This is a genomic window from Sphingomonas sp., from assembly GCF_035490575.1.
In the GTDB taxonomy this organism is placed as follows: Bacteria; Pseudomonadota; Alphaproteobacteria; order Sphingomonadales; family Sphingomonadaceae; genus Sphingomonas.
On record NZ_DATJLI010000153.1, the window covers coordinates 1 to 56,604 of the forward strand.

At 67.0% G+C, this 56,604-nt stretch carries 55 protein-coding genes and 1 pseudogene (1 of these 56 only partly in view); 27 read left to right on the top strand and 29 right to left on the bottom strand.

What is annotated here, in order from left to right; translation table 11 throughout:
* Window positions 1–253 (top strand): annotated as a pseudogene (locus VL973_RS11365) (alpha/beta hydrolase); the annotation flags it as partial.
* A 5-nt stretch (window positions 254–258) separates the two neighbouring features.
* Here VL973_RS11365 and ligD read toward each other — a convergent pair.
* Entirely contained in the window at window positions 259–2,670 is a 2,412-nt protein-coding gene (ligD, locus tag VL973_RS11370) for a DNA ligase D (protein ID WP_325284134.1), read from the bottom strand.
* Between the two features lie 11 nt (window positions 2,671–2,681).
* Window positions 2,682–3,575, bottom strand: a complete 894-nt coding sequence (gene ku, locus VL973_RS11375; RefSeq protein WP_325284135.1) for a non-homologous end joining protein Ku — start codon at window positions 3,573–3,575, stop codon at window positions 2,682–2,684.
* A gap of 108 nt (window positions 3,576–3,683) precedes the next feature.
* On the opposite strand from ku, the gene pdxH reads away from it, so the two are divergent.
* From pdxH to VL973_RS11390, 3 genes are read left to right on the top strand one after another with little or no spacing between them, the layout of a single operon-like run.
* Entirely contained in the window at window positions 3,684–4,265 is a 582-nt protein-coding gene (gene pdxH / locus VL973_RS11380) for a pyridoxamine 5'-phosphate oxidase (protein WP_325284136.1), read from the top strand.
* Window positions 4,262–5,215, top strand: coding sequence for a cation diffusion facilitator family transporter (locus VL973_RS11385; RefSeq protein ID WP_325284137.1), 954 nt, complete (start codon window positions 4,262–4,264; stop codon window positions 5,213–5,215). The genes pdxH and VL973_RS11385 overlap by 4 nt, the downstream gene beginning before the upstream one ends.
* The gene (locus tag VL973_RS11390; RefSeq protein ID WP_325284138.1) at window positions 5,215–6,009 is read left to right on the top strand and encodes a PhzF family phenazine biosynthesis protein; all 795 of its coding nucleotides are present in this window, start codon (window positions 5,215–5,217) and stop codon (window positions 6,007–6,009) included. Before VL973_RS11385 ends, VL973_RS11390 begins: the two co-directional genes overlap by 1 nt.
* On the opposite strand, the gene argB is transcribed toward VL973_RS11390, so the two are convergent.
* Window positions 6,006–6,905 carry an acetylglutamate kinase gene (gene argB, locus VL973_RS11395; RefSeq protein ID WP_325284139.1) on the bottom strand — a complete coding sequence of 300 codons (900 nt, stop codon included), beginning with the start codon at window positions 6,903–6,905 and terminating at the stop codon, window positions 6,006–6,008. The genes VL973_RS11390 and argB overlap by 4 nt on opposite strands.
* Before the next feature lie 5 nt (window positions 6,906–6,910).
* Complete coding sequence (locus VL973_RS11400; RefSeq protein WP_325284140.1) at window positions 6,911–7,561, bottom strand: queuosine precursor transporter; 651 nt, start codon at window positions 7,559–7,561, stop codon at window positions 6,911–6,913.
* Window positions 7,562–7,724: 163 nt separating this feature from the next.
* Between VL973_RS11400 and VL973_RS11405 the strand changes: the two genes are divergently transcribed.
* On the top strand, window positions 7,725–8,987 hold the full coding sequence (locus VL973_RS11405; RefSeq protein ID WP_325284194.1) for a NupC/NupG family nucleoside CNT transporter: 1,263 nt from the start codon (window positions 7,725–7,727) through the stop codon (window positions 8,985–8,987).
* A 34-nt stretch (window positions 8,988–9,021) separates the two neighbouring features.
* Here VL973_RS11405 and clpB read toward each other — a convergent pair whose 3' ends face one another.
* From clpB to VL973_RS11435, 6 genes are all read right to left on the bottom strand, one after another.
* Window positions 9,022–11,601, bottom strand: coding sequence for an ATP-dependent chaperone ClpB (gene clpB / locus VL973_RS11410; protein ID WP_325284141.1), 2,580 nt, complete (start codon window positions 11,599–11,601; stop codon window positions 9,022–9,024).
* A 123-nt stretch (window positions 11,602–11,724) separates the two neighbouring features.
* Window positions 11,725–13,347: a M20/M25/M40 family metallo-hydrolase gene (locus VL973_RS11415; protein WP_325284142.1), complete on the bottom strand. Its 1,623-nt coding sequence runs from the start codon at window positions 13,345–13,347 to the stop codon at window positions 11,725–11,727.
* Window positions 13,348–13,414: 67 nt separating this feature from the next.
* The gene (locus VL973_RS11420) at window positions 13,415–14,155 is read right to left on the bottom strand and encodes an exonuclease domain-containing protein (RefSeq protein ID WP_414712240.1); all 741 of its coding nucleotides are present in this window, start codon (window positions 14,153–14,155) and stop codon (window positions 13,415–13,417) included.
* 73 nt (window positions 14,156–14,228) lie between these two features.
* Window positions 14,229–15,611 carry a phosphoglucomutase/phosphomannomutase PgmG gene (pgmG, locus tag VL973_RS11425; protein WP_325284144.1) on the bottom strand — a complete coding sequence of 461 codons (1,383 nt, stop codon included), beginning with the start codon at window positions 15,609–15,611 and terminating at the stop codon, window positions 14,229–14,231.
* 69 nt (window positions 15,612–15,680) lie between these two features.
* Window positions 15,681–15,938 (bottom strand): DnaJ domain-containing protein, encoded by a 258-nt coding sequence (locus tag VL973_RS11430; protein ID WP_325284195.1) that lies wholly within the window; start codon window positions 15,936–15,938, stop codon window positions 15,681–15,683.
* Window positions 15,938–16,738 carry a division plane positioning ATPase MipZ gene (locus VL973_RS11435; RefSeq protein ID WP_325284145.1) on the bottom strand — a complete coding sequence of 267 codons (801 nt, stop codon included), beginning with the start codon at window positions 16,736–16,738 and terminating at the stop codon, window positions 15,938–15,940. Before VL973_RS11435 ends, VL973_RS11430 begins: the two co-directional genes overlap by 1 nt.
* An 82-nt stretch (window positions 16,739–16,820) precedes the next feature.
* On the opposite strand from VL973_RS11435, the gene panC reads away from it, so the two are divergent.
* Together panC and VL973_RS11445 are read left to right on the top strand one after the other, a co-directional pair.
* Window positions 16,821–17,669, top strand: a complete 849-nt coding sequence (panC, locus tag VL973_RS11440) for a pantoate--beta-alanine ligase (protein WP_325284146.1) — start codon at window positions 16,821–16,823, stop codon at window positions 17,667–17,669.
* Between the two features lie 76 nt (window positions 17,670–17,745).
* On the top strand, window positions 17,746–18,042 hold the full coding sequence (locus tag VL973_RS11445; RefSeq protein WP_325284147.1) for a hypothetical protein: 297 nt from the start codon (window positions 17,746–17,748) through the stop codon (window positions 18,040–18,042).
* Between the two features lie 61 nt (window positions 18,043–18,103).
* On the opposite strand, the gene VL973_RS11450 is transcribed toward VL973_RS11445, so the two are convergent.
* Window positions 18,104–19,894: a sensor domain-containing diguanylate cyclase gene (locus VL973_RS11450; RefSeq protein WP_325284148.1), complete on the bottom strand. Its 1,791-nt coding sequence runs from the start codon at window positions 19,892–19,894 to the stop codon at window positions 18,104–18,106.
* Window positions 19,895–19,935: 41 nt separating this feature from the next.
* Window positions 19,936–20,877, bottom strand: coding sequence for a diaminopimelate epimerase (gene dapF / locus VL973_RS11455; RefSeq protein ID WP_325284149.1), 942 nt, complete (start codon window positions 20,875–20,877; stop codon window positions 19,936–19,938).
* A gap of 100 nt (window positions 20,878–20,977) precedes the next feature.
* Between dapF and VL973_RS11460 the strand changes: the two genes are divergently transcribed.
* Window positions 20,978–23,374: a DUF2339 domain-containing protein gene (locus VL973_RS11460; RefSeq protein WP_325284150.1), complete on the top strand. Its 2,397-nt coding sequence runs from the start codon at window positions 20,978–20,980 to the stop codon at window positions 23,372–23,374.
* On the opposite strand, the gene VL973_RS11465 is transcribed toward VL973_RS11460, so the two are convergent.
* A complete protein-coding gene (locus VL973_RS11465) occupies window positions 23,359–23,829 on the bottom strand; it encodes a DUF6456 domain-containing protein (RefSeq protein ID WP_325284151.1) in 471 nt (156 codons plus the stop codon). The genes VL973_RS11460 and VL973_RS11465 overlap by 16 nt on opposite strands.
* Window positions 23,830–23,927: 98 nt before the next feature.
* Between VL973_RS11465 and VL973_RS11470 the strand changes: the two genes are divergently transcribed.
* The gene (locus VL973_RS11470) at window positions 23,928–24,491 is read left to right on the top strand and encodes a helix-turn-helix domain-containing protein (RefSeq protein WP_325284196.1); all 564 of its coding nucleotides are present in this window, start codon (window positions 23,928–23,930) and stop codon (window positions 24,489–24,491) included.
* Between the two features lie 66 nt (window positions 24,492–24,557).
* Window positions 24,558–27,257: a TonB-dependent receptor gene (locus VL973_RS11475; RefSeq protein WP_325284152.1), complete on the top strand. Its 2,700-nt coding sequence runs from the start codon at window positions 24,558–24,560 to the stop codon at window positions 27,255–27,257.
* Here the strand turns inward: VL973_RS11475 and VL973_RS11480 are convergent.
* The 13 genes from VL973_RS11480 to flgB form a co-directional block, all read right to left on the bottom strand.
* On the bottom strand, window positions 27,194–28,195 hold the full coding sequence (locus tag VL973_RS11480) for a flagellar motor protein MotB (protein WP_325284153.1): 1,002 nt from the start codon (window positions 28,193–28,195) through the stop codon (window positions 27,194–27,196). The genes VL973_RS11475 and VL973_RS11480 overlap by 64 nt on opposite strands.
* A gap of 37 nt (window positions 28,196–28,232) precedes the next feature.
* Window positions 28,233–29,096 (bottom strand): flagellar motor stator protein MotA, encoded by an 864-nt coding sequence (gene motA / locus VL973_RS11485; RefSeq protein WP_325284154.1) that lies wholly within the window; start codon window positions 29,094–29,096, stop codon window positions 28,233–28,235.
* 117 nt (window positions 29,097–29,213) lie between these two features.
* A complete protein-coding gene (locus tag VL973_RS11490; RefSeq protein WP_325284155.1) occupies window positions 29,214–30,080 on the bottom strand; it encodes a flagellin N-terminal helical domain-containing protein in 867 nt (288 codons plus the stop codon).
* 4 nt (window positions 30,081–30,084) lie between these two features.
* Window positions 30,085–31,410 (bottom strand): flagellar hook-associated protein FlgK, encoded by a 1,326-nt coding sequence (flgK, locus tag VL973_RS11495; protein ID WP_325284156.1) that lies wholly within the window; start codon window positions 31,408–31,410, stop codon window positions 30,085–30,087.
* Complete coding sequence (locus tag VL973_RS11500) at window positions 31,407–31,715, bottom strand: rod-binding protein (RefSeq protein WP_325284157.1); 309 nt, start codon at window positions 31,713–31,715, stop codon at window positions 31,407–31,409. Before VL973_RS11500 ends, flgK begins: the two co-directional genes overlap by 4 nt.
* Window positions 31,712–32,839: a flagellar basal body P-ring protein FlgI gene (locus VL973_RS11505; protein ID WP_325284158.1), complete on the bottom strand. Its 1,128-nt coding sequence runs from the start codon at window positions 32,837–32,839 to the stop codon at window positions 31,712–31,714. Before VL973_RS11505 ends, VL973_RS11500 begins: the two co-directional genes overlap by 4 nt.
* 14 nt (window positions 32,840–32,853) lie before the next feature.
* Entirely contained in the window at window positions 32,854–33,495 is a 642-nt protein-coding gene (locus VL973_RS11510) for a flagellar basal body L-ring protein FlgH (protein ID WP_325284197.1), read from the bottom strand.
* Window positions 33,496–33,598: 103 nt separating this feature from the next.
* On the bottom strand, window positions 33,599–34,387 hold the full coding sequence (gene flgG / locus VL973_RS11515; RefSeq protein WP_325284159.1) for a flagellar basal-body rod protein FlgG: 789 nt from the start codon (window positions 34,385–34,387) through the stop codon (window positions 33,599–33,601).
* A gap of 12 nt (window positions 34,388–34,399) precedes the next feature.
* Window positions 34,400–35,146: a flagellar basal body rod protein FlgF gene (locus tag VL973_RS11520; RefSeq protein ID WP_325284160.1), complete on the bottom strand. Its 747-nt coding sequence runs from the start codon at window positions 35,144–35,146 to the stop codon at window positions 34,400–34,402.
* A gap of 23 nt (window positions 35,147–35,169) precedes the next feature.
* Window positions 35,170–36,438 (bottom strand): flagellar hook protein FlgE, encoded by a 1,269-nt coding sequence (locus VL973_RS11525; RefSeq protein WP_325284161.1) that lies wholly within the window; start codon window positions 36,436–36,438, stop codon window positions 35,170–35,172.
* A 27-nt stretch (window positions 36,439–36,465) separates the two neighbouring features.
* The gene (locus VL973_RS11530) at window positions 36,466–37,149 is read right to left on the bottom strand and encodes a flagellar hook assembly protein FlgD (RefSeq protein ID WP_325284162.1); all 684 of its coding nucleotides are present in this window, start codon (window positions 37,147–37,149) and stop codon (window positions 36,466–36,468) included.
* A 2-nt stretch (window positions 37,150–37,151) separates the two neighbouring features.
* Complete coding sequence (gene flgC / locus VL973_RS11535; RefSeq protein WP_325284163.1) at window positions 37,152–37,565, bottom strand: flagellar basal body rod protein FlgC; 414 nt, start codon at window positions 37,563–37,565, stop codon at window positions 37,152–37,154.
* Between the two features lie 2 nt (window positions 37,566–37,567).
* Window positions 37,568–37,921 (bottom strand): flagellar basal body rod protein FlgB, encoded by a 354-nt coding sequence (gene flgB, locus VL973_RS11540; RefSeq protein ID WP_325284198.1) that lies wholly within the window; start codon window positions 37,919–37,921, stop codon window positions 37,568–37,570.
* Between the two features lie 182 nt (window positions 37,922–38,103).
* Here flgB and VL973_RS11545 point away from each other — a divergent pair, with 182 nt between their 5' ends.
* From VL973_RS11545 to VL973_RS11585, 9 genes are all read left to right on the top strand, one after another.
* Entirely contained in the window at window positions 38,104–38,745 is a 642-nt protein-coding gene (locus VL973_RS11545; RefSeq protein ID WP_325284164.1) for a motility protein A, read from the top strand.
* A complete protein-coding gene (locus tag VL973_RS11550) occupies window positions 38,742–39,302 on the top strand; it encodes a flagellar motor protein MotB (protein ID WP_325284165.1) in 561 nt (186 codons plus the stop codon). Before VL973_RS11545 ends, VL973_RS11550 begins: the two co-directional genes overlap by 4 nt.
* Complete coding sequence (locus VL973_RS11555) at window positions 39,299–39,820, top strand: flagella basal body P-ring formation protein FlgA (protein ID WP_325284166.1); 522 nt, start codon at window positions 39,299–39,301, stop codon at window positions 39,818–39,820. The genes VL973_RS11550 and VL973_RS11555 overlap by 4 nt, the downstream gene beginning before the upstream one ends.
* Before the next feature lie 99 nt (window positions 39,821–39,919).
* Window positions 39,920–40,216, top strand: coding sequence for a flagellar biosynthesis anti-sigma factor FlgM (gene flgM / locus VL973_RS11560; RefSeq protein ID WP_325284167.1), 297 nt, complete (start codon window positions 39,920–39,922; stop codon window positions 40,214–40,216).
* Complete coding sequence (locus VL973_RS11565) at window positions 40,203–40,508, top strand: flagellar protein FlgN (protein ID WP_325284168.1); 306 nt, start codon at window positions 40,203–40,205, stop codon at window positions 40,506–40,508. The genes flgM and VL973_RS11565 overlap by 14 nt, the downstream gene beginning before the upstream one ends.
* 79 nt (window positions 40,509–40,587) lie before the next feature.
* Window positions 40,588–41,469: a lytic transglycosylase domain-containing protein gene (locus VL973_RS11570; RefSeq protein WP_325284169.1), complete on the top strand. Its 882-nt coding sequence runs from the start codon at window positions 40,588–40,590 to the stop codon at window positions 41,467–41,469.
* Entirely contained in the window at window positions 41,469–43,553 is a 2,085-nt protein-coding gene (gene flhA, locus VL973_RS11575) for a flagellar biosynthesis protein FlhA (protein ID WP_325284170.1), read from the top strand. Before VL973_RS11570 ends, flhA begins: the two co-directional genes overlap by 1 nt.
* A complete protein-coding gene (locus tag VL973_RS11580; RefSeq protein WP_325284171.1) occupies window positions 43,550–44,278 on the top strand; it encodes a sigma-70 family RNA polymerase sigma factor in 729 nt (242 codons plus the stop codon). Before flhA ends, VL973_RS11580 begins: the two co-directional genes overlap by 4 nt.
* Window positions 44,279–44,421: 143 nt before the next feature.
* Window positions 44,422–46,104: a carboxylesterase/lipase family protein gene (locus VL973_RS11585; RefSeq protein WP_325284172.1), complete on the top strand. Its 1,683-nt coding sequence runs from the start codon at window positions 44,422–44,424 to the stop codon at window positions 46,102–46,104.
* Window positions 46,105–46,108: 4 nt separating this feature from the next.
* On the opposite strand, the gene VL973_RS11590 is transcribed toward VL973_RS11585, so the two are convergent.
* A complete protein-coding gene (locus VL973_RS11590; RefSeq protein ID WP_325284173.1) occupies window positions 46,109–47,065 on the bottom strand; it encodes a 2-hydroxyacid dehydrogenase in 957 nt (318 codons plus the stop codon).
* A gap of 94 nt (window positions 47,066–47,159) precedes the next feature.
* Between VL973_RS11590 and VL973_RS11595 the strand changes: the two genes are divergently transcribed.
* The 5 genes from VL973_RS11595 (at window position 47,160) to tldD (ending at window position 52,028) form a co-directional block, all read left to right on the top strand.
* Window positions 47,160–47,471 carry a hypothetical protein gene (locus tag VL973_RS11595; RefSeq protein WP_325284174.1) on the top strand — a complete coding sequence of 104 codons (312 nt, stop codon included), beginning with the start codon at window positions 47,160–47,162 and terminating at the stop codon, window positions 47,469–47,471.
* A gap of 32 nt (window positions 47,472–47,503) precedes the next feature.
* The gene (locus VL973_RS11600; RefSeq protein WP_325284175.1) at window positions 47,504–48,310 is read left to right on the top strand and encodes a DUF72 domain-containing protein; all 807 of its coding nucleotides are present in this window, start codon (window positions 47,504–47,506) and stop codon (window positions 48,308–48,310) included.
* A 90-nt stretch (window positions 48,311–48,400) separates the two neighbouring features.
* The gene (gene typA, locus VL973_RS11605; protein ID WP_325284176.1) at window positions 48,401–50,239 is read left to right on the top strand and encodes a translational GTPase TypA; all 1,839 of its coding nucleotides are present in this window, start codon (window positions 48,401–48,403) and stop codon (window positions 50,237–50,239) included.
* 112 nt (window positions 50,240–50,351) lie between these two features.
* Complete coding sequence (locus VL973_RS11610; RefSeq protein WP_325284177.1) at window positions 50,352–50,579, top strand: zinc-finger domain-containing protein; 228 nt, start codon at window positions 50,352–50,354, stop codon at window positions 50,577–50,579.
* 18 nt (window positions 50,580–50,597) lie between these two features.
* The gene (tldD, locus tag VL973_RS11615) at window positions 50,598–52,028 is read left to right on the top strand and encodes a metalloprotease TldD (protein ID WP_325284178.1); all 1,431 of its coding nucleotides are present in this window, start codon (window positions 50,598–50,600) and stop codon (window positions 52,026–52,028) included.
* A gap of 75 nt (window positions 52,029–52,103) precedes the next feature.
* Here the strand turns inward: tldD and katG are convergent, their stop codons facing one another.
* Window positions 52,104–54,317, bottom strand: coding sequence for a catalase/peroxidase HPI (katG, locus tag VL973_RS11620; RefSeq protein WP_325284179.1), 2,214 nt, complete (start codon window positions 54,315–54,317; stop codon window positions 52,104–52,106).
* A gap of 154 nt (window positions 54,318–54,471) precedes the next feature.
* Here katG and VL973_RS11625 point away from each other — a divergent pair, with 154 nt between their 5' ends.
* The gene (locus VL973_RS11625) at window positions 54,472–54,948 is read left to right on the top strand and encodes a Saro_0803 family transcriptional regulator (RefSeq protein WP_325284180.1); all 477 of its coding nucleotides are present in this window, start codon (window positions 54,472–54,474) and stop codon (window positions 54,946–54,948) included.
* A 4-nt stretch (window positions 54,949–54,952) separates the two neighbouring features.
* On the opposite strand, the gene VL973_RS11630 is transcribed toward VL973_RS11625, so the two are convergent.
* Entirely contained in the window at window positions 54,953–55,507 is a 555-nt protein-coding gene (locus tag VL973_RS11630) for a septal ring lytic transglycosylase RlpA family protein (RefSeq protein WP_325284181.1), read from the bottom strand.
* Window positions 55,508–55,684: 177 nt separating this feature from the next.
* Between VL973_RS11630 and VL973_RS11635 the strand changes: the two genes are divergently transcribed.
* Complete coding sequence (locus VL973_RS11635) at window positions 55,685–56,305, top strand: SRPBCC family protein (RefSeq protein WP_325284182.1); 621 nt, start codon at window positions 55,685–55,687, stop codon at window positions 56,303–56,305.
* Window positions 56,305–56,604: the 5' end (the start) of a zinc-dependent alcohol dehydrogenase gene (locus VL973_RS11640; RefSeq protein ID WP_325284183.1), read on the top strand. It continues 879 nt past the right edge of the window; only the first 300 of its 1,179 coding nucleotides appear in the window; its start codon is at window positions 56,305–56,307; its stop codon lies off the right edge, out of view. Before VL973_RS11635 ends, VL973_RS11640 begins: the two co-directional genes overlap by 1 nt.

Here is a 56,604-nt window from a genome sequence, read left to right on the forward strand (position 1 = left end):
GTTCGGCACCGTCGACGTGCCCGCCGATGCGCCGCCGATGTTCGCCGTCCTCGCTGCCGACGATCCGCTGTTCGCGGGCAAGGGCTTCGGCCTGATCGAATCGTGGCAAAAGGCCAGGCGCCCGGTCGAGTTCCATCTGTATCAGGGCGGCGGTCATGGCTTCGGATTGGGCAAGAACGGGACGACCAGCACCGACTGGTTCGACAGCTTCATCCACTGGCTCGATGTCAACGGCTGGATGACGAAAAAGTAGGGGCGTCAGATCGGCGGCAGCAGCTGATCGGCGATGCCCCAACCTTTCAGGATGCGGCCATTGGCGCGTTCGATCAGTTCGGCGGCATCGCCCAGCGTCCAGCGCGCGGGCGTGTCGATGTCCTTGAGTTCGCTCCACGCAACCGGCGCTGCCACCGGCGCGCCGGGGCGTGCGCGCACGACATAGGGCAGCACCGCCGTCGACCCGCGCTGGTTCCGCAGCCAGTCGATGAAGATGCGCCCCTTGCGCTTCGCCTTGCTCATGTTCGCGGTGAAGCGATCCGGCTCCGCCGTCGCCAGCGCGCGGGCGAAGCGATCGGCAAAGGATTTGACCTCCGGCCACTCGGCCTCGGCCCTCAGCGGCACGACGACATGCACGCCCTTGCCTCCCGACAGCATGGCAAAGCTGGTCAGGCCCATATCGGCCAGCACCGATTTCAGATGCTCGGCGGCCTTTTTCACATCGCCGAAATCAAGTCCCTCATCGGGGTCGAGGTCGAAGACCAGGCGATCGGGCCGCTCGACGTCCGCCACCCGCGCGCCCCAGCCGTGAAACTCGATCGTGCCCATCTGCACGCACGCCAGCATTCCGGCGGCGTCGGTGACGTAGAGATAGGGTTCGTGCCCTCCGTCCTTTTCGCGAATGTCGACCTGGTGGACCTGCTCGCCGAAACTGCCCGCGTCGTGTTTCTGGAAGAAGCATTGCTTCGCCCGCCCCTGCGGACAGCGAACCAGACTGATCGGGCGGTCAGCCAGCCACGGCAGCGCCAGCCCGGCGACCGCCGCGTAATAATCGGCCAACTGTCCCTTGGTGATGCCGTCGCCGGGAAAGATCACGCGCTCGCGGCTGGTGATGCGAGCCGCCGGAGCATCGGCGACCGCCGCCGTCGGCTCCGGTCCCACGTCCTTCGCGGACTTGTCGTCGCGCAGCGCGATAAAGCTGGCGTGGCGCACCACCTGTTCGGCAGTGAACTCGGCAAAGGCGATCTCGGCCACCAGCTTCGGCGTCACCCACTGCACCCCCCGCGCGGCGGCGCGCGGCACGTCGAGCGGCGCGGTCTTGCGCGTCAGTCGTCCCAGCTTGGCCAGCAGCATGTCCTGCGTCGCGGCGTTGAACCCGGTGCCAACCTTGCCCGCGTAACGCAGCCGCCCGTCCTCGTTCAGCCCCAGCAGCAGCGACCGAAACCCCCGCCCCTTCGACGATGACGGCAGCCAGCCGACTACGACGAACTCCTGCCGCCGCACGCATTTGACCTTCAGCCAGGACTTGCCACGCCCCGCGCGATAGGGGGCGTCGGCGCGTTTCGACACGATGCCCTCCAACCCCTCCGCACACATCGCATCGAACAGCTTCTCGCCCGCGCCCAGCACATGTTCGGCATATTGAATGCGCGCGTCCCCGGCGGGCAACAGCGCCTGCAACCGCTGCTTGCGCTCGACCAGCGGCAACGCGCGCAGATCGTCCCCGCCCGCCGCCAAAAGGTCGAACGCGAACAAGATCATCTCGCCGCCACCGTTCGAAATCGCGTCCTGAAGTGTCGAGAAATCGGGCTTGCCGTCCTTCATCGCGACGATCTCGCCGTCGATCAGCGCGGGTGTGTCGATCGCAGCCATCGCAGCGGCAATGGCAGGAAACCTGTCGGTCCAGTCCAGCCCCGAGCGGGTATAGACGCGCGGGCCATTGCCGCCGGTGGCGATCAGCGCGCGATAACCGTCATATTTCATCTCGTGCAGCCAGCCATTGCCCGGCGGCACCGCATCGGACAGCGTGGCGAGTTGCACATCCTGCGCCTTTGGCCGGACAGCCTTGCGCGACGCCGCCCTGGCGCGCGCCGGCTTCTTGCCGTCGGCGATTTCCTGCATCGTGCGGCCGGTGTCGATGCTGGTCAGCGCGGTTTCGACCAGTTCGTCGGCACCCCCGGCGTGCGCGTCGTCCAGCTTTCGCAGCAGCCAGTTCTCGCGCTTCTCCCGCCCGCGCGGTTTCAGCCGGATCAGCAACCACTCGCCCTTCATCCGGTCGCCATCCAGGACGAAGTGCAGATGCCCCTTGTCGATGTCGCTGGCCGACTTGCCCTTGATCGGCGCCCACGTCCCCCGGTCCCACAGCATGACAGTGCCGCCGCCATATTCGTCCGCCGGGATGGTGCCCTCGAACGCGGCATAGGACATCGGGTGATCCTCGGTCCGCACCGCCAGCCGTTTTTCGGCGGGGTCCAGGCTGGGCCCGCGTGTCACTGCCCAGCTTTTCAGCACGCCGTCCAGTTCGATGCGGAAATCCCAGTGCAGGCGCGTCGCGTCATGTTTCTGCACGACGAACGCATTGCCATTGCCCGCCGCCAGCGTGCCCGCCGGTTCGGCGGTGCGCGCGAAATCGCGCTTGGCGTTATAGGTCGCAAGCGGATCGGAGCGGTTCGCCACGCGCCGCCCCGTCACGCGCGCTTGCGGGCGGGCGATTTGCGCGGCGCGGCGGGTTTCCTGGCCGCCGTCTTTTTCGCCGGTGCCTTGCGCTTGGTGCCGCCGGTCGTCTCGCCCGGTTTTTCCAGGCTTTTCTTGAGCGCCGCCATCAGGTCGACCACGTTCGATCCGCGCCGGGCGGGGGAATCGTCATCGGTATCCTCGACGATCTTGCCGCCCTTGGCCTTGGTCTTGCGCTCGATCAGCCCCTTGAGCGCATCGACATAGCGGTCGTGAAAGACGCTGGGGTCGAACTTGCCCGCCTTTTTCTCGATCAGCGTTTCGGCCAGGTCGAGCAGGTCGGCATCGGGCGCATCGTCGGGAATGTCGCGGAAGTATCCCTGCGCCTTGTGCACTTCGTCGGCATAGCGCAGCGTTTCCAGCACCATGCCGCGTCCGCACGGCTTCAGGCTGACGACATATTCGCGGCCGCGCAGCGCGAGTTGCCCCAGCCCGACCTTCTTGGTGCGCTTCAACGCCTCGCGCAGCACGATGAACGCTTCCTCCGCCAGATCGTCGGCAGGGACCACGAAATAGGGCTTTTCATAATACAGCACGTCGATCTCGTGCGCGTCGACGAACTGGGTCAGTTCCAGCGTCTTTTTCGATTCGAGCTTCACCGCCTCGATCTCGTCCTGCTCGAGCAGCACATAACTGCCCTTCTCGATCTCGAAGCCCTTCATGATCTCGTCGGCGTCAACCGGGCCAACGCCGGGGACGACCTTTTCATATTTGATCGGCTTGCCGGTGGGTTCGTGGATCTGGCGAAAGCTGATCGAGGCGCCACTGCGCGTCGCCGAATAGATTTCGACCGGGATCGAGACGAGGGCGAGGCGGATCTGCCCCTGCCAATATGCGCGCGCCGCCATGCCCATGATCCCATTCGTTGCGAAACCGATTCAAAGCGCGAGCGAGGCTTGTGTTCCTCACCAGCATTCCTCGACAGCCAACGGCGACAGGCGTATGTCGCGGCGATCATGGCCGACGATCCCTTTTCGCTGTTCGATGCCTGGTTCGCCGAAGCGCGGGCGAGCGAGCCGAACGATCCCAACGCGATGGCGCTGGCCACAGCCGATGCCGCCGGCCGCCCGTCGGTTCGCATGGTGTTGCTGAAAGGGCATGGCCCGGACGGCTTTGTTTTCTACACCAATCGCGAAAGCCGCAAGGCAGGCGAGCTGGCGGCCAACACGCACGTCGCCTTGCTGTTTCACTGGAAATCTCTGCGCCGTCAGATTCGCATCGAGGGGACTGTCGCGCCCGCGACTGACGCCGAATCCGACGCCTATTTCGCCAGCCGCAGCCGCGATTCACAGCTTGGCGCCTGGGCCAGCGACCAGTCGCGCCCGCTGGCCGACCGCGCGGCATTTGAAGCGCGGTTCGATGAGATGAAGGTCCGGTTCGACGGCGGCGACGTGCCGCGCCCGCCGCACTGGGGCGGCTATCGCGTCACGCCGACCGCGATCGAGTTCTGGCAGGACCGCGCCCACCGGCTGCACGAACGCCGCCTGTTCACCGCCACCGACGATGGCGGCTGGCGGGAGGGGATGCTGTTCCCGTGACCGAAACCGAACGTCGCCGGTCGATCCTGAACAACGTCACCGCGCGCGCCGCGATGGCGAGCGTGGCGACCGCGCTGTTCCTGCTGGCGCTCAAGGGCTATGCCGCCTGGACGACCAGTTCGGTTGCGCTGCTGGGCAGCCTGGCCGATTCGGCGCTCGATGTGCTGGCATCAGTCGTCACGCTCTATGGCGTGCGGCTGGCGGCACAGCCCGCCGACCACGACCACCGTTTCGGCCATGGCAAGGCAGAGGCGCTGGCCGCGCTGTTCCAGGTCGCGCTGATTACCGCATCGGCGCTGGCGATCGGCTGGCGCGGCGTGACGGCGATGGGCAACGATGCGCCGATCACAGACGCGGGGCTGGGCATCGCGGTGTCGGTCGTGGCGATTGTCGCGACGCTGCTGCTGGTCGCTTATCAGAAGCGGATTATCGCTGCGACCGGATCGGTCGCGGTCAAGGCTGACAGCCTCCATTATCAGGGCGACATCCTGCTCAACCTGTCGGTGATCGGCGCGCTGATCCTCGATCGCTATCTGGGACTTGCGGGCGCCGATGCGCTGTTCGGTATCGCCATTGCCGCATGGCTGGGCTTTGGCGCGTTCAAGGCGTCGGCGCACGCCATCGACCAGTTGATGGACAAGGAATGGCCCGAGAACGAGCGCCAGCGATATATCGCCGTCGCGGTCGCCAATCCCGATGTGCGCGGCATCCATGATTTCCGCACGCGCCGGTCGGGCACGCGCGATTTCGCGCAGTTCCATATGAACGTCGACCGCAACCTGACCATTGTCGAGGCGCATGACGTGGTCGAAGCCGTCGAGATCGCGCTGCACCGGACCTTTCCCAAGGTGGAAGTGCTGATCCACCTCGATCCCGAAGGGCATATCGACACCGACGACCCCCTGGTCGAACAGGATGTCACCCCCCACTGGTTCCAGAAGCGCGCCTGATGACAGAACTGACCTTTGCCCAGATCGATGCCTTTGCCGACCGTCCATTCGCGGGCAATCCGGCGGCGGTGATGCCGCTGGATGACTGGCTGGACGACCCGGTGCTGCAAGCCATTGCCGCAGAGAATAATCTGGCCGAAACCGCCTTTCTGGTGCGCGACGCGAACGGCGCGGCCGATTACGAACTGCGCTGGTTCACCCCCACGGTCGAGATCGCGCTGTGCGGCCATGCCACGCTGGCCAGCGGCCATTGGCTGTTGTCGAACGATCCTGCACGCGACCGCGTAACCTTTTCGACGCGGCGCGCGGGCGAACTGAGCGTCGAGCGTGACGGCGCGGGCTATGCCATGGCGCTGCCCGCCTATCCGCCGTCGCCCGCCGACATGCCCGAACTGCTGACGGCATTGGGCGTCGCGCGGGGCGAAGTGCTGCGCCATCCGGCGGGCTATGATCTGGTGGTGCTGGACCACGCCGACGCCGTGCGTGCGCTGCGTCCCGATTTCCGCGCGCTGGCGGCGATCGGCGACACGCTGAACATCGTCACCGCGCCCGGCACCGAGACCGATGTGGTCAGCCGCGTCTTCGCCCCCGCCGCCGGGATTGACGAGGACCCGGTGACCGGATCGGCGCATTGCGTGCTGGCCCCTTACTGGGCCGCGCGCCTTGGCCAGTCGCGCTTCACCGCCTTTCAGGCCAGCACGCGCGGCGGCCATGTCGATTGCGAGGCGGCGGGCGACCGCACCATCCTGCGCGGACAATGCGTGACCGTGATCGAGGGGCGCTTCCGCCTTTAACGCCGCACCAGTGTGCCGGCACCCCGCCGGGTAAAGATTTCCAGCAGCATCCCGTGCGGTATCCGCCCGTCGAGGATGACGGCGGCATCCACCCCCGCCTCCACCGCGGCGACACAGGTTTCGACCTTGGGGATCATGCCCCCCGAAATCGTGCCGTCGGCCTTCAGCTCGGCGATGCGCTGCGGATTCAGGTCGGTCTGAAGCTCACCCGACTTGTCGAGCACGCCCGGCACGTCGGTCAGCAGGAAAAAGCGCGACGCCCCCAGCGCCCCGGCGATCGCGCCCGCCATCGTGTCGGCATTGATGTTATAGGTATGCCCGTCCGCGCCCAGCGCCACGGGGGCCACCACCGGGATGACATTCTGGCTGGCCAGCATGTTCAGGATCATCGGATCGACCGCGACCGGCTCTCCGACAAAGCCCAGATCGACATGCCGCTCGATCCCCGAATTGCGGTCGGGTTCGGTGCGGCTGACCTTCTCAGCGGTGACCAGCCGCGCGTCCTTGCCCGAAATGCCGATCGCACGACCGCCCGCGGCGTCGATCCAGCCAACGATTTCCTTGTTGATCTTGCCCGCCAGCACCATTTCGGCGACTTCCGCCGTCGCCGCGTCGGTAACGCGCAGCCCGCCGATAAACTGCGATTCGACGCCCAGCCGCTTGAGCATCGCGCCGATCTGCGGCCCGCCGCCATGGACAACGACCGGGTTGATGCCGACCGCTTTCAGCAGCACCACGTCCTCGGCGAAATCGCGCGCCAGCTCGGGGTCGCCCATCGCATGGCCGCCATATTTGATGACGAACGTCGCGCCCGCATAACGCTGGATATAGGGCAGCGCTTCGGTCAGGGTTTCGGCCTTGGCGAGCATCGCGGGGTCGGGGGCGTGATTGGTCATGGGGTTCAGGTCCTCGCAGCGGCGGGGGTGCCGTCCAAGCGGCGGCCCAGCCCGACGAACAGATAGATGAGCGGCGGCACCAGGATCAGCGACAGCGTGACCTTGGCCAGCATCTGGCCCACGATCAGCTCGCCCACCGGGAACACGCCGTAAAAGGCGACGGTCACGAAAATCAGCGTGTCGAGGATCTGGCTCAGCACGCTGGCCACCCCGGCGCGCAGCCACAACATTTGCCCCTGCCCGCGTTTCAGCGCGTCGAACAGCGTCACGTTCAAAATCTGCGACAGGCCATAGGCCACGATGCCGCCCATCCAGATGCGCCAGGTGCTGCTCATCAACATGTTGAACGCGACGACCCGCTCCCCCTCCATGCTGGGCGCGGGCGGCAGTTGCACGACGATCCACGACAGCGCCATCGATGCCAGCAGCGGCACGAATCCCACCAGCACCAACCGGTTGGCGACCGCGCGGCCATGCAGTTCGGCCACCGCCGACGACACCACCACCAGCAGCAGGAAGGCAAAGATTCCCGCCTCCACAGCCAGCGGCCCCAATGCCACCTGCTTGTTGCCCAGCACCCCGGCGATACACACCATGCCGCCATAGAAAATGGCGAGCGCAAACAGCGAGCGGGATATCGGCGCGGGCGAGTCCATCGCGGGCGGTTAGCCGATGGCGCGCGCGGGGGGAAGTAGCAGAGGTGGGCCGGCCCGCCGCCGGGCGAACAAGCCACTGGCATCGCGTCCGATCCTGTGTCACGCGGGGCGTTGATCTGTGGCCGGGTTCAGCGGCCCGGCTGGAAAAGCGACCACGCTCTTGTTGACACGTTTCCTGATCGGCCTTTGCGGCATTGCCGTCATTCTGGCGATCGCCGTTCTTCTGTCCGACAATCGCCGCGCCATTCGCCTGCGCGTAGTGGGCGCGGCGTTCGCGTTGCAGGCGGGCATCGCTTTTCTCGTGCTTTATGTCCCTGCCGGCCGCTCGGCGATCCGCGGCATGGCGGCGGGCGTGTCGGCGCTGCTGGGCTATGCCAAGGCGGGCACCGACTTCATCTTTGGTCCGCTGGCGACGCCCGAGATGGGCGGGCAGAGCTTTGCCATCTCCGCCCTGCCGGTCATCATCTTCTTCGCCAGCCTGGTATCGGTCCTGTATCATCTGAAGGTCATGCAGTTCATCATCCGCTGGGTCGGCGGCGCGATCGAACGGGTGATCGGCGTGTCAAAGGTCGAATCGCTGTGCGCGGCCGCCAACATCTTTGTCGGGCAAAGCGAATCGCCGCTGGTCATCCGCCCCTATCTGGCCAGCCTGACGCCCAGCCAGTTGTTCACCGTGATGTCGGTCGGCATGGCGGGCGTCGCGGGCACCATCCTGGCGGCCTATGCCTCGTTCCTGGGGCCGGAATCGCTACCCTATCTGCTGGCGGCCAGTTTCATGGCGGCGCCGGGCGGCATCCTGATGGCCAAGATCATCATGCCCGATACCGCCTCCGCACCCAGCGTGCGGCACGACCGGTTCGAGGAAGCCGCCGTGCTGGCGGTCGCCGAGCCGGACCCCGAGGACGAACGGGCCGCCAACCTCATCATGGCCGCGGCAATGGGCGCACAGACGGGCGTCAAGATCGCGGTGGCGGTGGGGGCAATGGTGCTGGCGTTCGTGGCGCTGGTGGCGATGGCCAACGGCCTGCTGGGCGTGGTCGGCGGCTGGTTCGGCTATCCCGCGCTCAGCTTCCAGATGCTGATCGGGACCGTGTTTCAGCCGGTGATGTTCCTGCTCAACATCCCCTGGGACGAAGCGGGCATGGCAGGCGGGCTGTTCGGGACCAAGGTGGTGCTGAACGAATTCGTCGCCTTTATCGAACTGGGCCAGATCGGCGACCGGTTGAGCCAACGCACGATCGCCATCGTCACCTTTGCGCTGTGCGGCTTCGCCAATTTCAGCTCGATCGCGATTCAAATGGCCGCGACGGGCAGCCTGGCGCCCAGCCAGCGTCCGGTCATCGCCCGTCTGGGCGTGCGCGCACTGGTCGCCGGCAGCCTGGCCAACCTGATGTCGGCGGCGCTGGCGGGGCTGATCCTGCCCTGACCTGAACACCGCCCCGTTCCGGGGCGGTATTGGTTCACCGCACCGTCAGCGCCAGCGCGCCGTCGCCCTCATCCACCGAAACCGTCGATCCGTCGCGCACTTCGCCCTTCAGGATCAGGTCGGCCAGCGGGTCCTGCAGATACCGCTGCACCGCGCGTTTCAGCGGGCGAGCGCCATAGACGGGATCATATCCAACCCGGCCCAGCCACGCGCGCGCCGCATCGGTCAGGTCGATGGTGATCTTGCGATCGGCCAGCAGCCGGCTGACGCGTCCCACCTGGATGTCGACGATCGGCGCCATATGCTCCGCCGCCAGCCGGTGGAACAGGATCACCTCGTCCAGCCGGTTCAGGAACTCCGGCCGGAAATGCGCGCGCACCACGTCCATCACCTGCGGCTCGACCGCCTCCACCGACTCACCGTCGCCAAGGCTGGTCAGATACTGGCTGCCCAGGTTCGAAGTCAGGATGATGATCGTATTCGAGAAATCGACCGTGCGCCCCTGTCCATCGGTCAGGCGGCCGTCGTCCAGCACCTGCAGCAGCACGTTGAACACGTCGCCATGCGCCTTCTCCACCTCGTCGAACAGCACGACCTGATAGGGGCGCCGCCGCACAGCTTCGGTCAGCACCCCGCCCTCTTCATAACCGACATAGCCCGGCGGCGCGCCGATCAACCGCGCGACGGCGTGCTTTTCCATGAACTCCGACATGTCGATGCGGACCATCGCGTTCGCATCGTCGAACAGGAACTCGGCCAGCGTCTTGGTCAATTCGGTCTTGCCGACGCCGGTGGGGCCAAGAAACAGAAAGCTACCCAGCGGCCGGTTCGGGTCCTGCAGCCCCGCACGGCTGCGGCGCACGGCGGTCGACACCGCGCGCACGGCTTCGGCCTGACCGATCACGCGCTTGCCGAGCGCGTCCTCCATCTGGAGCAGCTTTTCGCGCTCCCCCTCCAGCATCCGGTCGACGGGGATTCCGGTCCAGCGGCTGACGACGCCGGCAATGTCGTCGGCGGTCACTTCCTCGCGCAGCATCGCACCCTGCGTCGCGCCCGCCGCTTCCTCAAGCTGCTTGGTCAGTTGCGGGATGGTGCCATAGGACAGCTCGCCAGCGCGGGCCAGGTCGCCGGTGCGCTGCGCCTGTTCCAGCGCGATGCGCGCGGCGTCCAGTTGCTCCTTCAGCTTGGCTTCGGCCCCGATCTTTTCCTTTTCCGCCTGCCAGCGCGCGGTCAGTTCGGCCGATTGCTGTTCCAGATTGGCCAGGTCGCGCTCGATCGTGTCGAGCCGGTCGATCGACGCGGCATCGGTTTCGCGGCGCAGCCCCTCGCGCTCGATCTTCAGGCGCAGGATGCGGCGGTCGAGCGTCTCGATCTCTTCGGGCTTGGATTCCATCTCCATGCGGATACGGCTTGCCGCCTCGTCCATCAGGTCGATGGCCTTGTCGGGCAGGAAACGGTCGGTGATGTAACGGTTGGACAGCGTCGCCGCCGACACCAGCGCGCCGTCGGTGATCCGCACGCCGTGGTGCAGTTCGTATTTTTCCTTGAGGCCCCGCAGGATGCTGACCGTGTCCTCGACGGTCGGCTCGCCCACGAACACCGGCTGGAACCGCCGCTGGAGCGCGGGGTCCTTCTCGACATATTTGCGATATTCATCCAGCGTGGTCGCGCCGATGCAGTGCAGCTCGCCGCGCGCCAGGGCCGGTTTCAACAGGTTCGACGCGTCCATCGCGCCATCGGTCTTGCCCGCGCCGATCAGCGTGTGCATCTCGTCGATGAACAGGATGATGTCGCCCTCGCCGGCCTTCACCTCGTCCAGCACGCCTTTCAACCGCTCCTCGAACTCGCCGCGATATTTCGCGCCCGCGATCAGGCTGCCCATGTCGAGCGCCATCAGCGTGCGGTCCTTCAGCGTGTCGGGCACGTCGCCATTGGCGATACGCAGCGCCAGTCCCTCGGCAATCGCGGTCTTGCCGACGCCGGGTTCACCGATCAGCACGGGATTGTTCTTGGTCCGGCGGGCAAGAATCTGGACGGTGCGGCGGATTTCCTCGTCGCGGCCGATCACCGGGTCCAGCTTGCCGTCGCGCGCCGCCTCGGTCAGGTCGCGGGCGAATTTCTTGAGCGCGTCATAGCGGTCCTCCGCCCCCGCCGTATCGGCGGTGCGACCCTTGCGGACGGTGTTGATCGCTTCATTCAGCGCCTGTGCGCGAACGCCCGCCTCTGCCAGCGCCCGGCTCGCGGCGTTGTTGCTTGAGAGCACCAGTGCCAGCAGCAGCCGTTCAACCGTGACAAAGCTGTCGCCGGCCTTTTGCGCGACCTGCTCGGCCTGATCCAGCACACGCACAATGTCGTTATCCAGCCCCGGCGTCGATTGCGCGCCCGACCCGCTGACCGCCGGGATTTTGGCCAGCGCCGCATCGGTTTCGGCCAGCGCCCGCCCCGCATCACCGCCCGCCGCCGCGATCAGGCGCGACGCCATGCCCTGCTCATCCTCCAGCAGTGCTTTCAGCAGATGTTCGGGCGCGATCCGCTGATGGTTCATGCGGATGGCGACAGTCTGCGCCGATTGCAGAAAGCCCTTGGCGCGATCGGTGAATTTTTCGAGGTTCATGACGTTCCTGCCGGCCCTTCGTCCCGTTCGTTGATGCTGCGGAGATAGTGTTGCAGATCAGCAACACAAGCCATGTCACACCCGGAAAAAAAAGGGCGCCCCGATCGGGACGCCCCTGCCTGCCTATTTCGCCGCGTCGGGCCGTTTCGCCTTTGGCGCGTCGGCGGCGTAGAGTTTGCCGAACTCGCTGTCTTCATACCAGACCGGCGCGGCGGGCGCGTCGGCCAGCGCGCGGGCAATGTTGTAATTCACGCGTGCGAACTTGGCGCCCGCTACCCAGTTGAACGGCAGGCTGACCTCATCGCTGGGCTTGTGATAATGGTTCGCCAGGAAATCCTTGAACACCTTTTCCCCGCCATTGGCGAAACCGGTGACGAGGAACACTGACGGCACCCCTTCGGTGACGAAGCGATAATGGTCCGACCGGGTGAACAGGTTTTCCTCCGGCATCGGATCGGGCGACAGCTTGATGCCCATGTCGCCCGTCGCCTTGGCGACGATCGGCCCCATGGTCGAATGTTCGGCGCCGAACGCCACGACATCGGTGAAGTCATACAGCAGCACCGGCATGTCGAGGTTGACGACGCTCGTCACCTTGGCGCCCGGCAGGGGATGCTTGGCGAGATATTGCGAGCCGAGCAGCCCGTCCTCCTCCGCCGTCACCGCCGCGAACAATATGGTGCGCTTGGGTTTCTCACCCGCCTGCATGAAGGCGCGCGCCGCCTCCATCATGGTCGCGACACCGGCGGCATTGTCCATCGCGCCGTTGAAGATCTTGTCGTCCCCCTTGGCATGATCGCCCATGCCGACATGGTCGAGATGCGCCATCAGCAGCACCGCCTCGTCCTTCAGCGCCGGATCGCTGCCGGGGATCATCGCCACCACATTGGGGCTTGTGAAACGCGCCGCTGCCGAGGTCGCGGCAAAGCCGATGCGCGGCTTCAGCGCAAAGCCGCCGACCGATACCCCCTTGTCCACCGCGGCCAGCACGGCCTTGTAATCCTGCGGCGCGCCCGCGAACAGCGCCTGCGCGGCAGGCCCGCGCGCCAGCCCCGACGCCTTGATGCCCGGCGCGTTGCGATAGGGCGCGCCGGTGTCGGTCGCCCAGCTCATATACGGTTCGTCACCCTGTTCCTTGATGACTTCCCACGGAAACTGCTTGGCCATCGCACTGTCGAGCAGCGTGATGACGCCGACCGCGCCATGTTCCTCGGCAATCTGCTGCTTGCGGTTGTTGATCGCGGCGGCAACGTCGCTCGGAATACCCTTGGGCACGCCATAGAACAGGACGACGGTCTTGCCCGTCACGTCAAGTCCCTTGTAATCGTCGATGCCGCGCGCTTCGTCCACGACGCCGCGCCCGACGAACACCAATTCGGTTTCCAGCGATTGCGCGCCGGTGCCATACATATTCGCCATGACATCGCCGCCATGCGCGAACGATTTGCCGCCGATCGTCAGGCCGCGCCGCGCGGTCTTGTCCGTCGTCACCTTGACGAAGGGAACCTGCTGATACCAGTCGCTGCCATTGGCGGGCGTCAGGCCAAGCGCCGCAAAGCGTTTCGCGACATATTCCGCCGCCGCATCATAACCCGGCGTGCCCGCGTCACGGCCCTGCCGCGCGTCGTCCGCCAGCCAGGTGATATCGGCCTTTACCCGATCGGCTGAAAAATCAGGGGTCGACTGGGCCAGCGCCGTGCCGGCCATCAGCGCGATCAACAGGCCGGCAGCAAGGGTCTTGTGCATCGGGTCGGAAATCCTCGAACGTTTCAGGCGATACGGTGTAGCAGCCAGGCAGCACACCGCAAGCGTATCAGAGCAGCAGCCAGTCCTTGGCATCGCCGCCCACCGCCCCGCCACCGCGCCGCCGCGCCAGTTCGGTTTCCGCAGTGAAGCGCACATCCTCATCGCGGTCGGTCAGGAATTTCGCGAGCGATTCATTGTCGATCTCGCGCCATTCCCTGCCCCGGTCGGGACCATAACGGACGCGCGGCAGCAAACCGGGCCGTGAAGACCATTCGACCAATTGTTCGACACTGGCCTCGTTCAGCATGTCGCGCAGATGGTGTGCGGTGACATAGGCGTCGGGAAAGGCGCGGTGGATGGGCAGACCGCGTTCATGCTCCAGCCCATCGGGCTTACGCCAATATCGCAGCACCTGATTGGAGAAGCTGGGTGAATCGGGCCATAGCCGTAGCGCGCATTTCCAGGTGCATATCCAGTCGGCGCCGTGGGTCAGCGAAGACGGGCAGAATTGCTGCTCGAAACTTGCCCGGTGCGCCGCCAGCGCGATGCGGCGGGGCCATGGGTCGAGGATCGGGCGGGCAATGTCGTGAAACCACGGCGCGTCGGCCACATCTTCTTCCAGGATATGGTGGATGGCCTGGGTTATGGGCGGGATCGGGCGGCCGGGATTGACGAAGCGCGCACCGCCTTCGCCGTGCAGTTCCCAGCGGCCATCCTTGCCCTGCGCCACGTCCTGCCACCCGATCTCCAGCACGGCATGTGCCGGCGGCGCGGCGCCGGTGGTTTCAAGGTCGATGACGCGGATCATGTTCGGCTGTTTTGGGGGATACATGCCGCCAATGTGGCGATGTTTCCCCCCGATTGCGAGCCTTGCCTGACCCTCAGTGCCCGGCTTGCGGCCCGCGTTCCAGCCCGCTTGCCGCCAGTTGCGCGTCGATCATTGCCAGCAGCCGATCCAGCCCCGCCTGATCGCGGGCCTCCGCACGGGCGACCAGCACGTCCTGTGTGTTCGACGCGCGCAGCAACCACCAGCCGTCGGGCGTGTTGACCCGCGCGCCGTCAGTATCATTGACCTCTGCCCCTTCGTCGCGCAACCGGGCGAGCACTTCATCGATCACCGCGAACTTGCGCGCTTCATCGACCTGAAAGCGCATTTCGGGGGTGTTGACCATTGCCGGCATCTCGCTTCGCAACTGGGTCATCGACCTGCCGGTCAAATGCGCCGAGCTGATGAGGCGCACCGCGGCATACAGCGCATCGTCAAACCCGTAATAATCCTGAGCGAAAAAGATATGCCCCGACATCTCGCCCGCCAGCGGCGCGTCGGTTTCCTTCATCTTTGTCTTGATAAGGCTGTGGCCGGTCTTCCACATCAGCGGCTGACCGCCCAGTTCGGCGATCCGGTCATACAGCGCCTGGCTGGCCTTTACGTCGGCGATGATCGTCGCGCCCGGCGACACGCGCAGCACAGGTTCAACCAAGATGGACAAAAGCTGATCGCCCCAGATGACGCGGCCCTGCCCGTCAATCGCGCCGATCCGGTCGCCATCCCCGTCAAAGGCAAGTCCGAAATCGAGCTGCTTGTCCGCGACCAGCGCCTTCAGATCGGCAAGGTTCGCCTCTTCGGTCGGATCGGGATGATGGTTGGGAAAATTGCCGTCCACATCGGTGTAGAGCGTATGATGCTCACCCGGCAGCAGCTTGACGAGCTTCTCGACCACCGGGCCGGCGGCGCCGTTGCCCGCGTCCCAGCCGATGCGATAGGTGCCGCCCGCATATCCGGCCAGCAGGCGCCCGACATACAGGTCGGTGATGTCGACATCGCTGACGACGCCCTCCCCTGCGTCCCAATCGCCCGCTTCGGCCAGGATGCCGATATCCTGAATGTCGTCGCCGAAAAATGGCTTGTGCTGAAGCACCATCTTGAAGCCATTGTAATCGGCGGGATTATGGCTGCCGGTTATCTGGATGCCGCCATCAACCTCTAGCGTCGCCTCGGCATAATAGAGCATCGGCGTGGGACCCAGGCCGATGCGAACCACATCGACGCCCGATGCCGTCAGCCCGCGCACCAGCGCCGCTTCCATCTCGATCGAGCTGACGCGCCCGTCGCGCCCCACGGCCACGCGGGTGCCGCCCGCGCGGCGCACGCGCGTGGCGAAACCGCGGCCGATCGCCTCGGCATCGGCGGCGTGCAGCGTTCGCCCGACGATGCCCCGGATGTCATATTCACGAAGCGAGGTCGGGTCGATGCGATGTGTCATGATTGCCCCTGTGCAATGCGGTCGGATCGTATCAATCCGCCGGTGCGGGGAAGGTTGCAGCCCGCCCGATCAGCGTATCCGTCGCAACAGCACGTCGCGCGCGGCGTTGATGCGCCGCGTCAGGTCGGCGGAACCGCCCCTGTCGGGGTGCACCGCGCTGACCAGCCGCCGGTGCGCGGCGCGGATGGCATCGGCATCCGCCCCCGCCGCGACGCCCAGCACGTCGCGCGCCTCCGCCTCCGACAGGGCGATGCGCGGGCGGCGGGCGCTTTTCAGGAACCACCAGACGGCCGCCATCAGCGCGACGGCGAAGAGCAATTTGGCGATCATGCGACCAACGGCGCCTGCGCCGACAATTCCGGCAGCGCCAGCCCGGTCATCATCTCACGCAACTCCTGGCGCGCGGCGACGTGGCTCAGGCCCATCTCCCCGAATTCGCGCGCATCGAGCATCGTCAGCCCCTGCGGGAACAATTCGCGATAGATGACGCGTTCGGACAGGCCCGAGATCACGCGAAAGCCGACGCGGCGCGACAATTGCTGGATCGCTTCCGACACGCGGCGCATGTTGCGCGCCTCGATATGCTGGAGCCGGTTGCGAAGCACCACCCAGTCGATGGTCGAGCCGTCGACCCGCGCGCGTTTCTTGCGCGACTCCCAGATCAGCTCCGAATAAAAACTGGGCCGCGTCACCTTGTAATCATCGGGATCGACCTGACCGATCAGGTCGAAATCGACAAAACTGTCGTTCATCGGCGTGACCAACGTGTCGGCATTGGTCACGGCCAGCCGGGCAAAGGGATCGTCGCGCCCCGGCGTGTCGATGACCAGGAAATCGCTCTGAAAGCTCAACTCGCCCAGCAACTCGGCGAAACGGTCATGACTTTCACCGTCATGCGTGGCGTGGCGCGGCATCGGCAGCGGCTTGCCGATCCGCAGCATCGTCGCGGCGCGATTGTCGAGATAGCGGCCCAGCGTGCGCTGGCGGTGGTCGAGGTCGAGCGCGGCGACCCGCGCGCCCTTGGCGGCCAACGCGATCGCGACATGGACAGCGGTGGTGGACTTGCCCGTGCCCCCCTTTTCATTGGCAAAGACGATGACGTGCAGGCCGTCGGCGTGGCTGGCCAAGATGCGAACTTCCCTTGTTGATCGGCCGCCCGCTCCCCCATAGAACGCGCCGCCCAAGGGTCATTATCGCAAGGGGCGAGCCGTGCAAACCATCCGTGACAAGGCAAGCCTCGGAACCACCATCGACTCGTGGAAAGTCGCGGGTGATCGCGTGGCGCTGGTGCCGACGATGGGCGCGCTGCACGCCGGGCACATGGCGCTGGTCGCCGAAGCGCGCCGCCACGCCCCGCGAGTCGCGGTGTCGATCTTCGTCAATCCGATGCAGTTCGGCGCGGGCGAGGATCTCGATCGCTATCCCCGCCGTGAACAGGCCGATGCGCGGTTGCTGGCCGATGCGGGCGTCGACCTGCTGTGGTTGCCCCCGGTCGAGGCGATGTATCCGGCCGGGTTCGCCAGCAAGGTGTCGGTTTCCGGCGTCAGCGACGGGCTGGACGGCGCGGCACGACCGGGCCATTTCGACGGCGTCGCCACGATCGTCACAAAGCTGTTCAATCAGGTCCGCGCCGATGTTGCGCTATTCGGGGAAAAGGATTTCCAGCAGCTCGCCGTCATCCGCCGCATGGTCGCCGATCTCGACATCGGGGTCGAGGTGATCGGCGTGCCGACCCAGCGCGACGATGACGGTTTGGCGCTGTCGTCACGCAACCTCTATCTCGCGCCTGACGAACGCGCCGCCGCCGTCGCGCTGCCGCGCGCGCTGGGCGTGGCGGCACGCGCAATCGAACGCGGTGATGATGCGGCACAGGCTGTGGCCCAGGCGCGCGAGGCGCTGAGCGCGGCGGGCTTCGCGGTGGATTACGTCGCGCTGGTCGATGCCGAAACGCTGGCCGAAGCGCCGGGCGCCGACCGCCCCCGCCGCCTGCTGGCAGCCGCGCGGATCGGCGCGACGCGGCTGATCGACAATATCGGCATTCCGGCCAAACACGGTTAACCGCGTTAACCATTTATTGAGTGCTGCCCGTCATCCTGAAGTCACCCGAAATGGGGGGCGAAGGGGTGACAGCGACATGGGCAACAGTCTCAAGAGCGCACAGTTTCTGATCGAAAGCCGTCTGCGCGATGCCGCGCACGGCGATACCGACGCGCTTTACGATCTGGGCATGGTCTATGCCAGCGGTGCACAAGGCGCGGCGATCGACCTGATCGAAGCGCACAAATGGTTCAACCTGGCCGCCCAGTCCGGCAGCACCGCGGCGCAAGCCTGTCGCGCCGAGATCGCCAGCGACATGAGCGCACGCGAAATCGCCGCGGCCCAGCGCGCCGCACGCGCGTGGATGCAGTCGAGCCAAGCGCGCGCGCACTGACGGGCCGCAGCCAGCAGCGGGGCTTGCCGGTCTCGGATAATCCGGCCCTGCCACTGCCGCTTCACGCCGCCAGCACCAGCCGATCGCGCCCCGCGCGCTTGGCGGCGTAAAGCGCGGCGTCTGCTTCGCGCATTGCTTCGCCGCGGTCGCTGCCCGGCGCGATCACCGCCACGCCGGCACTCACCGTTGTCCAGATCGCACGCCCGTCGTCCAGCATGGTCGGCACACCGGCGAAATCGCGTCGCAGCCGTTCGCACACGACGCGCGCCTCATGCGGATCGCTGCCGGGCAGGACCAGCCCGAACTCCTCCCCGCCCAGCCGCGCGACCAGATCGTTGGCGCGCGTGTGCCGCGCCGCGACCCCGGCAAAGCGTTCGAGCACACGGTCGCCCGCGTCATGGCCGAACTCGTCATTGACGCGCTTGAAATGATCGATGTCGAAAATGGCGATACAGGCGCGGGCAGCGCCGCCGCGCGATAGCCGTTCGAACACCAGGTCGATCGCCTCGCTGAAGACGCGCCGATTGGCCAGGCCGGTCAGCGGGTCGGTGCGCGCCGCGCGCACCAGTTCGGCCTCCACCGCCTTGCGTTTGGTGATGTCGCGGATTGCGCAGATCATCTCGACCGCGCCGCCCGCATCCGGTTCGATCGCGCGCACGCGCATCTCGATCCAGCGTGTCGCGGTCGCGCGTTCGGGATCGGTCCGCACCTCGACAATCTGCGTCTGTCCGGGCGCGCGCAGCGCCTCCAGATGCGCGCGCATTGCGATTGGCCGGTGTTCCCCGGCCACCAGCGCGCTGGCGGGCGTGCCGATCAGCGCCGCGACGCGATAGTCGCCCATCCCCTCGATCGACGGCGAAACGAAACGGATCGCCCCGTTCGCATCGAGCGTCAGGATGATGTCGGAGGCATTTTCCGTCACCAGCCGGTAACGCGCCTCGCTGGCGGCCAGACGCACCACCACGTCCTTGCGGCGGCGCAGATCGGCGGCGGCGGGCAACACGGTCAGCGCGATTGTCGCGAGATAGAATTGCACCATGTGGATGCGCGCCGCCGGGTCGGGCGGCATCAGCGCGACCGGTCCCATGCCATGCATCGAAAAACTGATGGCGATCGTGGCCAGGATGAGCATCGCCACCGCCGCGCCCACGCGCCCCATGCGGAACGTCGCCAGCGTGACGGGCAGGATCGGCAGGAACGATGCTGGCATGATCGCCTGGGAAAAGGTGGCGAGCGCGACCCCCGTGACCAGTGCCGCATGACAGCCGCCCTCGACCCGCTCGCCATGCGACGCGTCGCGCCACCATTGGTTCAGGTCGCCGCTGACCAGCATCACCGCGATCGGCGTCACCGCGATCGCGCCCAGCGAATGGCCGTTGATCCAGTTGAGCCAGTTGGTCGCGAACTGGGTCGACGACACCGCCGATGCGACCCATGCCGATGGCGCACCCGACACGACCGCCGCGACGACGCCGCCGCCGATCAGCGCCACCACCTGGGAAATGCTGCGAAGCGCCCCGTCATCCAGTGGCGCCCAACGCCGCAGCGCCAGCGCCAGGATGGCCGCTTCGCCGAAATTGAGGACCGCCAGCGGCCCGGCGGCCACCGGTCCCAGCCCCGCGACGCTCGTCAGCAACGCGCTGATCGGCATCGCCACCAGCGCGATCGACAGCCAGGCACGAACCGCTTGCTTGGCGAGCACCGCCGCCAGCACGCCGTTCGCCAGCCACATGTAAGCCAGTCCCCCGTCGAAACGGGTCGTCAACGATACCAGGATGGCGGCGGCATAAGCCAATCCGATCATCGCCAGCGTCGTGGGCGATAGGGGCAGTCGGACGAAACGGCTCGGCATGTCTCACGCTTTAGCGCGCGGAGGTTAACGGACCTTTCCGGTCAACCGCGCGCGGCGTCCAGCACCCCCTGCCACGCGGTGCGTTCGGCCGGATAATCGGCCAGTCGCTCGACCGCGCCAAGGCCCTCGTCGGGATCGAACGTGACGGCCGCACGATATTCGAACGTCGCATTGCCCGCGATCTCGACGCCGGGGCGGCGATCGGTGCGCCCGCGGACCAGACCGCCGCGATTGCGGACCACGATATCGCTGTCCCACGCGATGCGCCCGGTCAGCGCCGCAGCATGGATCGACGCCGCCATCGCGCTGCCGCAACTGTCGGTCAGCCCGACGCCGCGCTCATAGGTCCGCACGAACAGCGCACCGTCGCCACCGGGCGCGACGAAGCTGATATTGGCGCGGCCGGGAATCAGCGGCGGTGCGGCCTCGCACCAGTCGCCCAGTGCGACCAGTTCCCCCTCGTCCACATCATCGACGAACGCGATCAGATGCGGGTTGGGCATCGCCAGTGCGGTAAAGCGGCGCTCGCTGGGCAGGCCCGGCACCGCCGCGTCGACAAAGCGCCCACCGGCGATCAGGCCGACATCGCGCGCATCGGTAGAGACCGAGGTGACGCGCGTCGCGATCGTCACCACACCGGGCGCCAGATCGGGCACGCGCGCGGCCCAGGCATCGCTTCTGGGCAGACCGACCAGCGCCTCGTCCAGCCCCGTCGCCTCGAAGCCCGCACGCGCGACGCAGCGCAGGCCGTTCAGGCATGTCTCCGCCTCGCTGCCGTCGGGATTGAACATGCGCTGCCCAAAGGCCGTCTTCCCGCGCGCTTCGACCAGCAGCAACAGGCCGTCGCCCCCGACTGGCCCGTCGCGATCGGCCAGCGCACGCGCGACCGCCGCCCAACCGGAATCGTCCAGCGACACGCCACGCGCATCGATCAGCGGGAAGTCGTTGCCCGAGCCATGGCATTTGATGAATTCGAAACGCATGGCCGCGACTTAAGACCACCCGGACGGCGACGCCAGCCCGCGATTTGCACGCATGGCGATAGCGGCGCTATGGCCGAGCGGCGTGACAGGGAGTTGAGCGTTGACCGGATTGCTGCTCATCCTCGTCGTCGCGGTTGTGGTCGCACTGGTCGATACGCGGCGGCGCCTTGGCCGGATCGAGCGACGCGTGGCCGCGCTGGGCACCGCAGATGCGGCCCCGATTCCCGCTGCCGAGGCGACAACGCCGATCGTGCATCGCCGCCCGCCCATGCTCAAGCCGCGTATAGCCCGTTCGCGCGTCGATCTCGAAAGCCTTATCGGCGGGCGATTGCCGATCTGGATCGGCGGCATCGCGCTGGTGCTGGCGGGCTTTTTCCTGGTGCGCGCGGTGATCGACAGCGGCTGGTTCGGGCCGGGCGTGCGCGTCGCGCTGGCGGCGTTGCTGGCGATGGTGCTGGCCGCCGGCAGCGAGGTCGCCCGCCGCCTGCCCGCGACGCGCGACGATGCGCGCATCGGGCAGGTGCTGGCCGGGGCCGGCATCGCCAGCGCCTATGGCACGCTGTATCTCGCCGCCGCGCTGTATCACCTGATCGCGCCGCTGGGCGCATTCGTCCTGCTGCTTCTGATTACCGCGATCGGCCTTGCGCTGGCGATGCGGCACGGGCCGCCGACCGCGATCATGGCGCTGGCGGGCGGGTTTCTGGCGCCGCTGGTGGCGGGCTATGACGCCGCCGGAGTCGCGCCGCTGGTCATCTATCTGGCGCTTTTGCTGGGTGCGCTGTTCGCGCTGTCGGTGCGGCGGGGCTGGAGCTGGCTGGCGGCGGCGAGCGCGGCGGCGGGCTTTGGCTGGACGGGGTTCCTGACGCTCGCGCTCGACGGTGGGGACCGACCGATCGTCGGCGGCTTTGTCGTCGCGCTGGCCCTTGCCGCGACCATCGCCTTGCCCGCCAGTGGCACACGGTCGCTGCCGCTTCGCATCGCGCCCATGGCGCTGGGGCTGGCGCAGTTGTTTGCGCTGGCGCCGATCCTCGATTTCTCAACGCTCGCATGGGGCTTCTATCTCGTGCTGGCGGGCGCATCGGTTGCACTGGCATGGCGCGACGCGCGGTTGATCCTCGCCACGCTGATCGCGGCGCTGCTGATCCTGGTGCTGCTGATGCTTGCCCCGGCCAACAGTGCGACGGGACTGGCGGGCGTGCTGGCGACCGCGCTGTTCGGCGGCGCCGGGCTGGCGCGGTCGCGCACCGGGCGCGGATGGGCAGTGCTGGCCGCAACCGGACTGGCGGGGCCGCTGATCGTCCTGCAACTGGGCACGCCGCAATTGTTGCCGCGCCCGCTCTGGGCCGTGGCGGCGCTGTTGGTGGCGGGCGCGGGTCTGTGGCAGGCGTGGCGACACCGCACACCGGATGAGGGACGCGATGCGGGGCTGGTCGGCGGGGCATTGGCGACGGCGGCAGCCGGGGTGCTGGCGGTCATCGCCATTGCCGGGGACGGCGCCGTCGGCGTCGCGCTGGCGGTCGCGATCCTCGCCATCGCCGAAGCCGCACGGCGCAGCGGTAGCGCACCCCTCGCCACCGCCGCCGCCCTGCCGCTGGCGGTGGGCTTGCTGGCGGCGCACGCGCCACTGGGCGATCTGTTAGCGACGCTGGCGATTTCGCTGCCGGGCGAGGAGCTGACCTATCGCCAACTGCCCCCGCTTGCCGATCTGTTGCGGCTTGTCGTGCCGCTCGCGCTGGCGGGACTATGGCCGCTGCGGTTCGCCGACGGCTATGGCCGCGTGCGCCGCATCGCCGGAATCGCCGCAGGGCTGCTTGCGGTCGCCAGCGCCTATGCCCTGCTCAAGCAACCGCTGGCGATCACCGACGCGGCGCGTTTTGCGGCATGGGGCTTTATCGAACGCGCAGTCATCACGCTGGCGGCGCTGATCGCTGCGTCGGCGCTGGTGAGGCGCGCCCCGCGGGCCGCAACCGCGTTGGCGATTGCGGCGCTGGCGCGCATCGCATGGTTCGACCTGTTCCTGCTGTCCCCCGTCTTTGCACCGCAAGCCGTGGGATCGATTCCCGTGCTGAACGCCGCCGTCGCCCTGCCCGCGATCGCTGCCGCGCTGGCATGGCGCTGGCCGGGCGGGCGGTTCCGGCCGGCGGCACTGGCGCTGATGCTGGTCGCGGCGCTGGCATTGGTGCGACAGGCGGCGCACGGCACGATCCTGACCGGCCCGGTCGGCACGGGGGAGAATTGGGGCTATTCGGCGGTGATGCTGCTGCTGGCGCTCGGCTGGCTGTGGCGCGGGCTGGCGGGCGGCGCGCGCGACCTGCGTTTCGCGGGGCTGGGGCTGGCGATGCTGGTCGCGCTCAAGGTGTTCACGATCGACGTGGCGCTGGAGGGATTGCTGCGCGTCGTCTCGCTCCTGGGCATCGGCGTCACGCTGATCGCGATCAGCTGGGCCTATACCCGCTTCCTCAAGCGCGATCCGGCGGGGGATCACGGCAGCCCGTAATGCGCCGCCAACCGGTCGAGCGCGAGGCCCAGCACCAGCCGCCCCGCCCGCGCGGGCCAGCCAAGTGCGCGTTCGGCCACCGGCACCCCCTCGCACGCGCACACCACGCGCCAAAGAATGTCGGACAGGCCCGGCCCGACCGCCGCGATCGCCGCGTCGAAGCGGCGCTTGGCGGCCAGCTGCGCCGTGGTCGGGTCCAGCGCCTCGGCACGCGCATGGCGCGCATGGGGGGCCGCGTCCCACCGCATCGTCACCGACGGGGCCAGTTGCGCGTGTTCGTAATCGGCGCGCAGCCGCTCGCCCGCCTCTACCTGTCGCGCGCTCACCAAACCGCGCGCAGCCAGCCAGCCGAGCGGCGATTCAGCGCGGTTCACGCTCACCGCCCGCCGCCCCCGGCGCGGCGGATCGCCGGTCACTCGCCCATCTTCCAACCCGCGCTCGACCAGATCGCGCATGTCATTCTCCCATCGGTGATTCGCGTCATGCTTGCCATGAAGGCGCGTTTGTAGGACAGGGGCGAACCGCAATGGTTCTGTTAGTTGAGGAACAGACAATGATTACCGCCATTCGTGAAGTGCGGCGCGCGCGCGGACTGACGCTTGAGGATGTGGCGCGGCGTTGCGACCCGCCGACCACGGCGCAGACGATCGGACGGCTGGAAACCGGCACCCGCACCGTATCGGTCGCATGGCTCAACCGCATCGCCCGCGCGCTGGAGGTGGAGGCCGCCGATCTGGTCCGCTTGCCCGAACGCCCGGACCTGCCGGTCGCGGCACTGGTCGACGGCGACGGCGCATGGGCGCCGCAGCGGCCCGAACATGTTGTGCCGCCTGCACTGCAACCCGGCCTGATCGCGGTGCGTGTGACGGGCAGCGTCGGCGACTATCGCGCCGGGGACGAGGTGTGGTGCGAGCGACTGGCCCCCGAGCGTTTTGGCCGGGCGATCAACCGCGATGTGCTGGTCCCGCGCCCGGCGGGCCGCTTTGCCTTTGGCCGGTTGATCGACCGGGAGGAAGCGCGCCTGCACCTGTTGCCGCCGGGCAGCGGCGCGCGGCAGCAGGTGATCGCCGATCCGCCCTGGATCGGCCTGGCCATCCGGCTGGTGCGTGCGCTGTGAAACGCTGACAAACTTCTGCGACACCCGTGCGTTAGGCGTCGGACCTCCCCGTCGTCAAAGGACGCCATGCGTATCAGTCTCCCCCTTCTCGTCTGTATCGTCGCGCCCCTGCCCGCCATGGCACAGGAACAGGCGGTCGATCCCGACCTGGCCGACACCGCCGCCGACGAGGCCGAAGCCGCGGGCGATGATGCGGGCGGAGAGGAAATCGTCATCACCGGACAGCGGCCGCGCGGATCGGTGACGGGCGACGTGCCGCCCGAACAGACGTTCAGCCCTGCCGATGTGCGCGCCTTCGGCGTCAGCACCATTGCCGAACTGCTCGCCGAATTGTCGCCGCAGACCAGCAGCGGGCGCGGGCGCGGCGACGAACAACCCGTCGTGCTGCTGGAGGGGCGACGCATTTCCGGCCCACGCGAGATTCGCGACATTCCGACCGAGGCGATTTCGCGTGTCGAGATCCTGCCCGAGGAAGTGGCGCTGAAATACGGCTATTCCGCCAATCAGCGCGTCGTGAACATCGTGCTGCGCCGCCGCTTCCGGGCGATCACGACCGAAGTGGAGGGCGGCGGCCCAACCGCCGGCGGCAGCGCCAATGGCGAAGTCGATGTCAATTATCTGAGCATCACCCGCGCAGGCCGCCTGAACATCGACCTGGAAGTATCCGCCGAAAGCGCGTTGAGCGAGGCGGAGCGCGATCTGCTGCCCAACCCGTCCGGCCTGCCCTATGACCTGACGGGCAATGTCGTGGCGGTCGACGGCGGGGGGGAGATCGATCCGGCCTTGTCGGCGCTGGCCGGGCAGGTCACGACGGTCGCCCCGGTCCGAGGCGCGACACCGACGCTCACCGATTTTCCTGGCGGCGCGAACCAGCCGGGCACGACCGATATCGGCCGCTATCGCACGTTGCGCCCGCGCACGCTGGGGGCGGAGGGCAATGCCGTCCTGTCGCGCACCATTTTCGGCGACGTCGCCGCAACCGCCACGCTCGGCTTCACAATGAACGATACACAGGCGCTGGTCGGCCTGCCCAATATCGACGTGACATTGCCCGCCGACAGCCCGTTCTCCCCCTTTGCCAATGACGCGCGCGTGCTGCGCTATGCCGATGCGCTGGGTGCGCTGACGCGCGAAACACGCTCGCGCAGCGTCAATGGCGGGTTCAGCGCCAATGGTGAGAAAGGCGACTGGCGGTGGACGCTGACCGGCAATTATGAATATTCGGCCACCGACACCGATACCGAACGGCGCCTGACGCTCGACGATTATAGCGCGGGCGTGGCCGCCGGATCGATCAATCCCTTTGCCACGCTCCCCGCCCTGTCGCTGGCGGCGCCCGACACCGCGCGTTCGGTCAGCAATGTCGGCCAGTTGGAGGCGGTCGCGAACGGCGATATTTTCAAACTGCCGGCGGGCGATGTCGGCGTCACCGGCAAGGTCGGTCTCGGGACACAGGATCTCGACAGCCGCTCAAACCGATCAGGCCTGATTACCGCCACCGATATCACCCGGCGGCGTGTCAACGGGCAGTTCAATGTCGACCTGCCGATCGCCAGCCGGCGTGCCGGCGTGCTCGACGCGATCGGCGACCTGACGCTTAACGCCAATGCCGAGGTGAACGAACTGTCGGACTTCGGCACGCTGACGACCTATGGCTATGGCGCGAACTGGTCGCCCTTTCGCCAGCTTCGCCTGATAACGTCGGTTACGCACGAAGAAGGCGCGCCGTCGCCGCAGCAGATCGGCAATCCGGTGCTGACCACGCCCAATGTCCGCGTGTTCGATTATGTGCGCGGCGAGACGGTCGATGTGACCTCGATCGAGGGCGGCAACCCCGGCCTGTCCGCCGACAGCCGCCGGGTGCTCAAGCTGGGCGCCAATCTGCGCCCGTTCGATACGATCGACCTCAACATGCGCGCCGATTACACCGACAGCCGGATCGACGGTCTGATTTCGGGCTTTCCGGCGGCGACGGCGGAGATCCAGTCGGCTTTTCCCGACCGGTTCGTGCGCGACGCATCGGGCCGGCTGGTCCAGATCGACACCCGCCCGGTCAATTTTGCGCGCAGCGAGCGCCGCCAGTTGCGCTGGGGCTTTTTCCTGTCGCTGCCGGTCAAGGGCACGTTGGAGCGCCGGGTCGAGGCGGCGCGCGAAGCAGGGCAGGACCCCCGCGCGGTGCTGCGCGATGCGTTTGGCGGCGGGGGCGGCGGGCGCGCCCGCGGACCGCGGGCGGGCGGCGGACCGCGCGGTGGCGGACGACGCGGCGGTGGTGGCGCGCGTGCCGGGGGCGGTCGGGTCCAACTGGGCCTGTTCCACACCGTCCGGCTGAAGGAGACGATCCTGATCCGGGACGGCCTGCCCGAACTCGACCTGCTGGGCGGCTCGGCCACCGGCAATCGCGGCGGCCAGCCCCGGCATGAAGTCCGGCTTATCAGCGGTCTTACGAAAGACGGGCTGGGTATCCGCGCCAATGCCGAATGGCAGGCGCCGACACGCGTCGATGGCGCCAACCCCGCCGAACAATTGCGGTTCGGCAGCCTGACGACGATCAACCTACGCGCCTTTGCCAATCTGGGTCAGATTCCGGCAATCGTGCGCGACAATCGCTGGCTGCGCGGGGCGCGCGTGTCGCTGCGCCTCGACAATCTGCTCGATCAGCGCATCACTGTGACCGACGGCAACGGCGTCACGCCGCTGGGGCTTCAGCCCGCCTTGCTAGATCCCGTCGGCCGATCGTTCCGGCTGGAGTTTCGCAAGCTGTTCTGACGCGGCCCCGCGCCGGGCCGGTCGCGTTCGGATTCGCCAAAGCCCGCCTGCCGATAAAGCAGCGTGATCGCCACGCGGCGGTTGCGCGGGTCGCCGGGCGCATCCTCGATCATCGGCTGGCGATCGGCAACGCCCTCGATCCGTTCGAACCGCGCTTCGGCCACGCCCCCGCGCGCCAGCCGCCGCCTGGTGGCTTCGGCGCGGCCGCTGGACAGCATCCAGTTGTTCATCTGAAGCGGATTGCCATAGCCCAGCGCATCGGTGTGGCCGCGGATCATGATCGCGTTTTCAGTGTCGCTGATGCTTTCGGCGATCATGCCGATCAGCTTGTCCGCCTCCGGCACCAGCGCCGTCGTGCCCAGGTCGAACATCGAATAATTCGCATCGTCGACCAGATCGATCCGCAACCCGTCGGGGGTCGGCACGAACCGGACATGCCGCGCCAGTTTGGCGAGCTTGGGATCGCGCTTCATCGACGCTTCAAGGCGGGCGCGCATCCGCGAGAAATTGCGCTTGTCCTGCTGCGTGACGTTCTCGGCGTTCTTGAGCGACCCCTTCTCGCCGCTGCCGACCTGCTTGCCGCCAACGGCCCCCGCCGGAACGGTCAGCGCGCGCGTGCCCGTCTGGCCCGCGCGATTGGGATAGCTGTCGACATCGGTCAGCGACGCGCCGCCGAATGGGCCATAGGAACCGGCCGATTTCTGTTTCAGTTCGATCAGCGTCGGCGCGAAATAATCGGCCAGCGCCTTTCGCTGCTGCTCGGTCGTCGCGCCCAGCAGCCACATCAGCAGGAAAAACGCCATCATCGCCGTCACGAAATCGGCATAGGCGACTTTCCAGGCGCCGCCATGGTGGCCGCCATGCCCCTCGATATAGATCTTCTTGACGATGATCTTGGGGGGCTGGTTGTTGCCGTGCGGTGCGCGGGCAGCGGCCATTATCGCGGCTCCCGACAGTCGCAGTTAAACGCCGACATCACCGACCCCGCAGCCCGTCAAAGACTTCGGCGAAGCCCGGCTGGTTGTGATGTGCGATCCCCGAACGCGCGGCTTCGATGACCAGCGGCTGCGGATGGCCGTGCAGCGATGCGATGATGATCTGCTTGACGGTGTGATAAATGGCGGCGTCGGCGTCGATCACCTGTTGCAGCCGCGTCGCGAGCGGACCGACGATGCCATAGGCCAGCAGCACGCCCAGGAACGTGCCGACCAGCGCCGATCCGATCATGCCGCCCAGCACCGATGGCGGCTTGTCGATCGATCCCATCGTCTTGACCACACCCAGCACGGCCGCGACGATGCCCAGCGCGGGCAGCGCGTCGGCCAATCCCTGCAACGTGGTCTGCGGTCCCTGCACTTCGTGGTGATGCGTCTTGATGGCGTTATCCATCACTTCCTCGACCGCGTGCACGTCGAGCGTGCCCGACGAGACGACGACCAGGCGCAGCGTGTCGGCGATCAATCCGGTCAGCGCCGAATCGGCAAGAACGCGCGGATATTCGGCGAAGATGGGCGAGGATTTCGGTTCCTCGACATGCGGCTCCAGCGCGATCGGCCCTTCGACGCGCAGCATCTTCATCAGTTTGGAGACGAGGAAGATGACGTCCAGATAATCCTGCTTCTTGTATTTCGGCCCCTTGATGACCTTCATCACGCCGCCGCCCATCGCCTTCAGCTCGCGACCCGAATTGCCGATGATGAGCGCGCCCAGCGCCGCACCGCCGATGATGAGCATCTCGTGCGGCAACGCATGCATGACGGGGCCGAGCGCGCCGCCGGTGATGGCGAAACCGCCGAACACCATTGCGATAAGCACGACAAAGCCGATTGCAGGAAACATCTTACGTTTGCCCCCGGGTCCTTGCGGCAAAGGCGAATGCGCCTGCCCCTTGGTGTCCCTTGTGACGCCGAAGCGTCGAGAAATGGTTACCGCCCGCCCCCCGGCGAGCACGCATCGTCACAATTGATCGAACAGGCTCAGCGCGCTGAGCCGTGAGAAACTGGACTGGGTGGCCGACAGGATCGTCAGCGTTTTCTGCAATTCGGTGATCGCGGCGCTGACATCGGTATCCTCAATCGCCGATCGTGCTTCCTCACGCCCCAGCGCCACTTCGTCCAGCCGCTCCATTTCCATGTCGAGGCGCATTGCCCGCGCACCGATGCTGGAACGCATCGAAGTCACGCCGTCCAGCGCGGCGTCGACCGCGGGCGTTGCATCGGCAATCGCATCGCCGTTGCGGACCGCCAGCGACAATGCCTCCAGCGCGGTGAACATCTCGGCCAGCCGGGTGCCGTCCTCTGTCACCTGCACCTGCGCGCCATTGGCGACGGGGATCGCGCCGGGGGCCGTGCCGCCGACATAGGTGATGCTGCCATCGGCGGCGGTGGCGAAGGGCGCCTGAACCCCGCCCCCGAACATCGCCACGCCGCGCACGTCAGTCTGGTTGGCAAGTGCCGCCAGGTCGGCCTTTATCACGTCGATCTGGTCGGCGATGATCGCGCGTTCCTCCGCCCCGGTCATGCCGTTGGCGGCGGTCAGCGCCAGTTCCTGCGCGCGCTGCACTTGCTGGGTCACCGAATCGAGCACGCTGTCGGCCTGCGCCAGGATACCCGATGCCAGGTCGATATTGCCCTTGACCGCATCGTCGTCGGCCGCATCGCGTTTCAGCGTCGCCAGCCGGGACCAGCCGGCGGCGTCCTGTGACGCGGCGGTCAGTTGCTTGCCGGTGGCGATCTGGGTCTGCAACCGGTCGGCGGTGACGTTCAGACCCGTCATCTGCGTCATGCTGCGCGAATAGAATTGGCTGGTCGCGATGCGGTCCATAGGTTCACCGGATCTGGAAGATGGAATCGAGCGTCTCGCGCGCGACCTGAATGACGCGGGCCGATGCCTGATAGGCCTGCTGGAAACGAAGCAGGTTGACCGCTTCCTCGTCGAGGTTGACGCCGCTCAGCGAATCGCGTGCCGCCACCGCGCCGTCATGGATCGCCGCCTGAGCGTCGACCACCGTCTGGCGCGCCGCCATCGCCGCGCCATTGGCGCTTTGCAGGCCGGTCAGCCGTCCTTCGAAATTACCGCTGCCGCGCAGCCCGGCAAGGATCGCCATGTTGCCATTGCCCTGCGCGCCCGAACCCGGCGTTGCGGCAGCAATGCCCGCGCCATCGTCCAGCGCCAGCGTCAGGCTGGCGGCATCGGTGCCCGCGAACATCGGCGCGCCCGGATTGCCCGACAGGTCGTGGCCGCCCGCCTGCACCGCGTTCACGCCGTCAGCAAAATCGACCGCGAGTTGATCGAGCGACGCCTTGGCATCGGCAACCCGCTGCGCGCCGTCGACCATGCCCGCCATCGCGCCGCCCTGCGCCGGAATGACCGACGCCTCGCCGCTCATCACCAGATGGAATTGCAGCGCGCCTTGCCCGCCGCGCGATACGCCGACGCTCGCGGCCTGATCGCCCGCGACCAGCACCGGCCCGCCCGCGGCGCCCGCCTTGACCGTCGCGCGGCCCGCCGCGTCGAAGCTGACCGACACATCGACCAGCGCTGACATCGATTCGAGCAGCCGGTCGCGTTCGTCGAGCAGCGCGGGGGATGCGGCGCCACCCGACCGGCCGATCGCACCATTTACCTTGGCCAGCGCCTGCGCCGCCGCCGACAGGTCGCCCGCGGCGTTATGCGCCTCGCCCTCGATATCGCTTGCCGCCTGCGCCAGCCCCGCACCCGTCGCGCGAAAGGCCGTGGCAAGCGCATTCGCCTGTTCCAGCATCACCGCGCGCGGCGCTTCGGCCGAGGGGTTGGCGGCCACGCCCTGGGCTGCGTTGAAAAACGCCGCCATCCGGTCGCCCAGTGCGCTGTTGCCCAACACCTGTTCGATCCGGTCGAGCCAGACCATGCCCGTTTCGCTGCGCGCCAGATCGCTGCCGCTGGTGCGGACCGCGCTCGACCGGAACGAATCGGCCGCCCGGTCGACCAGCCCCAGCCGGACACCGGCGGGCGTCACCGCCCCGCCGCCCGTCACCGACGCCACTTCGCGCAGCACCGGGGTGCGCCGGACATAGCCCGTCGTCCCGGCATTGGCGATATTGTCCGACGTGGTGGACAGCGCGCCCTGATAGGCGCGCACGCCGCTGGCCCCGATGCCGAGCAGGTCGCTCATTCGATCGTTCCCTCCGCCGATTTGGCCAGGAACTCGGTCATTGCCTTGCCGATGCCGATTGGCGCATGAACCGCCATCGACTGGGCAAGCTGCTGGTCCTGCATGTCGCGAAACTGGGTGAGTGCGTTCGATTCGAACAAGCCGTCGCTCAGCTTGGCCTTACGCATCGACGACAGCATCATGTTGGTGAAGATCGCCTCGAACTTCTGCCCGGCGGCTTCCAGATTCTCATGGGTCGCCAGCCGGCCCGTGTCCATCGACACGGTCGGCTGGTTGACACCGGGCAGGTTGGGCAATGTCGTCACAGCACCACCAGCTCGGCCTTGAGCGCGCCGGCTTCCTTCAGCGCCTCCAGGATGGCCACCAGGTCGGCGGGCGACGCACCGATCGCGTTCACCGCCTTGACCACGTCGGCCAGCTTGGGACCGGGATCGATGAGGAACATGGGCTTCACTTCCTCCTCCACACCGACATTGCTGCGCTGCTCCAACGCGGTCTCGCCCTGGCTGAATGGCGCGGGCTGAACGACCTGTTGCGCCTCATCAATACGCACGGTGAGTTTACCGTGTGTTACCGCTGCCGGGCTGACTCGCACGGCGGAGTTGATGACGACGGTGCCGGTGCGGGCATTGACGATGACGCGCGCGGCGGCTTCGGCAGCGTCGACGGTCAGGTTTTCGATCTGGCTCATCATCGCGGTTCGCACATCGGCGCCCGGCGGCGCGGCCACCGCGACCGAAACCGCATCGGTGGCGCGTGCGCTCATCATGCCGAAACGCCCGTTGATCGCGGCGGCGACGCGCTGCGCGGTGGTGAAATCGGCGCGCGCCAGGTTGAACGTCAGCGTCGGCGCCGAATCGAAGCCGGTATCGACCGCGCGTTCGACCGTGGCGCCGTCTGGGATACGGCCCGACGAGGGGATGTTGACGACGATCTTCGATCCATCGGCACCCTCGGCGCCCAGGCCGCTGACCGCCAGATTGCCCTGTGCCATGGCATAGATCTGTCCATCGGCGCCGTGCAGCGGCGTCAGGATCAGCGCACCACCCCGAAGCGACTTGGCCTTGCCCATTGACGCGACGGTGATGTCGATCCGCTGACCGGGCTTGGCAAAGGCGGGCAGTTCAGCCGTGACCATCACCACGGCGGTGTTCTTGAGCGCGGGATTGATGCCCGGCGGCAACTGAAAGCCGAAGCGCGCGGTCACGCCCTTCATCGACTGAACCGTATATTCCAGATTGTCGTCGCCCGTGCCGGGCAGCCCGACGACGATGCCGTATCCGGTCAGCTGGTTGGACCGGATACCCTGGAACGTGCCCAGGTCCTTGATCCGCTGCGCGTGCGCGGGCGCGGCAAAGGCCGACACCAGCGCCAGCGCGATCAGCGTCCAGACCGGCACGGGACGATTGGGGAAAAGGCGACGGAACATGGCTGCAATTCCCATCAGAACGGGCTGATGACCTGGAAGAAGCGGCTGAGCCACCCCTGGCGGCTGGCACGCGCGACATCGCCCTTGCCGGTATAGCTGATCGTGGCGTCGGCCACGCGGGTCGAGGGCACGCGGTTGTTCGCATCGACATCGATCGTGCGGACGACGCCCTTGATCTGGACGAACTCGTCCCCGCGATTGAGCGTCACGCGCTTCTGCCCCTGCACCAGCATCGTGCCGTTGGGATAGACGGCGGCGACGGTCACGCTGACTTCGCCCGACATGGCGTTCGACTGGTCGGCCATGCCCTGGCCCTGAAAGCCGCGATTGCCGCCGGCGCGCGCATCGGTGGGGTTGAACAGCGACAATGCGCCCGTCGACGGGCCGGTCAGGCCGAAACCGCCCTCGCTGTCGAGGTTCGAGGCCGCCGATTTCGACGCGACCATCCGCTCGACCAGCACGATCGTCAGCGGGTCGCCGACCCGGCGTGCGCGCTGCCCCTCGTAAAGCGCGGCATAGCCCTCGCTCACCTGAAAGATCGAACCATTGGCCGGACGCGCGGCGACCGGTGTGGGCATGGTCACGGAATAGTCTTCCTGGACCTTCTTGCCGCCGAACAACTGCGCGTGGGCGGGCGCGGCACCCAGCCCAGCCATTGCCAGCGCCGCCGTGCCCAGCGCCAGCCCGGCGGCAAACTCGACCCAGCCCGGCCGGCCGGCGGAGACGCGGCGGTGACGGGGCAGGCGGATCATGTGCGGATCAGATGTTCTGATTGACATATTTCAGCATTTCATCGGTGGCCGAGATCATCTTGGAATTGACCTCATAGGCGCGTTGCGTCTCGATCATGTCGACCAGTTCCTCGACGACATTGACGTTCGACCCTTCCAGCATCCCCTGACGAATCTGGCCGCGACCATCCTGTCCGGCGATGCCCAGATTGACGGGACCGCTGGCGGCGGTTTCGGTCAGGTAGTTGTCGCCCGTCGCCTGCAGGCCGCCGGCGTTGGGAAAGGTCGCGATCTGTACCTGGCCGATCTGCGCGGCGTCGGTCTGCCCCTGGATCGTGGCCGACACGGTGCCGTCGCTGCCGACGGTGATCGCCGTCGCACCTTCGGGAATGGTGATGCCGGGCATCACCTGATACCCCTCACCGGTGACCAGCAGTCCTTCGGGGGAGCGCGCGAAATTGCCAGCGCGGGTGTAGCCCAATTGACCGCCCGGCAACTGGATCTGGAAGAAACCTTCGCCGTCCAGTGCCATGTCGAGCGAGTTGCCCGTCGTTTGCAGCGATCCTTGCGTGTTGATGCGCGCCGTGCCCTGCACATGCACGCCGGTGCCCAGGTTCAGGCCGGTCGCATATTGCGTTTCCGACGTGCTGGCCGAACCGGCGGCGGTGACGACTTGATAGGCCAGCGTCTCGAAACTCGCCCGGTCGCGCTTGAACCCGGTGGTGTTCACGTTGGCGAGGTTGTTCGAGATGACGCGCATCCGCATGTCCTGTGCGTCCAGGCCGGTGCGGGCGATGTGCATTGCGGCGTTGCTCATGGGATCGTCTCCTTATCCCTGGACGCGCATCAGCGATGCGCTCTCTTCGTCCATCTTCTTGGCTTCGGCGAGCAGGTTGGCCTGCACCTCGTAACCGCGCTGGTTGTCGATCATGTCGACCAGCGCCTGTGTCAGGTTCACGTTCGATTGTTCGAGCGATCCCGCCGCCAGCTTGGCGTCCATGTCGAGCGGCAGGATGCCGCCGCCTTCGACATGCAACAGGTTGTCGAGGCCCTTGACCGTCTGCGACCCTTCGGGGCTGACCATCTTGATGCGACCGATGGCCTGCATCGCGGTGCCCGGCTCCGCACCCCTGGGGCTGATCGTGACGGTGCCGTCCTCGGCGATGGCGATCCGGTCATAAGGCGGCACCGTGATCGGCCCGTTTTCCCCCAGGAGCGGCACACCCTCGCCATTTTCGAGCACGCCCGACAAGGCCACGTTCAGGTCGCCGCGCCGCGTATAGGCCTCGGTCCCGTCGGGGGCCTGCACCGCGATCCACGAATCGGTGGTCATCGCCACGTCCAGCGGCCGGCCGGTGGCGACGATCGCCCCCGCCCGCCGGTCGAAATCGGCGACTTCCTCGGCCGCGGGGGACCGCGATTCCAGTCCCTCGCCCTTCAGCATCAGGCGTTCGAAGCTGACCCGGTCCTGCCGATAGCCGGTGGTGGAGGCGTTCGCGATGTTGTTCGCGATCACCCCTTGCGCGGCCATCTGGCTCTTCAGCCCCGACAATGCGGTATAGACCAGCTTGTCCATCGCTCAGCCCCCCTGCGGCTTCATCAACCGCGGATGTTGAAGATGGTCTGCGAAATCTGGCTGGCGGTATCGAGCGCCTTGGAATTCGCCTGGAAATTGCGCTGCGCCGCGATCAGCGCGACCAGTTCTTCGGTGATGTCGACATTCGATCCCTCGACAATGCCGCTCATCAGGCCGCCGAAGCCGTCCCGGCCCGCCTCGCCCAGCATCGGCTGGCCCGACACGCCGGTCGCCGCCCAATAGCTGTTGCCAAGCTGGCGCAGGCCCGTGGGGTTCGAGAAGTTGGCGAGCGCCACCTTGCCCAGCGCCTGGGTGTCGCCGTTGGAGAAGGTCGCCTGGACCATGCCCTGTTCATCGACGGCGACCGATTCGAGCCGGCCGACGGCCGAACCATTCTGGTTGCGCGTGTTGACGGCAAAGGGCGACGCCATCTGGGCCGAGCCGGTGAAATCCATCGCCACCGCCAGCTCGGCGGTCGACCCGGCGGGCGTGAAGGGCGCGAACTGCGTCGGCGCGGTCGGCGCGGTCATCAGGCCGTTGGCATCGAACGTCAGCGTGATCGGCGCGGGTGCGGCCGGATCGGCCATCAGCGCGGTATCGCCGACATAGGTATGGACCTGCCACTGGCTGGTCGGATCGGCGACGGTGGGCGCCTGGGTCCGCACGAAATAGCTGGTCATCGTCACCGGATTGCCCGTGGCGTCATAGATCGTCGTCTGGGTCGAGCTGTTGTAGCTGCTGGCGTCGAAACGGTCGAACGTCGCCGTCGGCAGCGCGGCGCTGGCGTTCAGCGTCACGTCGAGGCCGACGGCGCTGGTGGGCACCGGCGTGCCGCTGGTTTCGGGCAGGCGGAGGCTGATAAGGCCGTCGGCGCCGCTGGCGACCACCGCGCCCGATCCGTCGACCGGATAAACCTGAAGATGCCCGCCATTGCCGTCGACGACATAACGGTCGGGATCGACGACGAAGCCGCCGTTGCGGGTATAGTTGAGCTGCTCGGAATCGACCGTGCCCTTGGTTGCGAAAAAGCCGTCGCCCGACACCACCAGGTCCAGCGCGCCGCCGGTCTGGATCAGGTTGCCCTGGGCGAATTGCTGGCGGATCGCCTTGGTCACGACGCCCGCGCCGACCTGCGCGTTCGGGTTGGTGCTGACGCTGGAGGCGATCACGTCGCCGAATTCGACGCGGCTCTTCTTGAAACCGTCGGTCGCGACGTTCGCCAGATTGTGGCTGATCGTCGACATTTCCTTCTGGCTGGCCTGAAGCCCGCTGAGCGAGGTGTAGAAGGACATCTTGTTGCTTCCTTTCGCGAAATGGGTTCAGCCGACCGAACGGACGGCGCTGGCATTGACCTGACCAATACCGGGCAGGCTGAGCATGGGTTGGCCGCCGACGACCGACACCGACGTAACCGGCGCCCAGACCAGGCTGCGCGCGGTGACGGGTGCCGCGCCGCTGCGCGCACTGACGGAAATGGCAAAGGGTCCGTCGCCCGCATCGACGCCGGCCTCGGTCGTGCCGTCCCAGTCGAACGTCGCGGTGCCCGCGCGCTGCTGGCCCAGTTCGATCTGCTTGAGCACGCCGCCATTGGCATCGCTGATGGTGACGGTCACGTCGGTCGCCGCGCCGTCGAGTTCGACCGCGCCCTCCAGCCCCCCGGTCGAGCGCGGCCATGCCACCGACCCTTCAGTCAGCACGGTGCGCCCGGCCCAGCCGATCGCGTCGTCCATTGTCGTCGCGCCCAGCCGTTCGGCGATGCTGCTGAGCGTCGAGGACATTTCGGTAATTCCCGCCAGTGACGAGAATTGCGCCATCTGGGCGACCATCTGAGTGTTGTCGACGGGTTCAAACGGATCCTGGTTCCGGAGCTGGGCCGTCATCAGCTCAAGGAAATCGGACTGGTCCATCGTCTGGTTCTGCGTGCGCGTGACCGTTTCGGTCGTCGTCGCGTTCGAACGATTGATGTTCAGGCTGGACAGCGTGCTGTCAAAGCTCGTGGTCATGGTCAGCGTCCCAGCCGGAGGGTTTCGGTTATCAGCGACTTGGCCGTCTGCATCACCTCGACATTGTTCTGGTAGGTGCGCGCGGCTTCCATCATGTCGACCAGTTCGCGCGTTTCATCGACCGCCGCTTCCCAGACATTGCCATCGGCATCGGCCAGCGGATTGCCGGGGTCGTGGCGCTTGGTGGGCGCTTCGCCCGCGCTCATCACCTTTTCGACATCGACCGTCGCCATGTTGCTCGCCGCGTCGAAATGCGTGCGGAACACCGGCTTCATCGTGCGATAGGCGGCGGCCTCGCTGGTGGCGACGGCGCCGGCATTGGCCAGGTTCGACGCGGTGGTGTTCATCCGCACCAGTTGCGCCGACATGGCGCGGCCGGAGACCTGGAAGATGTTGAGCGGGTTGCTGCCGGCCATGGTCATTCGCCCTTCAGCGCGCGGGTGATGGTGTTGATGCGGCCGTTCAGGAACGACAGCGTCGTCTGATACGCGACGGCGTTTTCGGCAAAGGCGGTCTGCTCGGTCGAAAGCTCGACGGTGTTGCCGTCGATCGACGCCTGCGTCGGCACGCGATATTTGGTGGCCGCCCCGATCGCCATGTCGGTGCGCCCGCCCGGCGCCTCGGCCCCGCGCAGCGCCGCCTGGAAATCAATGTCCTTGGCTTGATAGCCCGGCGTCGACGCATTCGCGATGTTCGACGCCAATTGCCCCATGCGCTGCGACCGGACGGCCAGCGCGGTGCCGTGGATGCCGAAAAGTCCTTCATTCGCCATATGCCCCGCGCCCTCCTTTCCGGCGCTCACGATCATTCGCGGATGATCCAGCAAGGGGCGTGCCAGTTTCCATGGCGGCATCGACAAAGCATCAATATCGCCGCCGACCGGCAAGCGCTTGCCGCCTACCCGGCAAGCGGCAACCGGACGGCAATGGCACGGCTCTTGCGTGAACGACGCGCATGAACCCGCTTGCGACCTTTGCCGATCCCATCGCCGCGCTCGTCGTGCTGGGCGGCGTGGCGGCCGCCACGCTCGTCCGCTTTCCCGTGCGCCAGATCGCGCTGGGCCTGTCGGCACTGGCCATGCTGCCACGCCGGGTGCCGCGCATGGACGACATGATCGAACAGATCGCCGCGCTTGGCCGCATCGCGCGCAAGCATGGCGTGATGGCGCTCGACAAGTCGGTCATCGACGATTCCGATGTGTCGCTGGCGGTGCGGATGATCGTCGATGGCGATGCGCCGGATGCCGTGCGCCAGGCCGTCGTCCGCGCGCGCGAGATGCGGATCGAACGACAGCTTGCCGCCGCCGAAATCTGGTCGAGCATTGCCGAGGCGGCACCCGCATTCGGCCTGATCGGCACGATCATCGGCCTGGTGCGGATGTTCACCGCGATGCAGGACCCTGCCGCTATCGGTCCCGGCATGGCGGTCGCGCTGCTCGCCACGCTTTACGGCGCGGTCATCGGCAATCTGATCGCGCAACCGATCGCCGGCCGCCTGCGCCGCTTGGCGCGCGACGAGGCGTTCGAGCGCGAACGGATCGAGGCGCCGCTCCATGCCCTTGCCCGGCGCGAGCGGCCACGCGGGATCGCGGCATGATCGACCAGCGTTTCGACAGCGAGCAGCAGCGCCCGCTATGGCTCATCACGCTCGCCGATCTGTGCCTGTTGCTGGTCGGCTTCTTCGTGCTGCTTCAGGCCAGCCAGCTCGATCGGCGACAACTGGCCGCCGCCATCCGGGAGGGGTTCGACGTCGCACCGCCCGCCCCCGCGCCGTTTCCGCTCGACCGCGCCGCCCTGCGCGATTTTGCCGCCGGTGATGCGAGCCTGCCAGGGTTCGACCATCTGGTCGGCTGGGCGCGCGAGGCGGCCGCCGATCCACGCACCGTCGTGACCGTCACCGGATCGACCGACGGCAGCGCCGCCGACCGCGATCCTTTGACCGACAGCGCTCCGATCCTGGCCGCCGATCGCGCGCGCGCGGTCGCCGCGGCGCTGGTGCGCGCGGGCGCCGTCGGGCGCGACCGCATCGTGCTTTCCACCGATCCCGAAACCCATGGCCGGCATGTGCTGGTCTCGGTCGGCTTTGCCGGCGACCGGCAAGCACTTGCCGCCCGGCAACGCCCGCTTGCCGCCCAATCAGGAGCGAACCCATGATCCCCGCCCTTTTGCTGCTGGCGATTGCCGCCGCCCCCGATTTTCAGTCGACCGCGCTGCTCGACACCGCAGTCGAGCAATTTACCGGCCACGCCATCGGCGAGGATGGTGGCGCGCTGACGCGCGTCGACACCCGGCTGAAACTGGCCTCGTGTCCGATGCCGCAATTCGAATGGCGCGGAACGGCGCGCGATGCGGTCGTCGTGCGCTGCATGGCGCCGGTGTGGCGCATCTATGTGCCGGTCAAGTCGCCAAAGTCCGCCCCGCGCCCGATGATCGCGGCATCCGCCCCGGCGCCGATCGCGGCGGCGGCAAAACCCGAAATCGTCGTCAAGCGCGGTGATCCCGTGACGGTCGCGGCGGGTTCGGCTGGCTTTTCGATCACCCGCGACGGGGTGGCGATGGGCGACGCGCCGCGCGGCGGCCGGTTGATGGTGCGCGTCGATCCGCGCAAGCCGCCGATTCAGGCGGTTGCGGTGGACGCCGGCCGCGTCACCCTGCCGGGCTGGACCGACTGACGGCGCCCGGCGCGATTTTTTTCGCCAAGCCGTCAATTTTTCCTAAACCCCGCCGCGCGCCGGTCGTTACCTCCCCTGTCAGACACGCGAACGAAAGCGATGACGATGGTGGACCCGATCGGTTCGAAGCTCAACAAGGTCGCACTGGCGCCCGTCGCGCCGGTCAAGGCCGCTGCACGCGCCGCGACCGTTGCGGATGCCAAGGTCGAAACCGGGGCCGCTTCGTCGATGATGGCGACCGCGCGCGATCTGGCCAGCGAACCGCCGGTCGATAGTGACCGCGTGGCGCGTATCCGGAAGGCCGTCGCCGATGGCAGCTTCCCGATCGTGCCGACGACGATCGCTGACCGCCTTCTTGCCTTCAAGCTGAACTGGAAGCCCGATGAACCGGCGTGACGCTCTTGTTCAGGTGATCGAGTGCCTGCACGCAGAAATCGCGGCGCTGAAGGCCAATGACTCGCGCGCGCTGGAACGCGCGACCTCGGCCAAGCTGGGCCATATCGACATGGTTGCCGCCTGTGACGGCGAACCCATGACCGACGAGATGCGCGCACTAGCGCACGAGGCGCAGCGGCTGAATGAAACCGCGCGCATCTATGTCAACCTGATGGCGGCAAACGTCCGCCGCCGGCTGCAGTCGCTTGCCGGTCAGGCCGTCACCCCATATCGCGCGACTGCCTTCGCCTGACCTGACGGGGCCACCGCCCCGCGATTGGCACGCCCTTTGCTGGTGAAACCCCGAACACGGGGGCTTACCGGCAATGAACATGCGTGTCGCAACCGCGACAGACATTCCGCAGACGAAAAGTCCGCATTCGGCGATCGCCGAGGCGAGCCGTCGCACGGGCGTCGACTTCACCTATCTTCTGGGTCAGGCGCAGATCGAAAGCGGGATGCGCGCCAATGCCCGCGCACGCACGTCCTCGGCCACGGGTCTCTACCAGTTCATCGAACAGAGCTGGCTGGGCGTCATGAAGGAACATGGTGCCGAACACGGCCTCGGCTGGGCGTCGGAGAGCATCCAGCGCGGCGCGAATGGCCGCTATCACGTGCCCGATGCCGGTATGCGCCGCGCGATCCTTGACCTGCGGCGCGATCCGCGCGCCGCTTCGCTGATGGCCGCCGAACATGCCAGCGACAACAAGGCCGCACTCGAATCGATGCTGGGGCGCGAAGCGAACGGCACCGATCTATACATGGCGCATTTCCTGGGCCTGGGCGGCGCAAAGCAGTTTCTGGGCGCGATGCAGGCCGCTCCAGGACGCAGTGGCGCGTCGATGTTTCCCGCCGCCGCCGCCGCCAATCGCAGTATCTTCTATGCCGATGGCGGACGCGCCCGCTCGCTGGGTGAAATCTATGACCGGTTCGCGGGCAAGCTGGATCGCGGCGCCGAAGTCGCATCGCGCGCGCTGCCCGACGGCATGGCGCTGGCCAGTGCCGATGCCCCGGCCCGGATTCCCGGCGTCGACGTAATCCTGGGCAACGGCGCGGCCGATGGCGACACCAACTGGCTTGAGACCACGCTCGCCAATCTGAACGTGGTCCGTGCCCAGCCGCGCGACGCGCTGGCCGGACGCGCCAGCCCGTATCGCCCGACGCCGGAAACCGCGCGTCTCGCCTATCTCATGCTCGCCAATCTGGGGGCCTGATGTTCGCTTCGCTTGCCAGGGGCGGCTGGGGCACCGCGTCGCGCACGGCGGCGCTGCCGGGCGCGATCCTGTTGCTGGTCGTGCTGATGGTGGTGCCGATCCCGGCGCCGCTGCTCGACATATTCTTCATCGCCAACATCATGCTCAGCCTGGCGGTGCTGATGGTGGCGCTGAACGCGCAGAAGCCGCTCGACTTCTCGTCCTTTCCCACCGTCCTGTTGTTCGTCACGCTGTTTCGCCTGGGCCTGAACGTCGCGTCGACGCGCGTGGTGCTGGTCCACGGCCATGAAGGCGAAGCGGCCGCGGGCCATGTGATCGAGGCGTTCGGATCGTTCCTGATCGGCGGCGACTATGTCGTCGGCATCCTGGTGTTCGCGATCCTGATGATTATCAACATGATCGTCGTGACAAAGGGCGCGGGCCGCGTGTCCGAAGTGTCGGCGCGCTTCACGCTGGATGCGCTGCCCGGCAAGCAGATGGCGATCGACGCCGACCTGAATGCCGGCCTCATCACCCCCGACGATGCCCGCGCGCGCCGCGTGGAGGTGTCGACCGAAGCCGATTTCTATGGCGCGATGGACGGTTCGTCCAAGTTCGTGAAGGGCGATGCGGTCGCCGGCCTGTTGATCCTGGCGATCAACATCGTCGGCGGCCTGATCCTGGGCGTCGTCAGCCACGGCATGACCGTGACCGACGCGGCCAGCGCCTATATCCTGCTGGCGATCGGTGATGCGCTGGTGGCGCAGATCCCGGCGCTGATGCTGTCGATCGCCGCCGCCGCCATCGTCACGCGCGTCGCCTCGACCCACGACCTTTCGGGCCAGATCGTCAGCCAGTTCGCATCGCATCGCACCTGGGCGCCGGTCGCGGCGATCCTGGGCCTGCTGGCGTTCCTGCCGGGGATGCCCGCGATGGTCATCCTGCCCGCCGCTGCTGCTGCGGGCTATGCCGCGTGGCGCCTGAAACAGATCGCCGACCGCCCGCCCCCGCCCGAACCCGTCGAGGCACCCGCCCCCACCGACCTGTCGCGGATCGGCTGGGACGAAGTGACCGAGGGGATGCAGGTGATGCTCGACATCGGTTATGGCCTGGTCCCGCTGGTCGACGACCGCAAGGGCAGCCCGCTGATGAGCCGCATCACCGGGGTGCGCCGCCAATTGTCCAAGGAACTGGGCTTTGTCGTGCCGCAGGTGCGCGTGCGCGACGACATCAACCTGGCGCCCTTTACCTATCGCATCGTCGTCAACGGCGTCGTGGTCGGCGAGGATCAGGTCTCGCCGGAGGAGATGCTGGCGCTCAACACCGGGCAGGGTGTCGGCGCGCTGATCGGCAAGGCGGCGAAGGACCCGACCTTCGGTCTCGACGCGACCTGGATTCCGGCGGGCGACGCCGATCAGGCGACGGGCATGGGCTATCTGGTGGTCGACCCCGGCACGGTCATCGCCACGCACCTCAATCACATGCTGATCCAGAATGCCGCCGACCTGCTCGGCCCGGACGAGGTGCAGTCGCTGCTCGACGGATTGAAGGAACGCGCCGCCGCGCTGGTCGCCGCCCTGTGCCCCGCGCCGCTGCCGCTGACCACGCTGACGCAAGTGCTGCGCGGGTTGCTGGCCGAGAATATCCCGCTCAAGGAATTTCGCCGCATCGCCGCCGCCATCGCCGTCGCCGCGCAGCGCACGCAGGATGCCGAGGAACTGATCGAGACGATCCGCCCTGAAATCGGCCCGCTGATTGTGCAGAAGCTGTGCGGCGTGCGCGAACCGCTGCGTGTGATGACGCTGGAGGGCCAGCTTGAGGCGCTGCTGGGTCAGGCGATGCGCGCCGACATGCACCGCCGCCACACCATCGAACCCGATCTGGGCCGCCGCATCGTCGATGCACTGCAACAGGCGGCACAGCCTTTGATGGCGGAGGCCAAGCCATTCGCGCTGGTGGTCCAGCCGTCGATCCGCCGCGCGATACGCAAGCTGGTGCGCGCGACCCTGCCCGACACGCCCGTCATGAGCTTTTTCGAAGTGCCCGAGGACAAGGCGGTCGAGGTCGTCGCCGTGATCGGCGCGCCCGAGGCGCTGCCCGCGTGAGCGCCGCCGCCCCCCTTACCTATACCCCCGCCCAGCGCCCCGCCGCGCGCGATGTCGAGGCGATGGTGCGCGCCGAACTGCCGATGGTCCGGCGCGTTGCCTGGCACGTCCATGGCAGCATGAGCGCGATCGTCGAGGTCGAGGATCTCGTCCAGATCGGCATGGTCGCGCTGGTGGAGGCCGCGCGCGGATTCGAGGATCGTGGCGAGACGAGCTTCCACAATTTCGCGCTGACCCGCGTGCGCGGTGCGATGATCGACGAATTGCGGCGACAGGCAACGCTGACACGCGGCGCGATGAAGCGGCGCAAGGCTTATCAGGAAAGTATCGCCACGCTCCAGCGCGCACTCGGCCGCGCGCCGACCGAAGAAGAAGTCGCCACGCGGCTGGGCGTCAGCATCGAAAAGCTGCGACAGGACTATGCGACCGCTGAAGCGTTGCGCTTCGATTCGATCGACGAGGTATATTCGGACGAACTGTCATGGTTCGCCGACGATTCGGGCAACGCCTTTGCCGCGCTGGTCGAAGCGGGCACGCGCGATGCCCTGGCCCGCGCCATCGCCGCCTTGCCCGAACGCGAGGCGATGGTGGTGCAGCTCTATTATGTCGAGGAACTGAACCTTGAGGAAATCGGCCAGGTGCTGGGCGTCGGCGCGGCGCGCGTATGCCAGATCAAGGCGAGCGCGCATTCGCGGCTGAAAAAGGCGCTGTCAGGCCGCGTTTAGTCGGACTCTTGAACCCGACCGGAACGGCGCACCGCCTCGACGCTAGCGCTCCCGCCGATACGTTCTTGTATGACATGATAGCGCAACCATGGCATGGCTGCGCCCCGTAGCCGGCAACGACCGGAACCAACGGGAGAGTTTGCATGAATGACGGAAACGAAACGGGCTTCCGGCTCGATCGGCGCGCCTTGCTGGGCGCGGCACCGATGGGACTGGCGCTGGCGGGCACGGCACGCGCCTCGGACAGCGTGAAGGTGGGCGCGCATAGCGGGCCGGGCGGCTGCTCGACGCCCCGCAATGCCATCGCCCGCACCCAATATGGCCCGGTGCGCGGCTTCGTCGCGGGCGACGTGTTCCACTTCAAGGGCATTCCCTATGGCGACGATACCGGCGCCGCCAATCGCTGGCTGCCCGCCAAGGCGCCCAAGCGCTGGACCGAGCCGTATAACGCGCTGGTCTATGGCGCGAACTGTCCCCAGACCCCGCACAATTTCCGCGCGATCGAGCATACTTTCCTTCAGGACTGGGACGACGGTTTCCAGGGGGAGGACATGCTCAAGCTGAATGTCTGGACCCCGTCGCTGTCGGGCAATCGCGCGGTCATGGTCTATTTCCACGGCGGCGGCTTTGCCTTCGGCTCGGCCTATGAACTGCCCAGTCATGAGGGCGCGCAAATGGCGCGCAATCACGACGTGGTGCAGGTGTCGGTCAATCACCGGCTGAACGCGCTGGGCTTTTTCGATGTGTCCGAACTGGGCGGCGATGCCTATCGCGACTCGGCCAATGTCGGGATGACCGATCTGGTCGCCGCGCTGAAATGGGTTCAGGAAAATATCGCCGCGTTCGGCGGCGATCCCGACAAGGTAATGATCTATGGCCAGTCGGGCGGCGGGTCCAAGGTGACGACGCTGCTGGGCATGGCGGCCGCCGCCGGCACGTTCCACCGCGCGGCGATCATGTCGGGCGGCGGCGGCAACATACCCACCGCCGAACAGTCGCGCGACTTCGCTCGCACGGTGGTCAAGCGGCTGGACATCGGTACCGGCCTGGCCGCGCTGGAGGCGCTGCAGAAGATCGAATGGCAGCGCCTGTTCGAAACCGGCAGCAAGGTCGCGGGTGAGATCAACGGACCCATGCGCGGACTGCCCAATCCGGGCGCGACACCGACGCCGCGCGTAGGCTGGGGACCGACGCTCGACGGGCGGCTGGTTACCGTCCGCAGCTTCCTCGACACCGCGCCCGCGGTTTCGCGCAACATCCCGCTGGTGATCGGCGGCACCAGCGAGGAAGGGATGCGCTTCAGCCAGAACCCGACCGAGGCCGAATGGCGCGCGCAACTGACCGAGACGCTGGGCGCACAGCGCGCCAATGCGCTGGTCGATGAAATGAAGCGCGCCCATCCCGAAAAGGCCGTCCGCACGCTCAGCTACGGCGTGCAGGGCCTGACCTATCGCAACAATATCCAGCGCATGGTCCGGCTGCGTCATGAACAGGGCGGCGCGCCCGTCTATCAATATCATTTCCAGTGGCAGTCGCCGCAACTGGATGGCTTTGCCGGGGCCTGGCACACGGCCGAACTGGCGTTCTTCTTCGACAACACCAAAAGGTGCGAACAAGGCACCGGCGACACGAAAGAAGCACGCGCGCTAGCCGCCAAATGCGCGCGGGCATTCGCCAATTTTGCGCGCACCGGCAATCCCAGCCAGCCAGGCCTGAACTGGACCACGACCGATCCGACGCGGTGCCAGACGATGGTGTTCGACAATCAGTGCCGGATGGTCGACGATCCCGAAGGCGCGGCGCGGCGCATCCTGTTGACCGCCTGACCCCTCAACCGGGCCGGTCGATGCCGACAGGCGTCAGCAGCGGTCGGCCCGCCAGCCCGGCATCGAGATTGTCGAGCAACAATGCCGCCATCGCCCGCCGTGTCTCCACCGTGGCGCTGGCGATATGCGGGGTCAGCAGCGTGCGGTCGCTGTCGATCAGCGCGCGCGGCACGTCCGGTTCGTCGGCGAACACATCCAGCGCGGCGCCGGCGATGGTGCCGCGCTCGATCGCGGCGACCAGCGCGTCCTGATCCACCACCGACCCCCGCGCAACGTTGACCAGCACGCCGTCGGGACCGAGTGCAGCCAGCACATCGGCGTCGATCAGGTGCCGCGTCTCCGGCGTCGCGGCGGTCGCCACGATCAGCACGTCACACGCCGCCGCCAGCGCGCGCGGGCTATCGTGGAAATGATAATCGACGGGCTTTGGCGCGCGTCCGGAATAGGCAACCGGCCCGAACGCGCGCAGCCGATCCGCAATTGCGGCACCGATCCGGCCCAGCCCCACGATCCCGAACCGCCGCCCCGTCACCTTGCGCGCAAGCAGCATGTTGCCTTCCGCCCATGCGCCGCTGCGAACGAAGCTGTCAGCGCGCGGCAATTGCCGGATCAGGCCGATCACCAGCCCCACCGCCAGGTCGGCCACATCGTCGGTCAGCACGTCGGGCGTGTTCGTCACCGCCACGCCGCACCTGTCGGCATGGGCGATATCGATCTGGTCATATCCGACACCATTGACCGCGATCAGCCGCAGCGACGGCAACGCTTCAATCAGGTCGCGGGGAGCGCCGACATGGCCGTTGGTGATGATCGCCGTGGCCTCACCCGCATGATCCGCCAGCCAGCGCGCCTGGCCTACATCGGTCATTTCGAACCACCGCACCACACACCCGCGCGCGGCCAGCGCGGCTTCGAGATCGTCGGAAAAGGGCGAAAGCTGGATCAGCGTCGGCAGGGTCATACCCGCATCCTAGCGCAAAGCGGGTGCATCGCCATCGACGGAACCGCCGGCGCGCCCGCCGGTTGACCGGGCACCCCCTTTCCGGAGAGCCACGATGATGCAACGCCCCCTGCCCGACCTGTCCCGCAATGCCGTGCTGGCGGCGGGCGCGGGGATCGCCGTTGCCGCGGCGGGCATTGCCGCGCTCGGCTGGGCGATGCGCCGCCGCGCGCCTGAGGAGGGGCACGCCGCCCCCGACCTGCCCCGCGACGGCAGCCGACCGGACGCGGATCGGCGCGCACCGGTCGACTTCCGCCCCGATCCCACCGCCCCCGTCAGCGCCGCCGAGCGCGAAGCACTGCGTCCCGCCACCGGCCCGTCGCCCACGCTGGTGAATGATCGCGGCGCGGTTCGCAGCCAGCCCTGACGCTGCCGCGACCGGCCTGCTACGACAGCGACATGACAAAGGCGGGCACGATTCGCGTCGGCATCGGCGGCTGGACCTATGAACCGTGGCGCGGCGGCACTTTCTATCCCGAAGGGCTGCCGCACAAGCGCGAGCTGGAACACGCCGCCGCCGCCATGACCGCGATCGAGGTCAACGGCACCTACTATTCCAGCTTCAAACCCGCCACCTTCGCCAATTGGGCAAAGGCGGTGCCCGACGGTTTCGTCTTCACGCTCAAGGCGTCGCGATACGTCACGAACCGCAAGCTGCTGGCCGGGGCGGGCGAATCGATCGCGCGCTTTGTCGATCAGGGCATTGTCGAACTGGGCGACCGGCTGGGTCCGATATTGTGGCAGTTCATGGCCACCAAGAAGTTCGACGCCGACGATTTCGGGGCGTTCCTGAAACTGCTGCCCGCCAGCCATGCCGGCGTCGGCCTGCGCCACGCGGTGCAGGTGCGCCACGACAGCTTCCGCGACCCCGCCTTTGTCGACATGGCTCGCGCCGCCGGGGTGGCGATCGTCAACGCCTGGTCCGACGATTATCCCGGCATCGGCGATGTTAGCGGCGATTTCGTCTATGCCCGCTTTGAAAATGCCATGTCGGCAGAGGAACAGGGTTTCCCCGCCGCGACGCACGACCGCTTTGCCGATTGGGCGCGCGACTGGGCGTCAGGCGCGCAGGCAGGCGACCTGCCGCTGGTCGGCACACCGATCGACCGGAAGCCCCGCGACGTGTTCGCCTTCATGATAAACGGCGCCAAGGAACGCGCCCCCGCCGCCGCCATGGCGCTGATCGACCGGGTCGGCCGCCCCTGAACCGCATCCCCCTTTCGCCAACGCAGCAAATGAGCTAAGCGCGCCACCCGAACCCCGCGCGACGGGCGCGGCCAAACCAACGGACACCCTATGCAACTCCGCAACGTGGCGATCATCGCCCACGTCGACCATGGCAAGACCACGCTCGTCGACCAGCTTTTCCGCCAATCGGGCACCTTCCGCGACAATCAGCGCGTGGAAGAGCGCGCGATGGATTCGAACGATCTCGAAAAGGAACGCGGGATCACCATCCTTGCGAAGCCGACTTCGGTGGACTGGTCGCCCGACGGCACGCCCGAGAACTCGATCCGCATCAACATTGTCGACACCCCCGGCCACGCCGATTTCGGTGCCGAGGTGGAACGCATCCTGTCGATGGTCGACGGCGTCATCCTGCTGGTCGATTCGTCCGAAGGCGCGATGCCGCAGACCAAGTTCGTGACCGGCAAGGCGCTGAAGCTGGGCCTGCGCCCCATCGTCGTCGTCAACAAGGTCGACCGTTCGGACGCGCGCATCCAGGAAGTGCTGGACGAGGTGTTCGACCTGTTCGTCAGTCTTGAGGCGAATGACGACCAGCTCGATTTCCCCGTGCTGTTCGCATCGGGCCGCAACGGCTATGCCTCGACGGACCCGGAAGCGCGTGAAGGCACGCTGACGCCGATGTTCGAGAAGATCGTCGAGCATGTGCCCCCGCCCGCCGTCGATCCCGAGGCAGAGTTCAAGTTCCTCGTCACGCTGCTCGACCGCGACAACTTCCTTGGCCGCATCCTGACCGGCCGTGTCGAGCAGGGCACGGTCCGCACCAATCAGCCGATCCACGCGCTGGACATGGACGGCAACGTCATCGAAACGGGCCGCGCGTCCAAGATCATGTCGTTCCGCGGCCTTGAGCGCGTGCCGGTGGACGAGGCGAAGGCCGGCGACATCATCAGCCTGGCCGGCCTGACCGTGGCAACCGTGTCGAACACCATCTGCGACACATCGGTCAGCGTGCCGATTCAGGCGCAGCCGATCGACCCGCCCACGCTGTCGATGCGTTTTGCCGTCAACGATTCGCCGATGGCGGGGCGTGAGGGCAGCAAGGTGACGTCGCGCATGATCCGCGACCGCCTGCTTCGCGAAGCCGAATCGAACGTCGCCATCCGCGTCACTGAAGCCGCCGACAAGGACAGCTTCGAGGTTGCCGGCCGCGGCGAGCTTCAGCTGGGCGTCGTGATCGAGACGATGCGCCGCGAGGGTTTCGAACTGGGCATCAGCCGCCCGCGCGTGCTGTTCGGCACCGACGAAAGCGGCAACAAGACCGAGCCGTATGAAACCGTCGTCATCGACGTGGACGAGGAGTTTTCGGGCACCGTCGTCGAAAAGATGAACCTGCGGAAAGCCGAGATGACCGACATGCGCCCATCGGGCGGCGGCAAGACGCGCATCACCTTCTCCGCCCCCTCGCGCGGCCTGATCGGCTATCATGGCGAGTTCCTGTCGGACACGCGCGGCACCGGCATCATGAACCGGCTGTTCGAGAAATATGGCCCGCACAAGGGTCCGATCGAAGGCCGCAAGAACGGCGTGCTGATCTCCAACGGCACGGGCGAGGCCAATGCCTATTCGCTCAACTCGCTGGAAGAGCGCGGCATCCTGTTCGTCGGACATGGCGAAGCGCTCTATGAAGGCATGATTATCGGCGAAAATGCCAAGACGGACGACCTTGAGGTCAATCCGATGCGCGCCAAGCAGCTCACCAACATCCGCTCGTCGGGCAAGGACGACGCGATCCGGCTGACCCCGCCCAAGCGGATGACGCTGGAACAGGCGATCGCCTATATCGACGATGATGAAATGGTCGAAGTGACGCCCAAGTCGATCCGGCTTCGCAAACGCTATCTCGACCCGAACGAGCGCAAGCGCCAGAGCCGTCAGAAGGCCGCGTAAGCTGATCTATTCCCGCCGCCCCGGTTCCGACCTGGGCGGCGGATTTCATTCGGGCGGGCGTGGCGCAACGCGACCGTTGCCGCCCCCGAAAAGCGCTGCTAATCGAACCGCCATGATCGCCCCGCCCGAACTCATCCGCACCTCGACCCCGCGTGTTGCCTGTGACGGCGCCGGCGAAATCGAACCCGCGCTGGGCCATCCGCGCGTCTGGCTCCAGATCGATGAATCGGGCTATGTCGATTGCGGTTATTGCGACCGCCGCTTCGTGCTGATCGGCGGCCCGGCCGATGGTGCCGATCATTCTCAGCTTCCCGACCATGGGGATGGTGCCGGCCGCTGAGCTGCCTATATCGGTGGGATGACTGTTTCCACCGATCCCCGCGCGTTCCTCTACGGCGACGCGCTCGACCCCGATATTGCCCTCAAGCTAACCGCCGACGCGCTGGCGCGTGCCGAGGATGGCGAGCTTTACCTGCAATATTCGCACAGCGAAGCATTCGGGTTCGATGACGGGCGACTGAAAACCGCGTCCTACAATAATCATTCGGGCTTCGGCCTGCGCGCCGTATCGGGCGAACAGACCGCATTCGCCCAAGGCAATGCGCTGTCGGCCGACGCCATTCGCCGCGCAACCTCGACCATGGCGCTGATCGACCCGGCGCGTCAGGCAAAGGCGCCGCCGCCGCGCGGCAACAACCGCCACCTCTATACCGCCGCCGACCCGCTCGATCTGGTGTCCTTCGCCGACAAGGTGGCGCTGTGCCAGACGATCGACGCCGCCGCCCGCGCGCGTGATCCGCGCGTGGCGCAAGTCAGCGTCGCTCTGACCGGATCGTGGAACGTCGTGGAGGTCGTGCGCCCCGACGGCTTCACCGCGACCGATGTGCGCCCGCTGGTCCGGCTGAACGTCACCATCGTGGTCGAAGCGAATGGCCGCCGCGAATCGGGCGGTTTCGGCCTTGGCGGACGCGAGCTGTATGACCGGGTGATGGCCCCCGAAACCTGGAACCGCGCCGTGGACGAAGCCCTGCGTCAGGCGCTGGTCAATCTGGAAGCCGTCCCCGCCCCGGCGGGCGAAATGCCCGTGCTGCTTGGCCCCGGCTGGTGCGGCGTGATGCTGCACGAAGCGGTCGGCCACGGGCTGGAGGGCGATTTCAACCGCAAGGGCAGCTCTGTCTATTCAGGCCGCATCGGTGAGCGCGTGGCGGCACCCGGCGTCACGGTGGTCGATGACGGCTCGATCACTGCGAAACGCGGCTCGCTGTCGATCGACGACGAAGGCACGCCCACACAGGAGAATGTCCTGATCGAGGACGGTGTGCTCAAAGGCTATATTCACGACCGGCTGAACGCGCGGCTGATGGGTGTCGCCCCCACCGGCAATGGCCGCCGCGAAAGTTTCGCGCACGCGCCGATGCCGCGCATGACCAACACTTTCATGCGCGGCGGACAGGATGATCCGGCCGAGCTGATGTCGCGCGTCAAGCGCGGCATTTACGCCACCAGCTTCGGCGGCGGACAGGTCGACATCGTGTCGGGCCGCTTCGTGTTTTCCTGCACCGAGGCCTATCTGATCGAAAACGGTCGGCTGAGCACCCCGATCAAGGGGGCGATGCTGATCGGCGACGGTCCCACCGCGATGACCCGCGTGGAGGGCATCGGCAACGACTTCGCACTGGACGAAGGCGTCGGCATGTGCGGTAAGGGCGGACAGGCCGTGCCCGCGGGCGTCGGCCAGCCCAGCGTGCTGATCGGCGGGCTGACCGTGGGCGGCACGGCGCTGAACTAAGCCCCCCACAACGCGCAAAAAAGCGCCGCGCCCCCTTATCGGGGACGCGGCGCCTTTCATTCGGTCAGGCCGCGATCAGCGGTGCAGGTCGAAGCGGTCGGCCTCCATCACCTTGGTCCATGCCTTGACGAAATCACCGACGAACTTCTCGCCCGCGTCGCCTGAGCCATAGACTTCGGCCAGCGCGCGAAGCTGGGAGTTCGAACCGAACACCAGGTCGACGCGCGTGCCCGTCCAGCGCGGCTCGCCTGACGCGCGGTCGCGCGCGACATAAGTGCCGTCGCCGACCGCTTCCCACTTCATCGTGAAGCTGGTTTCCAGCAGCTTGGCGAAGAAGTCGTTGGTCAGCACTTCGGGCCGGTCGGTGAACACACCGTGCGTCGAATCGCCATGATTGGCGCCCAGCACGCGCAGGCCCCCGACCAGCACCGTCATCTCCGGCGCCGACAGACCCATGATCGCCGATCGTTCGACCAGCATTTCCTCCAGCGAATAGGGCGTATCACCCCCGGCATAGTTGCGGAAACCGTCGAACACCGGCTCCAGTGGCTCGAACGATTCGGCGTCGGTCTGCTCGGCGGTGGCATCGGTGCGGCCCGGCGTGAACGGCACGCTGACCGCATGGCCCGCATCGCGCGCCGCCTTCTCGATGGCGGCGACGCCGCCCAGCACGATCAGGTCGGCCAGGCTGACGCGTTTGCCGGTGGCGGCAGCGTTGAAGTCGCGCTGCACGCCTTCGATCACCGACAGCGCACGAGCCAGCTCGACCGGCTCGTTCACTGCCCAGTCCTTTTGCGGGGCCAGGCGAATGCGCGCACCGTTCGCCCCGCCGCGCTTGTCGGTCGCGCGGAAGGTCGATGCCGATGCCCATGCCGTTTTGACCAGCCGCGACACCGACAGGCCCGACGCCAGCAGCTTGTCCTTCAGCGCGGCGATGTCGCCGGCATCGATCAGCGGATGATCGACGGCGGGCACCGGGTCCTGCCACAGGCGGGGTTCGGCGGGCACTTCCGGTCCCAACAGGCGCGGGTGCGGCCCCATGTCGCGGTGCGTCAGCTTATACCACGCCTCGGCAAATGCCTTGGCGAAATGATCGGGGTTTTCATAGAAACGACGCGAAATCGGGCCATAAATCGGATCGAAGCGCATCGACAGGTCGGTGGTCAGCATCGTCGGGCGATGCATCCGGCCCGGCACATGCGCGTCGGGCACGTCCTCTGCCGCGTCCTTCGCCACCCACTGATGCGCGCCTGCCGGGCTTTTGGTCAGTTCCCACTCATGCTCGAACAGGTTCTTGAAATACAGGTTGGTCCACCGGGTCGGTTCCTGCGTCCAGGTGACTTCCAGGCCGCTGGTGATCGTGTCCTCGCTATGGCCCTTGCCGAAGCTGTTGGCCCAGCCCAGCGCCTGCATCTCGACATCGGCACCCTCCGGCTCGGCGCCGACATGCTCGTCGGGCACCGCCGCGCCGTGCGTCTTGCCAAAGGTATGGCCACCGGCGATCAGCGCGACGGTTTCCTCGTCGTTCATCGCCATGCGACCAAAGGTTTCGCGGATGTCATGCGCCGCCGCCAGCGGATCGGGGTTGCCGTCCGGCCCCTCCGGGTTGACGTAGATGAGGCCCATCTGCACCGCCGCCAGCGGGTTGGCCAGGTCGCGCTCACCCGAATAACGGCTGCCCTCGGTGTCGCTGGTCGCCAGCCATTCGCGCTCGGGTCCCCAGTTCACGTCCTGCGCGGGTTCCCACACATCGGCGCGGCCACCGGCAAAGCCCGCGGTTTCGAAGCCCATCGATTCCAGCGCGACATTGCCCGTCAGCACCAACAGGTCTGCCCAGCTGAGCTTGCGGCCATATTTCTGCTTGATCGGCCACAACAGCATCCGGGCCTTGTCCAGATTGGCGTTGTCGGGCCATGAATTGAGCGGGGCGAAGCGCTGCTGCCCCTCACCCGCGCCGCCGCGACCGTCACCGATGCGATAGGTGCCCGCGGCATGCCACGCCATGCGAATGAACAACGGACCATAATGGCCGAAATCGGCGGGCCACCAATCCTGCGAATCAGTCATCAGCGCGGTGATGTCGGCCTTGACCGCTGCCAGGTCGAGCGTCTGGAACTCGGCCGCATAATCGAAATCCTTGCCCATCGGATTGCCGGCCGGGCCGTGGCGGTGCAGCACCGACAGGTCGAGCGCGTTGGGCCACCACAGCCGGTTGGTCATCTCGAACAGGACAGCGGCACCATCCACCTTGCCGCCCGAATGAACCGGGCACTTCGTCTCGACGTTCATGACATCTCCTCTTGGCGATTACGCACAACTTGATGATGGCAGGATCGCGTGACGCTTCGCCAACGTCCAACCGCTTGTTTCGGTCAGAGTAAGCGAGTTGTGCGTTTGCAGCGACCGCTCGACTTCATGCCCGGCGCCAGCTAACCCGGTTGCGATGCGAAGGATAAGAGAGCCGGTCGCGGCCACCATCCCGTCTGACGAAGGCGCCGGGGACATCGGCGAAATCCGCGATATCGTCGGTTTTCACATCCGGTTGGCGCATGGCGCGGTCTATCGCCACTTCACCGAAACCTTCGGTCATCTGGAACTGACGCAGAAACAGGTCGCGGCGATGTGGCTGGTCGACAATCACCCCGACATCGCCCAGTCGACGCTTGCCAAGCGGATGCGGATGGACCGCGCGACGATGATGGCGATCGTCAACCGGCTGGAAGCGCGCGGCTATCTTTCGCGCGGTCGCTCGGCGACGGATGGACGCAAGCAGACGCTGAACCTGACAGACGAGGGGCGGCGCGCACTGGCGACGGCGAAGGTCGCGGTGCGCGCGCATGAGGACTGGCTGAAGGCGCGCTATTCCCCGGCGGAGGTCGAAACACTGATCGCGCTGCTGACCCGGCTGCACAGCGAATAGCGCATCATGGCGCCGCCGCCAGTTGCGCTCGCAGATTGACCAGCACCCGCTGCGGCACCGGCGACAGGTCGCGTGCGGGCCTGCCCTTGCGAAGCCGGGCGCGATCGCGCTCCTCGGGCTGGACGACACGAACGCGCACCGGCGCGGGTCCACCGCGATGCAGGCCCAGCCGCTCGGCCGCGCCACGTGACAGGTCGATGATCCGCCGCCTGTCGGCAAACGGCCCGCGATCGTTGACGCGCACCAATATCCGGCGCCCGGTATCGAGCGCCGTCACCTCGACATAGCTGGGCAGCGGCAGCGTGGTGTGCGCGGCGGTGATCCATCTGGGCCGAAACCGCTCGCCATTGGCGGTGCGATTGCCCGATTCACTACCATACCAGCTTGCCAGCCCCAACATGTCATAAGTGGGATCGACCGCAGGGGCATAGGTGACACCGCGCACGCGATAGGGCGATCCGACCTTGACCGGCGTGTCGGCAACGGGACGGAATCCACCCGAACAGGCCGCCAGCGCCAGCATCAGGGCAGTGGGGACAAGGGCGCGGGGCAGCGGCATGGCGCCCTTCTGACCGGCCCGATCGCCGCACGCAAGGTTGCGTATAACCCATGTCAATCGCGTGCTTTTTCGCTTCGCCAACTGGAACGATCGTCGCTGCGAGGCGCTTGGGGCTTCGACAAGGAGGACCGCCATGACGCATCGCCCGACCCTGTTCACCCTTTCCACGGGTGTATCGTGAAACCCCGTGCACAAGCCGCCGTTGCGGTCGGGGCGCTGGCCGTGGGGCTGCTTGCCCTGACGCGCAGCACGGCAAAATCGCCATCGGGGACCGGCGCGGCGCCCGGCCGCACCGCGCGGCGCGACTGGTTCGGCCAATATCGCGTCGTCGGCAAGACGGTGACGATCGCCAGGCCTTCGCGAAACGAGCTTTTCGCGTTCTGGCGTGACTTCACCAACCTGCCCAGCTTCATGGAAAATCTGAATGCGGTAAGCCCGGTCGGCGATGGCCAGTTCGAATGGGAAATCGTCGCGCCCGGCGAAGGCAGCGTGCGCGTTGTCACCGAAATCGCCAGCGAGCGGCAGGGCGAACTGATCGCATGGCGATCGGTCGAAGGGTCGTCGATCGATACCGAGGGCCGCGTTGCCTTTCGCGACGCACCGGGAGACCGCGGGACCCAGGTCGAACTGGTCGTCGCCTATCGCCCCCCGGCGGGCAGGCTGGGTGTGGCCGTCGCCAAATTGCTCCAGCGCGAACCCGAAGTGCAGGCGCGTCGCGACCTGCGGCGGTTCAAGGCGCTGATGGAAACCGGCGAGATCCCCACCAGCGACAACCGGCTCGATCGGGAGAAGAACTGATGCGCGCGCTCACCTATCACGGGAAAAAGGATGTGCGTGTCGACACGCATCCCGATCCCGAAATCGTCAATCCCCGCGACGCGATCATCCGCGTCACATCGACCGCAATCTGCGGTTCGGACCTGCATCTGTATGACGGGGTGATCCCCGGCGTGCTGTCAGGCGATATCCTGGGCCATGAATTCATGGGCGAAGTGGTCGAAACCGGCCCCGGATCGACGCTGAAAAAGGGCCAGCGTGTGGTCGTGCCCTTCACTATCGCCTGCGGCACCTGCTTCTTTTGCGACAAGCATCAGTTC

Excerpts from the sequence above, each read along its gene's own strand:
- VL973_RS11565 (WP_325284168.1), top strand. The coding sequence starts at position 40,203 with ATGAACCGGCGTGACGCTCTTGTTCAGGTGATCGAGTGCCTGCACGCA.
- ku (WP_325284135.1), bottom strand. The coding sequence starts at position 3,575 with ATGGCGGCGCGCGCATATTGGCAGGGGCAGATCCGCCTCGCCCTCGTC.
- tldD (WP_325284178.1), top strand. The coding sequence starts at position 50,598 with ATGACTGTTTCCACCGATCCCCGCGCGTTCCTCTACGGCGACGCGCTC.
- VL973_RS11420 (WP_414712240.1), bottom strand. The coding sequence starts at position 14,155 with ATGATCCGCGTCATCGACCTTGAAACCACCGGCGCCGCGCCGCCGGCA.
- flgB (WP_325284198.1), bottom strand. The coding sequence starts at position 37,921 with ATGGCGAATGAAGGACTTTTCGGCATCCACGGCACCGCGCTGGCCGTC.
- pgmG (WP_325284144.1), bottom strand. The coding sequence starts at position 15,611 with ATGACACATCGCATCGACCCGACCTCGCTTCGTGAATATGACATCCGG.
- flgC (WP_325284163.1), bottom strand. The coding sequence starts at position 37,565 with ATGGCCGGCAGCAACCCGCTCAACATCTTCCAGGTCTCCGGCCGCGCC.
- VL973_RS11570 (WP_325284169.1), top strand. The coding sequence starts at position 40,588 with ATGCGTGTCGCAACCGCGACAGACATTCCGCAGACGAAAAGTCCGCAT.
- VL973_RS11585 (WP_325284172.1), top strand. The coding sequence starts at position 44,422 with ATGAATGACGGAAACGAAACGGGCTTCCGGCTCGATCGGCGCGCCTTG.
- flhA (WP_325284170.1), top strand. The coding sequence starts at position 41,469 with ATGTTCGCTTCGCTTGCCAGGGGCGGCTGGGGCACCGCGTCGCGCACG.
- VL973_RS11480 (WP_325284153.1), bottom strand. The coding sequence starts at position 28,195 with ATGGCCGCTGCCCGCGCACCGCACGGCAACAACCAGCCCCCCAAGATC.
- VL973_RS11595 (WP_325284174.1), top strand. The coding sequence starts at position 47,160 with ATGATGCAACGCCCCCTGCCCGACCTGTCCCGCAATGCCGTGCTGGCG.
- VL973_RS11545 (WP_325284164.1), top strand. The coding sequence starts at position 38,104 with ATGAACCCGCTTGCGACCTTTGCCGATCCCATCGCCGCGCTCGTCGTG.
- VL973_RS11450 (WP_325284148.1), bottom strand. The coding sequence starts at position 19,894 with ATGCCGAGCCGTTTCGTCCGACTGCCCCTATCGCCCACGACGCTGGCG.
- VL973_RS11550 (WP_325284165.1), top strand. The coding sequence starts at position 38,742 with ATGATCGACCAGCGTTTCGACAGCGAGCAGCAGCGCCCGCTATGGCTC.
- VL973_RS11590 (WP_325284173.1), bottom strand. The coding sequence starts at position 47,065 with ATGACCCTGCCGACGCTGATCCAGCTTTCGCCCTTTTCCGACGATCTC.
- dapF (WP_325284149.1), bottom strand. The coding sequence starts at position 20,877 with ATGCGTTTCGAATTCATCAAATGCCATGGCTCGGGCAACGACTTCCCG.
- VL973_RS11470 (WP_325284196.1), top strand. The coding sequence starts at position 23,928 with ATGATTACCGCCATTCGTGAAGTGCGGCGCGCGCGCGGACTGACGCTT.
- pdxH (WP_325284136.1), top strand. The coding sequence starts at position 3,684 with ATGGCCGACGATCCCTTTTCGCTGTTCGATGCCTGGTTCGCCGAAGCG.
- VL973_RS11520 (WP_325284160.1), bottom strand. The coding sequence starts at position 35,146 with ATGGACAAGCTGGTCTATACCGCATTGTCGGGGCTGAAGAGCCAGATG.
- motA (WP_325284154.1), bottom strand. The coding sequence starts at position 29,096 with ATGTTTCCTGCAATCGGCTTTGTCGTGCTTATCGCAATGGTGTTCGGC.
- VL973_RS11530 (WP_325284162.1), bottom strand. The coding sequence starts at position 37,149 with ATGACCACGAGCTTTGACAGCACGCTGTCCAGCCTGAACATCAATCGT.
- VL973_RS11555 (WP_325284166.1), top strand. The coding sequence starts at position 39,299 with ATGATCCCCGCCCTTTTGCTGCTGGCGATTGCCGCCGCCCCCGATTTT.
- flgM (WP_325284167.1), top strand. The coding sequence starts at position 39,920 with ATGACGATGGTGGACCCGATCGGTTCGAAGCTCAACAAGGTCGCACTG.
- flgK (WP_325284156.1), bottom strand. The coding sequence starts at position 31,410 with ATGAGCGACCTGCTCGGCATCGGGGCCAGCGGCGTGCGCGCCTATCAG.
- VL973_RS11390 (WP_325284138.1), top strand. The coding sequence starts at position 5,215 with ATGACAGAACTGACCTTTGCCCAGATCGATGCCTTTGCCGACCGTCCA.
- VL973_RS11490 (WP_325284155.1), bottom strand. The coding sequence starts at position 30,080 with ATGGACCGCATCGCGACCAGCCAATTCTATTCGCGCAGCATGACGCAG.
- VL973_RS11415 (WP_325284142.1), bottom strand. The coding sequence starts at position 13,347 with ATGCACAAGACCCTTGCTGCCGGCCTGTTGATCGCGCTGATGGCCGGC.
- VL973_RS11525 (WP_325284161.1), bottom strand. The coding sequence starts at position 36,438 with ATGTCCTTCTACACCTCGCTCAGCGGGCTTCAGGCCAGCCAGAAGGAA.
- VL973_RS11465 (WP_325284151.1), bottom strand. The coding sequence starts at position 23,829 with ATGCGCGATCTGGTCGAGCGCGGGTTGGAAGATGGGCGAGTGACCGGC.
- VL973_RS11400 (WP_325284140.1), bottom strand. The coding sequence starts at position 7,561 with ATGGACTCGCCCGCGCCGATATCCCGCTCGCTGTTTGCGCTCGCCATT.
- VL973_RS11475 (WP_325284152.1), top strand. The coding sequence starts at position 24,558 with ATGCGTATCAGTCTCCCCCTTCTCGTCTGTATCGTCGCGCCCCTGCCC.
- VL973_RS11510 (WP_325284197.1), bottom strand. The coding sequence starts at position 33,495 with ATGGCTGGGCTGGGTGCCGCGCCCGCCCACGCGCAGTTGTTCGGCGGC.
- katG (WP_325284179.1), bottom strand. The coding sequence starts at position 54,317 with ATGAACGTCGAGACGAAGTGCCCGGTTCATTCGGGCGGCAAGGTGGAT.
- VL973_RS11445 (WP_325284147.1), top strand. The coding sequence starts at position 17,746 with ATGGGCAACAGTCTCAAGAGCGCACAGTTTCTGATCGAAAGCCGTCTG.
- VL973_RS11505 (WP_325284158.1), bottom strand. The coding sequence starts at position 32,839 with ATGTTCCGTCGCCTTTTCCCCAATCGTCCCGTGCCGGTCTGGACGCTG.
- argB (WP_325284139.1), bottom strand. The coding sequence starts at position 6,905 with ATGACCAATCACGCCCCCGACCCCGCGATGCTCGCCAAGGCCGAAACC.
- VL973_RS11625 (WP_325284180.1), top strand. The coding sequence starts at position 54,472 with ATGCGAAGGATAAGAGAGCCGGTCGCGGCCACCATCCCGTCTGACGAA.
- VL973_RS11600 (WP_325284175.1), top strand. The coding sequence starts at position 47,504 with ATGACAAAGGCGGGCACGATTCGCGTCGGCATCGGCGGCTGGACCTAT.
- VL973_RS11630 (WP_325284181.1), bottom strand. The coding sequence starts at position 55,507 with ATGCCGCTGCCCCGCGCCCTTGTCCCCACTGCCCTGATGCTGGCGCTG.
- clpB (WP_325284141.1), bottom strand. The coding sequence starts at position 11,601 with ATGAACCTCGAAAAATTCACCGATCGCGCCAAGGGCTTTCTGCAATCG.
- typA (WP_325284176.1), top strand. The coding sequence starts at position 48,401 with ATGCAACTCCGCAACGTGGCGATCATCGCCCACGTCGACCATGGCAAG.
- flgG (WP_325284159.1), bottom strand. The coding sequence starts at position 34,387 with ATGAGCAACGCCGCAATGCACATCGCCCGCACCGGCCTGGACGCACAG.
- VL973_RS11610 (WP_325284177.1), top strand. The coding sequence starts at position 50,352 with ATGATCGCCCCGCCCGAACTCATCCGCACCTCGACCCCGCGTGTTGCC.